The 56,626-nt window shown below is 72.2% G+C and carries 50 protein-coding genes, 1 pseudogene and 1 riboswitch (1 of these 52 running past the window's edge); of the genes and pseudogenes, 25 read left to right on the top strand and 26 right to left on the bottom strand.

Annotated features, from left to right (window positions below; all coding sequences use genetic code 11):
* Positions 1 to 201 precede the first annotated feature (201 nt).
* From H305_RS0105640 to H305_RS0105625, 4 genes are all read right to left on the bottom strand, one after another.
* On the bottom strand, positions 202 to 606 hold the full coding sequence (locus H305_RS0105640) for a nuclear transport factor 2 family protein (protein ID WP_028799559.1): 405 nt from the start codon (positions 604 to 606) through the stop codon (positions 202 to 204).
* 8 nt (positions 607 to 614) lie between these two features.
* Complete coding sequence (locus tag H305_RS0105635; RefSeq protein WP_028799558.1) at positions 615 to 1,580, bottom strand: acetylxylan esterase; 966 nt, start codon at positions 1,578 to 1,580, stop codon at positions 615 to 617.
* A gap of 174 nt (positions 1,581 to 1,754) precedes the next feature.
* Positions 1,755 to 2,522, bottom strand: a complete 768-nt coding sequence (locus H305_RS0105630) for a ferredoxin reductase (protein ID WP_028799557.1) — start codon at positions 2,520 to 2,522, stop codon at positions 1,755 to 1,757.
* Complete coding sequence (locus tag H305_RS0105625; RefSeq protein WP_028799556.1) at positions 2,515 to 3,120, bottom strand: sulfite oxidase-like oxidoreductase; 606 nt, start codon at positions 3,118 to 3,120, stop codon at positions 2,515 to 2,517. Before H305_RS0105625 ends, H305_RS0105630 begins: the two co-directional genes overlap by 8 nt.
* A gap of 292 nt (positions 3,121 to 3,412) precedes the next feature.
* Here H305_RS0105625 and H305_RS0105620 point away from each other — a divergent pair, with 292 nt between their 5' ends.
* Positions 3,413 to 4,333, top strand: a complete 921-nt coding sequence (locus H305_RS0105620; RefSeq protein WP_028799555.1) for an NADP-dependent oxidoreductase — start codon at positions 3,413 to 3,415, stop codon at positions 4,331 to 4,333.
* Positions 4,330 to 5,133: a GNAT family N-acetyltransferase gene (locus H305_RS44555; RefSeq protein ID WP_051370379.1), complete on the top strand. Its 804-nt coding sequence runs from the start codon at positions 4,330 to 4,332 to the stop codon at positions 5,131 to 5,133. The genes H305_RS0105620 and H305_RS44555 overlap by 4 nt, the downstream gene beginning before the upstream one ends.
* 55 nt (positions 5,134 to 5,188) lie before the next feature.
* Here H305_RS44555 and H305_RS0105610 read toward each other — a convergent pair whose 3' ends face one another.
* On the bottom strand, positions 5,189 to 5,608 hold the full coding sequence (locus H305_RS0105610; protein ID WP_078628901.1) for a MarR family winged helix-turn-helix transcriptional regulator: 420 nt from the start codon (positions 5,606 to 5,608) through the stop codon (positions 5,189 to 5,191).
* A gap of 125 nt (positions 5,609 to 5,733) precedes the next feature.
* On the opposite strand from H305_RS0105610, the gene H305_RS0105605 reads away from it, so the two are divergent.
* The 4 genes from H305_RS0105605 (at position 5,734) to H305_RS44550 (ending at position 10,381) form a co-directional block, all read left to right on the top strand.
* Entirely contained in the window at positions 5,734 to 6,141 is a 408-nt protein-coding gene (locus H305_RS0105605) for a hypothetical protein (protein WP_028799553.1), read from the top strand.
* A 352-nt stretch (positions 6,142 to 6,493) separates the two neighbouring features.
* Entirely contained in the window at positions 6,494 to 7,279 is a 786-nt protein-coding gene (locus H305_RS0105600; protein ID WP_028799552.1) for a putative protein N(5)-glutamine methyltransferase, read from the top strand.
* Between the two features lie 374 nt (positions 7,280 to 7,653).
* Complete coding sequence (locus H305_RS0105595; protein ID WP_028799551.1) at positions 7,654 to 9,669, top strand: NADPH-dependent 2,4-dienoyl-CoA reductase; 2,016 nt, start codon at positions 7,654 to 7,656, stop codon at positions 9,667 to 9,669.
* A gap of 64 nt (positions 9,670 to 9,733) precedes the next feature.
* Complete coding sequence (locus tag H305_RS44550) at positions 9,734 to 10,381, top strand: PadR family transcriptional regulator (RefSeq protein ID WP_420708023.1); 648 nt, start codon at positions 9,734 to 9,736, stop codon at positions 10,379 to 10,381.
* A 171-nt stretch (positions 10,382 to 10,552) separates the two neighbouring features.
* On the opposite strand, the gene H305_RS44545 is transcribed toward H305_RS44550, so the two are convergent.
* The 11 genes from H305_RS44545 to H305_RS0105525 form a co-directional block, all read right to left on the bottom strand.
* Complete coding sequence (locus H305_RS44545; protein WP_037762514.1) at positions 10,553 to 11,092, bottom strand: hypothetical protein; 540 nt, start codon at positions 11,090 to 11,092, stop codon at positions 10,553 to 10,555.
* 280 nt (positions 11,093 to 11,372) lie between these two features.
* Entirely contained in the window at positions 11,373 to 12,302 is a 930-nt protein-coding gene (locus H305_RS0105570) for a LysR family transcriptional regulator (protein ID WP_028799549.1), read from the bottom strand.
* Between the two features lie 80 nt (positions 12,303 to 12,382).
* On the bottom strand, positions 12,383 to 13,384 hold the full coding sequence (locus tag H305_RS0105565) for a fibronectin type III domain-containing protein (protein WP_028799548.1): 1,002 nt from the start codon (positions 13,382 to 13,384) through the stop codon (positions 12,383 to 12,385).
* Between the two features lie 545 nt (positions 13,385 to 13,929).
* Positions 13,930 to 14,346 carry a PTS-dependent dihydroxyacetone kinase phosphotransferase subunit DhaM gene (locus H305_RS0105560; protein WP_028799547.1) on the bottom strand — a complete coding sequence of 139 codons (417 nt, stop codon included), beginning with the start codon at positions 14,344 to 14,346 and terminating at the stop codon, positions 13,930 to 13,932.
* Positions 14,339 to 14,938 (bottom strand): dihydroxyacetone kinase subunit DhaL, encoded by a 600-nt coding sequence (gene dhaL / locus H305_RS0105555; RefSeq protein WP_028799546.1) that lies wholly within the window; start codon positions 14,936 to 14,938, stop codon positions 14,339 to 14,341. Before dhaL ends, H305_RS0105560 begins: the two co-directional genes overlap by 8 nt.
* A gap of 322 nt (positions 14,939 to 15,260) precedes the next feature.
* Positions 15,261 to 16,253, bottom strand: coding sequence for a dihydroxyacetone kinase subunit DhaK (gene dhaK / locus H305_RS0105550; protein WP_028799545.1), 993 nt, complete (start codon positions 16,251 to 16,253; stop codon positions 15,261 to 15,263).
* Positions 16,254 to 16,746: 493 nt separating this feature from the next.
* Positions 16,747 to 17,766, bottom strand: a complete 1,020-nt coding sequence (locus H305_RS0105545) for a Gfo/Idh/MocA family protein (RefSeq protein ID WP_028799544.1) — start codon at positions 17,764 to 17,766, stop codon at positions 16,747 to 16,749.
* A 25-nt stretch (positions 17,767 to 17,791) separates the two neighbouring features.
* Positions 17,792 to 18,694, bottom strand: a complete 903-nt coding sequence (locus H305_RS0105540; RefSeq protein WP_028799543.1) for a sugar phosphate isomerase/epimerase family protein — start codon at positions 18,692 to 18,694, stop codon at positions 17,792 to 17,794.
* Between the two features lies 1 nt (position 18,695).
* The gene (locus tag H305_RS0105535) at positions 18,696 to 19,616 is read right to left on the bottom strand and encodes an ATP-binding cassette domain-containing protein (RefSeq protein ID WP_028799542.1); all 921 of its coding nucleotides are present in this window, start codon (positions 19,614 to 19,616) and stop codon (positions 18,696 to 18,698) included.
* A gap of 8 nt (positions 19,617 to 19,624) precedes the next feature.
* Positions 19,625 to 20,701 carry an ABC transporter permease gene (locus tag H305_RS0105530; RefSeq protein WP_028799541.1) on the bottom strand — a complete coding sequence of 359 codons (1,077 nt, stop codon included), beginning with the start codon at positions 20,699 to 20,701 and terminating at the stop codon, positions 19,625 to 19,627.
* Entirely contained in the window at positions 20,701 to 21,720 is a 1,020-nt protein-coding gene (locus tag H305_RS0105525) for a sugar ABC transporter substrate-binding protein (protein WP_028799540.1), read from the bottom strand. Before H305_RS0105525 ends, H305_RS0105530 begins: the two co-directional genes overlap by 1 nt.
* A 293-nt stretch (positions 21,721 to 22,013) precedes the next feature.
* Between H305_RS0105525 and iolC the strand changes: the two genes are divergently transcribed.
* From iolC to H305_RS44540, 5 genes are all read left to right on the top strand, one after another.
* Positions 22,014 to 22,970, top strand: coding sequence for a 5-dehydro-2-deoxygluconokinase (iolC, locus tag H305_RS0105520; RefSeq protein WP_028799539.1), 957 nt, complete (start codon positions 22,014 to 22,016; stop codon positions 22,968 to 22,970).
* A 28-nt stretch (positions 22,971 to 22,998) separates the two neighbouring features.
* Positions 22,999 to 23,877 carry a Cgl0159 family (beta/alpha)8-fold protein gene (locus H305_RS0105515; RefSeq protein WP_028799538.1) on the top strand — a complete coding sequence of 293 codons (879 nt, stop codon included), beginning with the start codon at positions 22,999 to 23,001 and terminating at the stop codon, positions 23,875 to 23,877.
* 302 nt (positions 23,878 to 24,179) lie between these two features.
* Positions 24,180 to 25,091, top strand: a complete 912-nt coding sequence (gene iolB / locus H305_RS0105510; protein ID WP_028799537.1) for a 5-deoxy-glucuronate isomerase — start codon at positions 24,180 to 24,182, stop codon at positions 25,089 to 25,091.
* Positions 25,088 to 26,962 carry a 3D-(3,5/4)-trihydroxycyclohexane-1,2-dione acylhydrolase (decyclizing) gene (gene iolD / locus H305_RS0105505; RefSeq protein ID WP_028799536.1) on the top strand — a complete coding sequence of 625 codons (1,875 nt, stop codon included), beginning with the start codon at positions 25,088 to 25,090 and terminating at the stop codon, positions 26,960 to 26,962. Before iolB ends, iolD begins: the two co-directional genes overlap by 4 nt.
* Before the next feature lie 59 nt (positions 26,963 to 27,021).
* The gene (locus tag H305_RS44540) at positions 27,022 to 27,822 is read left to right on the top strand and encodes a GntR family transcriptional regulator (RefSeq protein WP_051370378.1); all 801 of its coding nucleotides are present in this window, start codon (positions 27,022 to 27,024) and stop codon (positions 27,820 to 27,822) included.
* 152 nt (positions 27,823 to 27,974) lie between these two features.
* Here the strand turns inward: H305_RS44540 and H305_RS0105495 are convergent, their stop codons facing one another.
* Together H305_RS0105495 and H305_RS0105490 are read right to left on the bottom strand one after the other, a co-directional pair.
* Positions 27,975 to 28,334, bottom strand: a complete 360-nt coding sequence (locus H305_RS0105495) for a DUF6204 family protein (protein ID WP_028799535.1) — start codon at positions 28,332 to 28,334, stop codon at positions 27,975 to 27,977.
* 177 nt (positions 28,335 to 28,511) lie between these two features.
* A complete protein-coding gene (locus tag H305_RS0105490) occupies positions 28,512 to 29,666 on the bottom strand; it encodes a Gfo/Idh/MocA family protein (RefSeq protein WP_028799534.1) in 1,155 nt (384 codons plus the stop codon).
* A gap of 122 nt (positions 29,667 to 29,788) precedes the next feature.
* Here H305_RS0105490 and H305_RS0105485 point away from each other — a divergent pair, with 122 nt between their 5' ends.
* From H305_RS0105485 to H305_RS0105475, 3 genes are all read left to right on the top strand, one after another.
* A complete protein-coding gene (locus H305_RS0105485) occupies positions 29,789 to 30,793 on the top strand; it encodes a LacI family DNA-binding transcriptional regulator (protein ID WP_028799533.1) in 1,005 nt (334 codons plus the stop codon).
* Positions 30,794 to 31,255: 462 nt separating this feature from the next.
* Positions 31,256 to 31,648 carry a nuclear transport factor 2 family protein gene (locus tag H305_RS0105480; protein ID WP_028799532.1) on the top strand — a complete coding sequence of 131 codons (393 nt, stop codon included), beginning with the start codon at positions 31,256 to 31,258 and terminating at the stop codon, positions 31,646 to 31,648.
* A gap of 102 nt (positions 31,649 to 31,750) precedes the next feature.
* Positions 31,751 to 32,125, top strand: coding sequence for a ferredoxin (locus H305_RS0105475; protein ID WP_028799531.1), 375 nt, complete (start codon positions 31,751 to 31,753; stop codon positions 32,123 to 32,125).
* A 215-nt stretch (positions 32,126 to 32,340) separates the two neighbouring features.
* On the opposite strand, the gene H305_RS0105470 is transcribed toward H305_RS0105475, so the two are convergent.
* Complete coding sequence (locus tag H305_RS0105470; RefSeq protein ID WP_028799530.1) at positions 32,341 to 32,916, bottom strand: histidine phosphatase family protein; 576 nt, start codon at positions 32,914 to 32,916, stop codon at positions 32,341 to 32,343.
* Positions 32,917 to 33,085: 169 nt separating this feature from the next.
* Positions 33,086 to 33,177, top strand: a riboswitch (cobalamin riboswitch).
* A gap of 62 nt (positions 33,178 to 33,239) precedes the next feature.
* Between H305_RS0105470 and H305_RS0105465 the strand changes: the two genes are divergently transcribed.
* The 6 genes from H305_RS0105465 (at position 33,240) to H305_RS0105435 (ending at position 41,297) form a co-directional block, all read left to right on the top strand.
* Positions 33,240 to 33,461, top strand: a complete 222-nt coding sequence (locus H305_RS0105465) for a CbtB domain-containing protein (protein WP_028799529.1) — start codon at positions 33,240 to 33,242, stop codon at positions 33,459 to 33,461.
* 22 nt (positions 33,462 to 33,483) lie between these two features.
* Complete coding sequence (locus tag H305_RS0105460) at positions 33,484 to 34,254, top strand: CbtA family protein (protein WP_037762507.1); 771 nt, start codon at positions 33,484 to 33,486, stop codon at positions 34,252 to 34,254.
* 777 nt (positions 34,255 to 35,031) lie between these two features.
* Complete coding sequence (locus tag H305_RS0105450) at positions 35,032 to 36,213, top strand: acyl-CoA dehydrogenase family protein (RefSeq protein WP_028799527.1); 1,182 nt, start codon at positions 35,032 to 35,034, stop codon at positions 36,211 to 36,213.
* A gap of 69 nt (positions 36,214 to 36,282) precedes the next feature.
* Positions 36,283 to 37,119 (top strand): oxygenase MpaB family protein, encoded by an 837-nt coding sequence (locus H305_RS0105445; protein ID WP_078628900.1) that lies wholly within the window; start codon positions 36,283 to 36,285, stop codon positions 37,117 to 37,119.
* A gap of 25 nt (positions 37,120 to 37,144) precedes the next feature.
* Positions 37,145 to 39,412 carry a serine/threonine-protein kinase gene (locus H305_RS0105440; RefSeq protein ID WP_028799525.1) on the top strand — a complete coding sequence of 756 codons (2,268 nt, stop codon included), beginning with the start codon at positions 37,145 to 37,147 and terminating at the stop codon, positions 39,410 to 39,412.
* Positions 39,413 to 39,731: 319 nt separating this feature from the next.
* Complete coding sequence (locus H305_RS0105435) at positions 39,732 to 41,297, top strand: phytoene desaturase family protein (RefSeq protein WP_037762503.1); 1,566 nt, start codon at positions 39,732 to 39,734, stop codon at positions 41,295 to 41,297.
* A gap of 366 nt (positions 41,298 to 41,663) precedes the next feature.
* Here H305_RS0105435 and H305_RS0105430 read toward each other — a convergent pair whose 3' ends face one another.
* On the bottom strand, positions 41,664 to 43,451 hold the full coding sequence (locus tag H305_RS0105430; protein ID WP_028799523.1) for a serine hydrolase domain-containing protein: 1,788 nt from the start codon (positions 43,449 to 43,451) through the stop codon (positions 41,664 to 41,666).
* 168 nt (positions 43,452 to 43,619) lie between these two features.
* On the opposite strand from H305_RS0105430, the gene H305_RS0105425 reads away from it, so the two are divergent.
* From H305_RS0105425 to H305_RS0105410, 4 genes are all read left to right on the top strand, one after another.
* Positions 43,620 to 44,732 (top strand): nitronate monooxygenase, encoded by a 1,113-nt coding sequence (locus H305_RS0105425; protein WP_028799522.1) that lies wholly within the window; start codon positions 43,620 to 43,622, stop codon positions 44,730 to 44,732.
* Positions 44,729 to 46,279 carry an acyl-CoA synthetase gene (locus H305_RS0105420; protein ID WP_028799521.1) on the top strand — a complete coding sequence of 517 codons (1,551 nt, stop codon included), beginning with the start codon at positions 44,729 to 44,731 and terminating at the stop codon, positions 46,277 to 46,279. The genes H305_RS0105425 and H305_RS0105420 overlap by 4 nt, the downstream gene beginning before the upstream one ends.
* A 116-nt stretch (positions 46,280 to 46,395) precedes the next feature.
* The gene (locus tag H305_RS0105415; RefSeq protein ID WP_028799520.1) at positions 46,396 to 47,316 is read left to right on the top strand and encodes an NAD-dependent epimerase/dehydratase family protein; all 921 of its coding nucleotides are present in this window, start codon (positions 46,396 to 46,398) and stop codon (positions 47,314 to 47,316) included.
* A gap of 48 nt (positions 47,317 to 47,364) precedes the next feature.
* Positions 47,365 to 48,231, top strand: coding sequence for an RNA polymerase sigma-70 factor (locus tag H305_RS0105410; RefSeq protein ID WP_028799519.1), 867 nt, complete (start codon positions 47,365 to 47,367; stop codon positions 48,229 to 48,231).
* A 61-nt stretch (positions 48,232 to 48,292) separates the two neighbouring features.
* Here H305_RS0105410 and H305_RS0105405 read toward each other — a convergent pair whose 3' ends face one another.
* Positions 48,293 to 50,731, bottom strand: a complete 2,439-nt coding sequence (locus tag H305_RS0105405) for a penicillin acylase family protein (RefSeq protein ID WP_028799518.1) — start codon at positions 50,729 to 50,731, stop codon at positions 48,293 to 48,295.
* 175 nt (positions 50,732 to 50,906) lie between these two features.
* Here H305_RS0105405 and H305_RS0105400 point away from each other — a divergent pair, with 175 nt between their 5' ends.
* Entirely contained in the window at positions 50,907 to 52,406 is a 1,500-nt protein-coding gene (locus H305_RS0105400) for an acyl-CoA synthetase (protein ID WP_028799517.1), read from the top strand.
* A gap of 69 nt (positions 52,407 to 52,475) precedes the next feature.
* Here the strand turns inward: H305_RS0105400 and paaK are convergent, their stop codons facing one another.
* The 5 genes and pseudogenes from paaK to H305_RS0105380 form a co-directional block, all read right to left on the bottom strand.
* Positions 52,476 to 53,789, bottom strand: a complete 1,314-nt coding sequence (paaK, locus tag H305_RS0105395) for a phenylacetate--CoA ligase PaaK (protein ID WP_028799516.1) — start codon at positions 53,787 to 53,789, stop codon at positions 52,476 to 52,478.
* A gap of 316 nt (positions 53,790 to 54,105) precedes the next feature.
* On the bottom strand, positions 54,106 to 55,443 hold the full coding sequence (locus H305_RS0105390; protein WP_028799515.1) for an enolase C-terminal domain-like protein: 1,338 nt from the start codon (positions 55,441 to 55,443) through the stop codon (positions 54,106 to 54,108).
* Positions 55,444 to 55,495: 52 nt separating this feature from the next.
* A pseudogene (locus H305_RS44535) lies at positions 55,496 to 56,005 on the bottom strand (gluconate permease); the annotation flags it as partial.
* The gene (locus H305_RS54445; RefSeq protein ID WP_420708021.1) at positions 55,963 to 56,190 is read right to left on the bottom strand and encodes a hypothetical protein; all 228 of its coding nucleotides are present in this window, start codon (positions 56,188 to 56,190) and stop codon (positions 55,963 to 55,965) included. The pseudogene H305_RS44535 and the gene H305_RS54445, both read right to left, overlap by 43 nt.
* 97 nt (positions 56,191 to 56,287) lie before the next feature.
* Positions 56,288 to 56,626, bottom strand: partial view of a 5-dehydro-4-deoxyglucarate dehydratase gene (locus H305_RS0105380; RefSeq protein ID WP_028799514.1) — the 3' end only. 624 nt of this gene lie beyond the right edge of the window; the window shows 339 of its 963 coding nt (coding positions 625–963); the start codon falls outside the window, past its right edge — the gene reads right to left on this strand; it ends in the stop codon at positions 56,288 to 56,290.

Raw genomic sequence — 56,626 nt, 5'->3', positions numbered from 1 at the left:
ACCTCCGTCGTGCGAGCGCGGGCGTCCCCGGACGAACCCCGGGTCCACCGAACGTACCGACTGGTCGGACTGGACGGAAGTGGGGTGGCCGGATCCATCCCGGAGGGCGGGCGCCCGGGCCGACGGGCGCCAGGGGCCCCCGGCCGGGTCGGCCCCCGTACCGCGAGTTCCCGGGCCGGGTTCCGCACGCCCTGGTGCCCGCTAGGTCAGGAAGAGGGAACCGGCCGGTTCCTGATGGCCCTCCAGCGTGTGCCAGTAGTCACGTGTCTCCACGGCCAGTCCGTCCGCGTCGAAGCGCGCGAAGACGCAGCCCGCCAGCGTCGTCGGCTGCCCGTCCTCCTCGGCGAGGACGCGGAACTCGGCCACCGCGAGACCGGCCTGCCCGACGATCGGTTCGGAGAACCGAACATCGATCGTGCGCTCGGCCGCGAAGGACCACCGCACATACGTGGCGAGTTCGTCCCGCCCCCGGTGCGGTTCGCGGAAGGGCATCGACCGGTGGACGCAGTCCGCAGCGTACAACTCCAGGATCGCTTCGACGTCGTGGTCCGCCCAGGCCCGCTCCCACACCCGGACGAAGTGCCGCGCCGCCCGCGCCGTGTCCATCACGGCCCTCAGACGCGCGCGGGCAGCCAGTGCAACTGGGCCGCCTGCTGGTAGGGGCCGCCGCCCTCGTGGTCGTTGAAGTCGTACACCTCGATCTTCTTCTCCTCGTGCGCCCAGGCGTTGTACGCCGCGAACACCGTCGACGGCGGGCAGGTCTGGTCCTCCAGCGCCGCCGAGAACAGGGCCGGCGCCCGTCCGCGCGCGGCGAAGTGCACCCCGTCGAAGTACGAGAGCGTGCGCAGCACCTGATCGGTGCGGCCACGGTGCGTCTTGAGATAGTTGCCGATCTCGCGGTAGGGGGCGCGGTCGGTGAGCACGGTGGCGCGCGGGAAGTCGCACAGGAACGGCACGTCGGGCGCGATCGCGGCCAGATCCGGCACCAGGCCGCCCACCGCGATGGTGATGCCGCCGCCTTGGCTGCCGCCGAGGGCCGCGGTGCGGGCCGCGTCGACCAGCGGGTGGGTGCGCGCCGCCTCCACGGCGCGCACCGCGTCCGTGAACAGCCGCCGGTAGTAGTAGGTCTCGGGGTCCTCGACCCCGCGCGTCATGAAGCCCGGGAACGAGGGGGCGCTGCCCACCGGGTCCGGGGTCTCGCCGCCGCCCCACGCACTGGCCTGGCCGCGCGTGTCCATCACGAAGTGCGCGAAGCCCGCCGAGGCCCACAGCAGATGGGTGTGCGCGAGTCCGCGTCCGCCGCCGTACCCGATGTACTCGACGACCGTGGGCAACGGCGCGTCCGCTCCGGCCGGCACCGTCAGCCAGCCCTTCACCGGGTGCCCGCCGAACCCGGCGAACGTGACGTCGTAGGTGTCGACGGTCTTCAGGGGCGTCGGGAACGGTTCGAACCGGGCCGCGAGATCGTGCCGGCGGGTCTCCTGCAGCGTCTTGGCCCAGAAGGCGTCGAAGTCCTCTGGCTCGGTGGATGCGCTGTGATAGTCGCGGAGTTCGTCGAGAGGGAGGTCGAACAGGGCCATGAAGGACCGCCTTTGGCATCGAAGGTGCGGATGATCACACCGTACGTGTGCCGTCAGGGGGTCGCCAGGGCCTGCCGCGCGCCGCCCGGCGGCGCGCGGACGGGCTCGGCCGAACGGCTCGATCCGGACACGGCGGCCCTTGCCGGACCACCCGTCATGGACCGGCGCCCGGCCTCAGCCGAACCGCTCGATGCGGATGCGGTCCACCGGCTGGCCCGCCTCCACCAGCAACCGCGAGGCGTGCTCCGCGAAGGCGTTGGAGCCGCACACGTAGGCCTCCCAGCCGCCGGGCGGCCGTTCGCCCAGGAGCGGGGCCACATGCGCGGCCGTCATCCGGCCCACCGGTGCGCCCCGCGGCGCGCGGCGCGTGAAGACGGGCGTGGTCTCGGCGCCGAACTCGTCTGCGTAGATGAGCTCTTCGGGACCGCGCGCGGAGACGAGCAGCCGCAGCGGTACGTCGAGCCCGCGCGCACGGTGGTGCCGCAGCATCGACATCAGGGGGACGACGCCCGAACCGGCGCCGATCAGCAGCGCGGGCCGGTCGCCGGGCCAGGCGAAGAATCCGCTCAGCGGGCCTCGCAACTCCACCCGGTCACCGGGTGCGGCGACGGTGTGGAACCAGCCGGAGACCTCGCCGCCGTCGACGTGATCGAGGGTCAGCTCGATGTGGCCGTCGTCGTCGGGCGGTGACGCGAGGGAGTAGTGGCGCTGTGCCACGTACCCGTCCCCGGCCGTCAGACGCAGCAGCAGATGCTGTCCGGGCAGGTGCCCCGCCCAGCGCGGCACGGCGAACCGGAACGTGGAGACGCGCGCCGTCTCCCGGCGGATCTCGGTCAGCGTGGCCGTCTGCCACGCCGCCGCGGCGCTCTCGCTCACGGCGATGCGGCCGGGCACGGCGAAGCGCGTCGGAGGCACGAAGGGCACGGTCGTCGTCTCAGTCACCGGAGTAGCGCTGCTCTTCCCAGGGGTTGCCGCGTGCGTGATAGCCGTTCTGCTCCCAGAAGCCCGGCTCGTCGTGGTCGAGGATCCGCAGCCCCGCGATCCACTTGGCGCTCTTCCAGAAGTACAGGTGCGGCACGATCAGCCGCGCCGGGCCGCCGTGCTCCGCCGGGAGCGGCTGCCCCTCGTACTCCCAGACGACCCAGGCGCGGCCGCCGGTGAGGTCGGCCAGCGGAAGGTTCGCGGTGTACCCGGTGTGCGCGTACGCGACCGCGTGCGTCGCGGCCGGGTCCGGGCGCACGGCCGTCAGGAACGCGTCCAGGGACACACCGCCGAAGCGCACCCCGAACTTGGACCAGTTCGTCACGCAGTGGATGTCGCCCTCGTACGCCGAGGGCGGCAGCGCGTGCGCCTCGTCCCAGCTCCACGAGCGCGGCTCGGCCACCAGGCCGTCGATCCGGAAGCTCCAGTCGGCGGGGGCCAGGTCCGGGGTGACCTCGGCGGAGAGTACGGGCCAGTCGTCGCCCGCGTCGTACTGGCCGGGCGGCAGCCCGGCGTTGTGGACGCGCGGACGTCCGGTGAAGCCTCGGGTGACATTCATGCGGCTGGTGCCTCCAGGCCGTCCGGGACGGCCCGCGGGTCGAGCGTGATCGGTACGCACGTGTGCGCGATGCGGACACGTGCTGAATGGTTACGCATTCAACCGTACGCGGCCGTGGGCGGTGCCGAGTGCCACGGCCGCCGTTCATTGTGGGTGCATGAACGCTCGGCGGGCCCGGGAATAGCCGCGCCGGGATCTTCCTTGCTGCTGGAACCGTGTCCGGTGGCTTGTACAAGTACACCCGGTGTCCGGCCGCCACGACCGGTGACAGCGAGGGAGAGTGAGGGAGCAGATGCCCAAGGCGTACGTCTTCACGCGATACGGCGGCCCGGAGACGGAGGCGCTGGTGGAGCGGGACCGTCCGAGTCCCGGGCCCGGCCAGGTCCTCGTCGCGGTGCGCGCGGCGGGGGTGAACCCCGTCGACTGGAAGCAGCGCTCGGGGTACCGGCGCCCGGGCGAGGCCGACCGCGAACTGCCCGTGGTCTTCGGCAACGAGGTCGCCGGGGTCGTCCTGGAGGTCGGCGCGGACGTGACCGGTTTCGCCGTCGGGGACGAGGTCTTCGGCAGCCCGGTGGCGGGCGGATACGCCGAGTACACCCTGCTTCCCGTCGCCGTCACGGCGCACAAGCCGGCCGGGGTGCCGTTCCCGGACGCCGCGACGCTGCCCGTCGCGGCCGCGACCGCCTACGACGGCCTCCGCCAGCTCGACCTGCCCGCGGGCGCGACCGTACTGGTCACCGGCGCGGGCGGCGGGGTCGGCGTGGCGGCCCTGCAGATCGCGCGCGCCTTCGGGCTGCACGCGGTCGGTGTGGCCGCCGAGGGCAAGAAGGACCTGATCGAGTCGCTCGGGGCCGCGCACGTGGCGTCGGGGCCAGACCTCGCGGCACGGGTGCGCGCGGCGGCGCCGGACGGCGTGGACGCCGTCTTCGACCTGGTGGGGGGAGAGGTCCTGGAGGCCGCGGCGACGCTGCTGACGGACCGCACGAAGCTGATCACGGGTGCCGACCGGGCGACGGTCGCCCGGCTCGGCGGGGCACCCGTCGAGCGGGCCCGTACCGCCGCCGTGCTCGACGAGGTGGCGCGGCTCGTCGTCGAGGGACGGCTGCGCCCCTTCGTCACGCTCACAGTGCCGCTCGACCGGGCCGGGGAGGCCCTGCGCACCATCGAGGAAGGCCACACCCGCGGCAAGATCGTGATCGAGGTGTCGGCATGAGCGCGCGCCCCCCGAAGGACCGCGAGCCCGTGCTGTGCACGGCCGGCGACCACGACGGGTTCCCGCACCCGGCCGGCGCCGCGGCACCCGCACCGCATCCCCTCGACAACCCCGCCCTCGGCTCGCTGGCCGGCCCGCACGCGCACTTCGCGGAGCGCCGCGGTCGCGTCCTGCGCTATCCCGTGGACGTGGCGCCGTGGCTGGCGCTGCCCGACGAGCCGGCCGCCGACGACTGGGCGGACCTGGCGGCACTGGCGGGCCCTGGAGCCGCGGCCCCGCTGGCGGGCTTCACGGGGCGGATCCCGGACGACTGGGAGGTGACGTACGACATCCACGGCGTCCAGCTCGTGGACGACGGGATCGCGGCGGCACCGGACGCGGCGGCCGTACGGCTCGGTCATGCCGACGTGCCCGAGATGCTCGACCTGGTCGCACGCACCCGGCCGGGCCCCTTCCTGCCGCGCACCGTGGAACTGGGCGCCTATCTGGGGATCCGCCGCGACGGGGCGCTGATCGCGATGGCGGGGGAGCGGCTCCATCCGCCGGGCTGGACCGAGATCAGCGCGGTGTGCACCGACCCCGCCTTCCGGGGCAAGGGCCTCGCCACGCGGCTGATCCTGGCGGTCGCCCACGGTATCCGCGAGCGCGGCGAGACGCCGTTCCTGCACACCGCGGCGAGTAACGTCAACGCCATCCGGCTCTACGAGTCGCTCGGCTTCCGGTTGCGCCGCTCCACGCATTTCCTGGCGGCCCGCGCGCCCGAACACCTGGGGGACGGGCGGCCGGTGGGGGCCGGCTGACCTGCCCACGTGGTGGTGCGACGTACGTGCGTGAGGCGCCCGGCCCGTCGGGAGGTCAGTCCCCGGCGGGCCGGCCGGGCCGGGGTGCCTGCTCGACGGCCGCCGCGTTGTAGCGCAGCAGGTAGGACGCGAAGCGCGCGAGGTCGTCCTGGGACCAGCCGGCGAGCCGCTCGCGGAACGCGACGCGCCGGCTGCGGGTGACCTGGGCGAGGAGGTCGCGGCCCGCGTCCGTGAGGTGCAGGACATGGACGCGGTGGTCCTCGGGGTCGACCCGTCGCTCGATGAGTCCGTCACGCTCCAGGGCGGCCACCTGACGGCTCACGGTGGACTTGTCCAGCACGTGGTGCGAGGCCAGGTCCGTGGCGCGGCAGCCCCCGCTCTCCTCCAGATGACCGAGCAGGGTGTAGGAGACGAGGGACAGCTCGGGGTGCATCCGCCCCGCCGAGGCCCGCGCCCGCCGTGCGAAGGCGGTCATCTCGCGCTGGATGGTCTCGACGGCCGCGTCGACCGCGGGCGTGCCGGGGGTGGCAACGGTCTCGTCGGACCTCTCGGATGCCTTCACGGCACCTCCCTCCTCTTCTAGTTGTATAGTACAACTTGATGCTGGGTGCGTTCGTGACGCCGGAACCGCACCACCTGCCCGTCGCCGCCGTCGGCAGCGGCCCCGAGGCGAAGGTCTTCTCCCGGACGGTCAAGGACACGGCGGGGGGCGCGCTCGACGTCCGGACCGTCGCGAGCCGAGCCGAGCCGAGCCGATCCGATGCGGTGGACCTCCTCAAGTCCCGCGACATCACCGGCGCCTGCGTGCCGAGCGCCAAGTCCCCGAGGCGGTCGTCGCCACCGCCGCGTCCGAACTTCACCGGTTCCCGCGGCCTGTTCAGGACCGAGCTCCACAACGGCTTCTTCGGCACCCCGCACGCCTTCTGGAACGGAGCCGGATTCGTCGAGGGCGTCCGCCGTCTCCTCCGCTTCGACCGCGACGGCTGTCCGGCGGCGTGGGCGCGCTGATCGCCTGGCCGGTGGTCGGACTGGTGACCACGATTGCCGCCGGCGCCGTCGAGCGTGCCCGCGGCCGTATCGCAGACGCCGGCCGCCCGGCCCGCGCCCGAGCGCGCCCGGGAGAAGGCGGACACGGCCGACGGGCAAGCGGTGGAGGAGGAGCTGAGGAGTCGGTCGCCGTGTGACCGGTCCTGTAGGGTGGCGGTCCCGGCTGCGGACCGCCACAGCCGATGAGTTGCCGAGGAGGTGGGACCCATCACCGCAGTGACAGGTCGGGTGCTCTCACCTCGAGGCAGCGCGGCTCACCGTCCATAGGTGAGCGCGAGAGCGCCCTTCGGCTCATCGGAAGGCTCTCGGCTTCATGCCCCCTCTCTCCCCTGATTCCGTCGACTCCGTCGTGTCCGCGCTCCGCTCCGCCGGCTGCGTGTTCGCCGAGGACGAGGCGGAGTTGATCCTCTCCACGGCGCGCACCCCCGACGAGGTCGCCGTGATGGTGGACCGCCGCGTCGCGGGACTGCCCCTCGAACACGTCGTCGGCTGGGCCCGGTTCCACGGACTGCGCGTCCATGTGGAACCCGGCGTCTTCGTACCGCGCCGACGCACGGAGTTCCTCGTCGACCAGGCCGTCGCCCTCGCGCCCGGCGCACGGGTCGTGGTCGACCTGTGCTGCGGTTCGGGCGCGGTGGGCGCCGCCCTGGCCGCCGCACTCGGCGCACCGGAGCTGCACTCCGCCGACATCGACCCGGCCGCGGTGCGCTGTGCCCGCCGCAACGTGGCCCCGTACTCCGGCCGGGTCCACGAGGGCGATCTGTTCGCGGCCCTGCCCGAGGCGCTGCGCGGCCGCGTGGACGTCCTGGCCGCGAACGTGCCCTACGTCCCCTCCGAGGAGGTCGGCCTGCTGCCCTCGGAGGCCCGCGACCACGAACCCCTGGTCGCGCTCGACGGGGGAGCGGACGGGCTGGACCTCGTGCGCCGGGTCGCCGGCGACGCCTCCTCCTGGCTGGCCCCCGGCGGCTGCCTGCTGGTCGAGACGAGCGAACGCCAGGCGCGGCCCGCCGTCGAGGTCTTCACGCGCGCCGGACTCGAAGCCCGGCTCGCCGTCTGTGAGGAGATGTACGCCCACGTCGTGACCGGAGTCCGGCGCTGAGGACCGGGCGGTGCCGTATCCCGGCGGACGGCTGTCGGCGCCGACAGCCGTGTCCGGGTGACCGGTTTCCGGTCTGACGGCAGGTGGTGCTTCCGGGCTGACGGCGGTTGGTGCCGTTCCGGGCTGACGGCAGGTGGTGCCGTTTCCGGGCCGACGGAGGGGGTGCCGTATCCGGACGGTCGTGTCCGGTGCCGACCGTGAGGCGGTGCCGTGTCCGGCCGACCCGTTTTTGTGTCGGCCGGAGCGGCAAGGCCGAGGATCCGTGTCGGCCTGAGCGGCCCGGCCGAGTGACCCTCCTCATTGTGCAACTAGTTGCATAAGGCGTGGTGCGTCCTCTACAACAGACTCACCACACCGTTTCCGGAGGACCGCCGATGAGCCGTTACCCGCACCTGCTGAACCCGCTCGACCTGGGCTTCACCACCCTGCCCAACCGTGTGCTCATGGGCTCCATGCACGTGGGCCTGGAGGAGGCCGAGCGCGGCTTCGAGCGGATGGCGGAGTTCTACGCCGAGCGGGCCCGCGGCGGGGTCGGGCTGATCGTGACCGGCGGCATCGCGCCGAACGACGCAGGTCGGCCGTACGAGGGCGGCGCCAAGCTGACCACCGAGGCGGAGGCCGACCAGCACGCCGGGATCACCGCGGCGGTGCATCGCGAGGGCGGCAGGATCGCGATGCAGATCCTGCACTTCGGCCGGTACGCCTACCACCAGGACCTCGTCGCGCCGAGCGCCCTCCAGGCGCCGATCAGCCCCTTCCCGCCGCACGCGCTCACCGACGCCGAGGTCGAGCAGACCATCGACGACTACGCGCGCGCCGCCCGGCTCGCCCGACGCGCCGGGTACGACGGTGTCGAGATCATGGGCTCCGAGGGCTACCTCATCAACGAGTTCATCGCCGCCGGCACCAACAGGCGCGAGGACCGCTGGGGCGGTTCGTACGAGAACCGGATGCGGTTCCCCGTCGAGATCGTCCGCCGCGTGCGGGAGGCCGTCGGCGAGGACTTCATCATCATCTACCGGCTGTCGATGCTCGACCTGGTACCGGGCGGCTCCTCCCTCGGCGAGGTCATCACGCTCGCCAAGGCGGTCGAGGCGGCCGGAGCGACGATCATCAACACCGGCATCGGCTGGCACGAGGCCCGGATCCCCACCATCGCGACATCGGTGCCGCGTGGCGCGTACGCCTGGGTGACCAAGAAGGTCATGGGAGCCGTGTCGGTCCCGCTGGTCACCACCAACCGCATCAACACCCCCGAGCTGGCCGAGCGGTTGCTCGCCGAGGGGCACGCCGACATGGTGTCCCTCGCCCGCCCGATGCTCGCCGACCCGGACTTCGTCGCCAAGGCCCGGGCCGGGCGGCCGGAGGCCATCAACACCTGCATCGGCTGCAATCAGGCCTGCCTCGACCACACCTTCAGCGGCAAGATCACGTCCTGCCTGGTCAACCCGCGTGCCTGCCACGAGTCGGAGCTCGTCCTCGCACCCACCCGGCTGCGCAAGCGCGTCGCCGTGGTCGGTGCCGGGCCCGCCGGACTCGCCTGCGCGGTCAACGCGGCCGAGCGCGGCCACGAGGTCACCCTCTTCGACGCCGCCCACGAGATCGGCGGCCAGCTCAACGTGGCCCGCAAGGTCCCCGGCAAGCAGGAGTTCGACGAGACGATCCGCTACTTCCGTCACCAGCTCGAACTGCACGGTGTGGACGTCCGGTTGAACACCCCTGTCACCGCCGACGGGCTGGACGCATACGACGAGGTCGTCGTCGCCACGGGCGTCAGCCCCCGCGTCCCGGAGATCCCCGGCGTCGACCACCCCAGTGTCGTCGGCTACCTCGACGTCCTGCGCGACGGGGCCGCCGTCGGCGAGCGCGTCGCCGTCCTCGGCGCCGGCGGCATCGGGTTCGACGTCGCGGAGTACCTCACCGACAGCGGAGACAAGGCGAGCGAGGACCCCGAGACGTACTTCCGCCACTGGGGCGTCGACATGTCCTACGGAACACCTGGCGGCCTCGCCGCGCCGGACCGCCCCGCCCCGCCCCGCACCGTGCACCTCCTCCAGCGCAAGACCACCAAGGTCGGCGCCGGCCTCGGCAAGACCACCGGCTGGATCCACCGCGCCGAACTCAAGCACCGCGGCGTCACGATGGTTCCGGGCGTCCAGTACGACCGCATCGACGACGCCGGGCTGCACGTCACCGTCGACGGCGACAGCCAGGTCCTGGAGGTCGACACCATCGTGCTGTGCACCGGTCAGGAACCGCGCCGCGACCTCTACGACGAGCTGCTCGCCGCGGGTCGCAGCGTGCACCTCATCGGCGGCGCCGATGTGGCCGCCGAGCTGGACGCCAAGCGTGCGATCAAGCAGGGAACCGAGCTGGCGGCGGTCCTGTAGGCACCGAAGGCACGAGGGCCGTCCCGGGACCGACGAGGCGGCGGCCCTCCCTAGGATGAGGTCCATGTCACTGCCGCACGCGATCCTCACCGCCCTGCTGGAGAAGCCGTCGTCGGGCCTCGAGCTGACCCGGCGGTTCGACAGGTCGATCGGCTACTTCTGGTCGGCGACGCATCAGCAGATCTATCGCGAGCTGGGCAAGCTGGAGGCGGAGGGCTACATCCGCGCGCTGCCCTCCGAACAGCCCGCCCGAGGGCAGAAGAAGAGCTACGAAGTGCTCCCGGCGGGCCGCGCCGAACTCGCTCGCTGGACCGCCGCCGCCCAGGACCCGAAACCGCTGCGCGACACGCTGCTGCTGCGGCTGCGCGCCTCGGCCGTCGTCGGCACCGAAGGCGTCGAGGCAGACCTGCGCCGCCATCTCGTCCTGCACCGCAAGCAGTTGGCCGAGTACGAGGAGATCCAGCTGCGGGACTTCCCGCCGGGCAAGGACGCCACGCAGGACCGGCTGCGCCACCTCGTGCTGCGCGCCGGGATCGACCTGGAGACGTTCTGGACGCAGTGGCTCGCCCACGCCCTCGAGGAGTTCGAGCGGTTCGGCGACCGGCCGGCCGGGGCCGGGTCGCAGGCACTCGAAGACGCCGCACGCGAGGGTGCGGCCGGGGCGGACGCGGTACGCGGGGACACCGCGCGCGACGAGGCACCGGGGGAGTAGCCGCCGCGTGGGCGGGAGACGGGAGCGGGCGCCCGGAGGGGACGGCCGGCGGCCGTCCGTGGCGCCGGCCCGGTCGGGCGGACGGCCGTCCGTGGCGCCGGCCCGGTCGGGCGGACGGCCGCAGGTGAGCCGGGGCCCGGCATCGGAGTCCGGGGGTTCCGGGGCCCGGGATCAGAGCCGGTGGGGCTTGGACCGGCGGCGCAGGAACCAGGCCGCCGCCACACCGCCGGTGGCGACCAGTGCGGCGCCGCCCACGACGGTGATCGTCCCGTAGTCCTGGACGGCTCCGCCGAAACCGCCCATGACGCCGCGCGACGGTGAGGACGTCGCCGAGATCGTGGGCGTGGAGGGGGCCGAGACGATGATGGACTGGGTGCCGGCGGTCGACCCGTTCTGGCACACCACGATGACCGTGTAGGTACCAGGGCTCACCCCGGTCCAGGACGCCGACTGGCTGGTGCTGGTCCCGGTCAGCGGCATCTGGCGCCCCTGGGCGAAGTTCGCCTGCCCGCTGGCGAGCAACGAGGAGATGCCGAAGCTGCTGCCGTTGCTGGGGCAGGCACTCGTGGTGACCGTGACGGAGCTGCCGCTGGTACTCACGGAGATCCCGGACGCCCGCGCGACAGCCGGCGGGGCGGCGAGCGTGAGCGGAAGCGCAGCGGCGGCGGCCACGGTCAGGCCGGAACGGAGAAATATCTGAGTCGTACGCATAGGAACTGCCCTCCAGCGGCACGGTTGGCGGTACATCCCATGCGCCGCCGAGGATTGGAAAGGCCCGTGCTGCCTCAGGGCGAGCCAACGTGTACCCGGCCCGACCCGCATGCGGACGGGGACCGGGCAGGTGAACAATTCCTTCGTCCGGCGGACGCCAGGTGGCTCGTCACGCGCGTCCGGTGGACGGCCGGCGGCTCGTCACACGTGCCCCGCGGACGGCCGGCGGCTCCTCACGGGTGGGCGGAGCGTCCGTACCGCGGTCCGGGCCGGCCGGTCGTCACCAGGTGCGGCCGGCCTGAAGCAGCCGCTCGCGGACGACGGCCACGTGCGGATTGTCCGAGGCGCCGGGACGCTGGGTGAGATACCCGGTGTTGATCGGCGGGTCCTCGGGGATCAGCAGCGGGACCAGGGCGCCGGTGGCCAGCTCGTCGAGGCACAGATAACGGGGGAGCACGGAGATCCCCGCGCCGGCGACGACCGCGGCGAGCACGCCACGCAGATCGGGCACGGTGATCGCGGCCTGCCCGGTCAGGCGCGTCCCGAAGACGTGCCGCCAGTAGCGGCGGGCGATGGGCAGGTCCTCCGCGTACGTCACCAGGGGCACGCCGTGGAGCGCGGCGGGTCCCTCCGTCGCGACCCGTTCCGGGCCGATCCGCTCGGCCCAGGCGGGGGCGGCGACGAGCACGAACTCCTCATCCATGAGGGGAACGGACGTCAGGGTCCGCCCGCGCGGCCGGATCGTGGCGATCACCAGGTCGAAGCGGCCGCCGCGCAGGCCTTCCAGGAGTTCGTCGGTGAGGCCGGTGCTGATCCGCAGCCGTACGCCCTGCCGGGTGAGCGGTGCCAGCGCCGGCAGCGCCCTCGCGCACAGCAGTTCGGCGGGGCCCGCCACATGGACGGGGTCCGGCGGCTGGTCCGCATCGAGGCCGCCGCGGTCCGCGACCGCCGCCAGCGCGTCCAGCGGGGCCGCCACCTGGGCGGCCAGTTCGTCCGCCACCGACGTGGGCACCACGCCTCGCGGCCGTCGCTCGAAAAGCTCCCTGCCGAGCTGCTCCTCCAGGGACCGCATCTGTGTCGTCACGGTCGGCTGGGACAGTCCGAGCAGCCTCCCGGCCGCGGTGAAGGATCCGCTCCGGTGCACCGCGAGGAAGGTGCGCAGCAGGGAGAGATCGAGCTGCGCCGCGACATTGGGTTCCCTATGGGCCACGCGTGCAAGCCTATGTCGTACCTATCGTGCACCCCTCTCGGGGGCCGGTTCCGGTTCCGGTCGACTCCCGGCCCCGTCGATCAGTTCGTCTCCCGGCCCGTGGAGCCGGTCGTCACCGAGCGTTCCGCCGACAGGCCGCCCCAGGTCCCGTCCGGCAGCTTCGCCCGGATCCGCACCCGGTGCGCGGCCCCGGCCTCCCGGCCCACGTAGAAGCTGTACGTCGACCTCCCGCTGGGCGGGGTGCCGCCCCACACCAGCGAGGTCACCGGGGCGCCGTCGAGGTGGATCTGATACTCCGTGATCACGCCGTCCACCTCGGGCGCGACCCACGACAGGTCGATGTAGTAGGCGCCGTCCGCGCGGTGTGTCGCCGCCCGGAAGTCCGTCGGCGCTGTGCCCCGGCCGTCGGCGGCACCCCGCGCGGTGGTGACCGGGACCGTCGCGCCGGCGGCGGAGAGGTTGTCCGCCGCGTCGCGCGCCCGCACCGTGAAGCGGTAGCGCGTGCCCGGCCTCAGCCCGGTGACCACGGCCGCCGTCTGCCCGCCACCGACGCTGTGGATCTTCGAGGTGCCCTGGTAGACGTCGTACGAGGTCACGCCCCGGTCATCCGTCGAGGGCTCCCAGGACAGTTGCACCGCCCGGCTCCCGATCGCCTTGCCGTGCGGCGCCCCGGGGCGTGTGGGGGGCGTGTCGTCGGCCGCTGCCTGGGCCGGCGTGGTGGCGTGGACCGGCTTGCTGGGCGGTCCCGCGTCCCCGGCGGCGTTGCGCGCCCGGACCGTGAAGACGTACGTGGTGGCAGGTTCGAGTCTGGTGACGTCCACCATGTGCTCGGCGCCGGCGACCTCCCCGACCTTCGTGGTGCCGCGATAGATCTCGTAGCGGGTGATCTTCGGGTCGGCGGAGGCCATGTTCCACATGACGTGCACGCTGGTGGCGCTGCCCGCCGCGGCGGTGACCCCCAGGGGCGCCGAGGGCAGCCGTTCGCTCGGGTTCTGATCGCCCCCGCCCCAGCCGCAGGACGTCAGGACGAGCAGCGAACCGCACAGCGGTCCGCACATCAACGCAAGGGGAACGCGTCGCACGGCTCTGCCCTCCCTCGACGGGATTGGTCTGTACCTATAAGACACCGGGTGGCGTGCTCGCATCAAGAGGGGGCTGTCGTTGGTCGGGCGGTCGCACGGTACGTATGCTGATCCCTGACGCGGCGTGAACTCACGCTTGTCCCAACGGAGTTCATGTCCACGGCGCGGACCGCTGTCGTCGCTGATCCCGCGCCGGCGAGAGCGGCCGGGCGGCCGGAGCCGACTGCGGCTCGGGCCCTCGGTCGCACGGCGCCCGAGCACGTCTCCCCTGCCCCGCCCGGCCGTGCCCGAGTGGACGCACCGTCAGATGCCCACCAGATCGAGGGGGCGAATCCTCGGTCGCCGTCGCCGTCGTCGCCGGCCCGTGGGTCGCCGTGCCCGTGTCGACGGATCCGCACGGATGGACCCGCATGGGCGAGCCCGCACCGGCGCGCCCCGGGCACCGGTCATCCCCGTCCATCGGCGTGGTCGTCGCGGCCACGCCGTCCCTGACGGGCCGGGGGAGCGCCGGGCGGCCGGGTCCGAGCGTGCGACGGCCCCGCCGGTCAGGTCTTCCGGTAGCTGTACGCCTCCGCGGCCGCCGCCTCGACCGCGTCCAGATCCGCACCCGCCGACGCCGTGACCACCGCGGCGACCGCGCCCTCGACGAAGGGGGCATCGACGAGACGCGCTCCGTCGGGGAGCTCGTCGCCCTCGGCGAGCAGGGCCTTGACGGTGAGGACCGCACTGCCCAGGTCGGTGAGGACGGCGATCCCCGCACCCCGGTCCACGGCGGCGGCAGCGGCGGCAATCAGTTCCGCGCTCGTGCCGAGACCCCCGTCGGGGGTGCCGCCGGCGGGGGCGACGGGAGCGGTCGTGCCGCCGCCCGCGAGCCCCTTCGCCAGTTCGGCGACGGACGCGGCGACGGCCGCGCTGTGGGAGACCAGCACGATCCCTACGAGCTTCTCCGCCATGTCACTCACCGGCCGCCTCCAAGAGTGCCCCGATCAGCAGTGCCGAGGACGTGGCGCCCGGGTCCTGGTGCCCGATGCTGCGCGGGCCCAGATAGCTCGCCCGGCCCTTGCGTGCCTGCAACGGCGTCGTCGCGACCGCGCCCTCGTCGGCGGCCGCCTTCGCCGCGGCGAACGACTCGGAGAGCGCGTCGACCGCCGGCACCAGCGCGTCGATCATGGTCTTGTCGCCGGGCGAGGCTCCGCCCAGCGCCATGACCGCGTCGACGCCGGCCCGCAGCGCCTGGGCGAGCTGCTCCTCGGTGACCTCGGCGGCGTCCCCCAGCTCCTTGCCGGTCTTGCGGAGGAGGCTGCCGTACAGCGGCCCGCTGGCTCCGCCGACCGTCGAGATGAGCTGCCGTCCGGCGAGTACGAGGACGGCGCCGGGCGTGGCCGGCGCCTCCTTCTCCAGTGCGGCTCTCACCGAGTTGAACCCGCGCTGGAGATTGCTGCCGTGGTCGGCGTCACCGATCGGGGAGTCCAGGTCGGTGAGCCACTGCGCCTCGCGGTCCACCGACGCGGCGGTCGCCGTCATCCAGCGGCGGAAGAAATCGACGTCGAGCACAGAGTCTCCTTGCCTGGTACGAACATTGACTGCGCCGATGCAAGCGGGTGCGGGTGCGGCCGCCTGGGCGGAGCGGAGCGGGGCGCGGCGGAGACCTGGCCCGGCGTCGACAGCGTGATGAGGCGGCCCGTAGGTGGACGGACCTCGACGGCGCTTCGGGCTTCGGCTGTGAAACGAGCTCACAACGTCCCGCCGTCTCCGCCCGGCTCATTGTGGACCGGGTTCACAAGGCCTCGGCGGCCGCCTCCGGCCGGCTGCTGACCGCCGCTGACGGGGTTCTCACAGATCACCCCACCTCCCCCCGACTGCCTGTTGACCGGGTTCACACGCCCCAGCGCAGTCCTGGCGTATTCACCGGCGCGTCCCACAGCCGCAGCAGCTCCTCGTCGACCTGGCACAGCGTCACCGAGGCACCGGCCATGTCCAGCGAGGTGACGTAGTTGCCGACCAGTGTGCGCGCGACGGGCACGCCCCGCTCGCTCAGCACCCGCTGCACCTCCGCGTTGAAGCCGTACAGCTCGATCAGCGGGGTCGCGCCCATGCCGTTCACCAGGACCAGGACGGGATTGCGCGGTTCGAGGTCCTCCAGGATCGCGTGCACCGAGAAGTCGGCGATCTCCCGCGAGGTCATCATCGCCCGCCGTTCCCGGCCCGGCTCGCCGTGGATGCCCACGCCCAGCTCCAGCTCCCCGGGCGGCAGGTCGAAGGTGGGACTGCCCTTGGCCGGGGTGGTGCAGGCACTGAGGGCCACCCCGAAGCTGCGGGAGTTCTCGTTGACCTGCCGGGCGATCGACTGGACGCGCTCCAGCGGCGCGCCCTCGTCGGCCGCGGCGCCCGCGATCTTCTCCACGAACAGGGTCGCCCCGGTACCGCGTCGTCCGGCGGTGTAGAGGCTGTCGGTGACCGCGACGTCGTCGTTGACGAGGACCTTGGCGACCTGGATGCCCTCGTCCTCGGCGAGTTCCGCCGCCATGTCGAAGTTGAGGACGTCGCCCGTGTAGTTCTTGACGATGAACAGCACGCCGGCGCCGCTGTCCACGGCCGCCGCGGCACGCACCATCTGGTCCGGCACCGGAGAGGTGAAGACCTCGCCCGGACAGGCCGCCGAGAGCATCCCGGGACCCACGAAACCACCGTGGAGCGGCTCGTGCCCCGAGCCGCCGCCGGAGACGAGGCCCACCTTGCCGGCCGCGGGGGCGTCCCGCCGTACGATCACCCGGTTCTCGACGTCCACCGTCAGCTCCGGGTGCGCTGCCGCCATGCCCCGCAGCGCGTCCGCGACCACCGTCTCCGCCACGTTGATGAGCATCTTCATGGAAACCTCCTGGTGGGCCTGGCAGCTGTGTCTCCGGCGGGCGTCTGCCCAGATCGGAGTAGCTGGAGGTGGTGTGTGGTCTGGGCGCTCGGGGGCGTCCGGAAGCGGACCGCGGCGGGGCTGACGCCGATCCGTCGCGGGCGGCGGTGCACGGCCGTCGGACGGGGGAGCGCTGAGGACGGGCTGAATCGACAGTCCATGGTCAATCGGCAGTCCATAGTCAGAAGTATCGGCGCTCGCCAGGTGATGGTCACGTGGGCGGACGCTTCCGGTGCCGACGAGTCGTGTTCGCCTCGCGCCGGACGCGCGCGAGGCGGGGACGGAGCGCCGGTGTCCCCGGGGCCGCCCGCGGGCCGGACAACGGCCGGGGCACCGCGCCGCGCACGCCCGACCGGCCAGTGCCCGAGCGGCGCCCCAGCGCCGCGGCCGGTCGTCCCGAAGAGGGAAGGCCGCGGGAACCGTCGGGGCGGCCGTCGGGTGGAGGGCCACCGGTTCAGCGGTACAGCGCGGGCCGGTCGATCAGCTCGACCTCCGTCCGGCGGCCCTCCGCCTGGGCACGCACCCCCGCCTCGCAGACGGCTGCCGCCGCGTAGCCGTCCCAGCTGCTGGGGCCGATGACCTCGCCGCGCACAGTGGCGTCGACCCAGGCCTGTACCTCACGGTCGTAGGCGTCCACGAAGCGCTCCACGAAGTCGGGGGCGATGGAACCGCCCCACCGTCCGGCCGTGTTGACGAGCATCCCGTGGGCCTCGCCGATGCGTGCCGTGCCGTTCTCGCAGACCGCCTCGGCCTGCACCTGGTAGCCGAGCCGGCAGTTCGCGTAGATCTCCACGTCGACCAGGACACCCCCGTCCGTCTCGAACACGACGAACTGCGGGTCTGACAGACCCTCGGGTGCGTTGCCCGAAGGCCTCGGTTTCATCACCGTGATCGCGGTGATCTCCTGGTCCAGCAGCCAGCGGGCGACGTCCATCTCGTGCACGACGGAGTCGTTGATGAGCATCTGCTCGGTGAAGTACGGCAGGACGTCGGCGTTGCGGTGCCGGTTGTGCAGCATCAGCGGCCTGCCCAGGTCACCGCTGTCCAGCAGGGCCTTGAGCCGCAGATACTCGGCGTCGTATCGCCGCATGAACCCGACCTGGACCCGCCGGTGACCCAGCCGCTGTTCGGCCTCCATGACCCGCAGCGCCGACGCCGCGTCCGGGGTGAGCGGCTTCTCGCACAGCACCGGCAGGTCGTGTTCGAAGGCGGTGAGGAGCGCCGCCTCGTGCGCGGGTCCGGGAGAGGCGACGATCACGGCGTCGACGTCGGCCGCGGCCAGCGCGGCGGCCGGGTCCGTGTACGCGGTGCAGCCGGCGATGCCGTCGGCGAGCTGCTTGGCCCGCTCGGCGTCGATGTCCACGACGGCGCTCACCCGCGCCCCGCTGGTCACCTCGGAGATGCGACGCACGTGGTCGGCGCCCATCCGGCCGGTGCCGATGACGGCGACCCCGAGGGTTGCGTGCTGGGTCATGGTGGTCGGTGGTCCCTTCGGGTGGTCAGGCGCCGCAGGAGCGGAGGAACGCGCGGGTGCGGACGGCGATGGGCAGCGGCCTGTCCGGTTCGCAGGGGTACATGTCCTGCTCGACGATGGCGAACAGGTCGACGCCCAGTCGCTGGGCGGCGGCCAGCACCGGCTCCAGATCCGGTACGCCCGTGGGGGGTTCGCACATCACGCCGCGCTGCACGGCGGGACCGAACGGCACCTCGTTCTCGACGACGTCGGCGAGGACGGCGGGGTCGACCTGCTTGAGGTGGAGGTAGCCGATGCGTTCGCCGTAGGTCTCGATGAGCTTGACGCTGTCGCCGCCGCAGTAGGCGTAGTGCCCGGTGTCCAGGCACAGGTTGACGAGATCGGAGTCGGTGGAGTCGAGGAAGCGTTCGACGTGGTCCTCGGTGTCGATGTGGGTGTCCGCGTGCGGGTGGACGACGATGTCGAGACCGTACGTCTCCCTGACCTCGTGACCGAGCCGTTCCATGCCCTTGGTCAGATGGGCCCACTGCTCGGCGGTCAGCTCTCTCGGTTCGAGGAGCTCGGCGGTCTTGTCGTCGCGCCAGAAGGAGGGGATGACCACCAGGTGCCGGGCGCCCATGGCGCGGGTGAGCGCGGCGACCTGGCCGACGTGCTCCCAGGTGGAGTCCCACACAGCCGGCCCGTGGTGCAGGGAGGTGAAGACCGTCCCGGCCGACACCCGCAGGTCGCGCGCGGCCACCTCGTCGGCGAGCCGGGCCGGGTCGGTCGGCAGATAGCCGTACGGGCCGAGCTCGATCCAGGAGTAGCCCGCCTCGGCGACCTCGTCCAGGAAGCGTTCCCAGGGCACCTGGTGCGGGTCGTCGGGGAACCAGACGCCCCAGGAGTCCGGGGCCGAGCCGACCCGGATGCGGTCCAGGGCTTGGGTCATGTCAGGGGGTCCCTTCCGGAGTGGCCGGTACGGAGGCGGTGGCCTGGAGGTCCTCGGCTTCCGGGAGCCCCTCGACGTCTACGCCCCGTACCTGGGCCAGTTCGTGCTTGAGCGCGGCGAGTTCGGCGCCGCCTGCCATGTGGTTGGTGAGCTCCTCCAGGCCCACCTCGGCGCGGTCCGCGCTGAGCTCCATGGTGCCGAGCCGAAGGACGCTGAAGTGGTCACCGACCATGTAGGCGTGGTGCGGGTTGTGGGTGATGAAGATGACGCCGAGTCCGCGGTCGCGGGCGGCGGCGATGTACTTGAGGACGACGCCGGACTGCTTGACGCCGAGCGCCGCGGTCGGCTCGTCGAGGATGAGCACACGGGCACCGAAGTAGACGGCGCGTGCGATGGCCACGGACTGGCGCTGGCCGCCGGACAGGGTGCCGATGGGCTGGTCCAGGTCGTCCAGGACGATGCCCATGTTGCGCAGTTCCTGGTCGGCGGTCCGCTTCATCCGCGCGATGTCGAGGCGCCGTACCGGCCAGGGGCCGCGGGTCATCTCGGAGCCCAGGAAGAAGTTCCTCCAGACCGGCATGAGCGGGACGGTTGCGAGGTCCTGGTAGACGGTGGCGATGCCGGCGTCGAGGGCCTCGCGCGGGCTGGCGAAGCGGACCGGCCGCCCGTCGACGAGGAACTCGCCCTCGGTGTGCTGGTGCAGCCCGGAGATGATCTTGATAAGCGTGGACTTGCCGGCGCCGTTGTCGCCGAGGACGCAGGTGACCTGGCCGGGGCGGACGGTGAGGGAGACACCGTGCAGGGCGCGGATGTTGCCGTACGACTTGCCGGCGGCGCGGAGTTCGACGATCGGGGCGGTGCCGTCGTCGGCCGGGGTGTCCTGGAGTATGGCGCCGGAGGGGCCGGAACCTTCGGTGGTCATGAGTCGGTTCACCTCCGGGTCGCCGTGCGGCGGACCCACAGATTGATGAGCGTGGCGCCGAGCAGCATCACGCCGAGGAAGGCCTTGAACCAGTCGGGGTTCCAACCGGCGTAGACGATGCCCTGGTTCACCATGCCGAACATGAAGGCGCCGAAGACCGGGCCGATCGCGGAGCCGTAGCCGCCGGTGAGCAGGCAGCCGCCGATCACCGCGGCGGCGATGTAGATCAGCTCCTGGCCGACGCCCTCGCCCGACTGCACGGTGTTGAAGGAGAACAGCTGATGCATGCCGACGAACCAGGCGCCGAAGCCCACGGTCATGAACAGCGTGATCTTGGTGAAGGTCACCGGTACGCCGACCGCGCGGGCGCTCTCCTGGTTGCCGCCGACCGCGAAGATCCAGTTGCCGTACTTGGTGCGGAGCAGCACCCAGGTGGCGAGCACGGCGAAGACCAGCCACCACACGATGGTGATCTTCACCTGGACGCCGCCGACGTCGAAGGACGAGGCGAAGATCTTCCGCGCCTGGCCGAAGCCGTCCATGTTGCTGATGTCGTCGGTGGCCACGTTGCCGGTCACCAGCTTGGTGATCGCGAGGTTCACGCCCTGCAGGATCAGGAAGGTGCCGAGGGTGACGAGGAAGCTCGGCAGCCCGGTGCGGACCATCATCCAGCCGTTGAACGCGCCGACCGCCAGTGACACCACGAGGGCGGTGATCACGCCGGCCCAGACGTTCATGGTCAGCTGGTAGCTGAGCATGCTCGCGGTGAGCGCCGAGGTGATCACGGCGACGCCGGACGACAGGTCGAACTCGCCGCCGATCATCAGCAGGGCCACCGGCAGGGCCATGATGCCGATCGTCGACGACTGGTAGAGCACGGTCGCCATCGAGCTGCCGGAGCGGACCGACGGCGCCGCCGCGAGGAAGAAGACGAACACGGCGACCGCACCGAGGAAGACACCGACCTCGGGGCGGGCGAGCAGTCTGAGCGCCAGGGGGCGTTGCGCCGTCCGCCCGTCGGTCTCCCTGGGGCCGGGGGCCGGCGGTGTGGTCACCGCCGGCTCAGCCTGTCGGGCCATGCTCATCACCGGGTGCCCTTCGAGGCGAACTTGGCGACGGCGTCGACGTTGCTCTTGTCGACGAAGGCCGGGCCGGTCAGGGTCGGCTGCTCGCCGCCGCCGCTGTAGTTGCCGTTGTTCTTGTAGAGCCAGAGGGAGTCGACCGCCAGATAGCCCTGGAGGTAGGGCTGCTGGTCGACGGCGAACTGAATGGTGCCCTTGCCGATCGCCGTGGTCAGGTCCTTGTTGAGGTCGAAGGTGGCGATCTTCGCCTTGCTGCCGGCGTCGCCCACCGACTGCACGGCGGTCAGCGCGAAGGGCGCGCCGAGGGCGACGACGTAGTCGATGGCCTTGTCCTGCTTGAGCTTCGCGGTGATCGTCGACTTCACGGACGGCATGTCGGTGCCGTTGACGTAGAGCGTCTCCGTCGTGCCGCTGAACGTCTTCTTCACGCCGTCGCAGCGCTGGGTCAGACCGATGTTGCCCTGCTCCTGGATCACGCAGACGGCCCGCTTGGCGCCTTCCGCGTTCAGCTTGTTGCCGAGCGCCTCGCCCGCCACCGTCTCGTCCTGGCCGAAGAACGACATCAGGCCCAGCTTCTTCCAGTCGCTGACACCGGAGTTGAGCCCGACCACGGGTATCCCCGCCGACTTCGCCTTGCCCACGACGTCCTTCATGGCGTCCGGCTTGGCTAGGGTGATGGCGATGCCGTCGACCTTCTGGTCGATCGCGTTCTGGACGAAGTTGGCCTGGGCGCCCGCGTTCGGGTCCGCGGAGTAGACGAGCTTGATGTTGTCCTTGGCGGCCGCGGCCTCCGCACCCTTGCGGACGATGTCCCAGAACGTGTCGCCCGGGGCCTGGTGCGTGACCAGCGCGACCGTCATCCGGGGCGTGTCGGCCTTGCCGGCCGACCCGTTGGCGCTGCTCTCCTCCGCCTTCTTGCCGCCCGAGCTGCTGGAGCAGCCGGCGACCAGGAGGGCGGATGCCGCCGCCACCGCTACGAGCGGGGCGATTCTGCGTGAACGGGCGTGAAACGTGCGGTCCATCTTTCCAGCACCTCACTGTGCGACGGGGGAAAGGCAAGGGGACGGCGCGGGGCGCTAGACCCAGCGGGGCCCGGACCGGGAGGTCCGGGTCGTGTGGTGGTGCCGCGGCTGCTTCGTTGGGACGGGATACAAGTCCCTGTTGCACCCGCCTGTCAATACTTTGTTAAGACATCATTTCAGGAGCAGGTCCGAATGTCCGTACATACCCTTGACAGGGGAGAACGGAGAGTCCTACACCTAAGAGGCATCGGGCGCCCCATCGGCCCGCATCCCACGCATCAGGAGCGTCACGCATGCCTGAGTCCGCTGATTCCTTCGACCTCATCACCATGGGACGCATAGGCGTTGATCTCTACCCCCTGCAGACGGGTGTTCCACTCGCACAGGTCGAGTCCTTCGGAAAGTTCCTCGGCGGCTCCGCGTCCAACGTCGCGGTCGCCGCCGCACGGCTCGGCCGGAGCACCGCGGTGATCACCCGTACCGGTCGGGACCCCTTCGGCGGCTACCTCCACCAGGCGCTCAAGGAGTTCGGCGTCGACGACCGCTGGGTCACACCGGTGGATGCGTACCCCACACCGGTCACGTTCTGTGAGCTCTTCCCGCCCGACGACTTCCCGCTGTACTTCTACCGGCAGCCCAAGGCGCCGGACCTGGAGATCCGCACCGACGAACTGGACTTCTTCGCCATCCGCGCGGCACGCGTCTTCTGGATCACCGGCACCGGCCTCAGCGAGGAGCCCAGCCGCTCGGCCACGCTCGCCGCGCTCAAGGCGCGCGGCAGGTCGGGCACCACGGTCTTCGACCTCGACTGGCGCCCCATGTTCTGGAAGGATCCCGACTCCGCGCGCCCGTACTACGCCGAGGCCCTGCGCCACGCCACCGTGGCCGTCGGCAATCTCGACGAGTGCGAGATCGCCACCGGCGTCCGTGAACCCCGCGCCTGCGCACAGGCGTTGCTCGACGCGGGCGTCGAACTCGCCGTCGTCAAACAGGGCCCGGACGGAGTCCTCGCCGTTCACCGGGACGGCACCGTCGCCGAGGTCCCGCCCGTCCCCGTCGAGGTCGTCAACGGCCTCGGCGCGGGAGACGCGTTCGGCGGCTCGCTCTGCCACGGCCTGCTGGCCGGCCTGCCGTTGGAGAAGACCATCCGGTACGCCAACGCGGCCGGCGCGATCGTCGCGTCCCGGCTCGCCTGCTCCTCCGCCATGCCCACCGAGTCCGAGGTCGAGGACCTTCTCGCGCGCGGCTGACCGAGGCCACCCCCGAACGGAGCCCGACTTGAGTATCAGCATCCCCGACCTCGTCACGGTGCGTGCCCGGCACCCGGAGGCCATCGCCGAGGCGGCCGCCCGCCGCGTCCGCCGCCCGCTCATCGGCGACAGCGGCCGGCTGATGATCGTCGCCGCCGACCACCCCGCCCGCGGCGCGCTCGGCGTCGGCGGACACCGGCTCGCCATGGCGAACCGCGCGGACCTCCTCGAACGCCTCTGCGTCGCGCTGTCACGGCCCGGCGTGGACGGCGTGCTCGGCACCGCCGACATCCTCGAGGACCTGCTGCTCCTGGGCGTCCTGGACGGAAAGGTCGTGATGGGCTCCATGAACCGCGGCGGACTCGCCGGGGCGTCCTTCGAGATGGACGACCGCTTCACCGGCCATCGCGCCGAGGACATCGAACGGCTGCGCTTCGACGCCGGCAAGCTCCTGCTGCGCATCGACCACGACGACCCCGGATCACTGGAGACCCTGGAGAGCACCGCCCGCGCCGTGGACGACATGGCGGTCCGCCGACTCCCGCTGTTCGTCGAGCCGTTCGTCTCGCGCCGGGTGGACGGCACGGTCCGCAACGACCTCGGCGCCGAGGCGGTCACCCGTTCCATCGCCATCGCCTCGGGGCTCGGCGGCACCTCCGCCTACACCTGGCTGAAACTCCCCGTCACCGCCGACCCCGACGAGATGGCCCAGGTGCTGGAGACGTCCACCCTGCCCGCGGTGCTGCTCGGCGGAGACGTGGCCGGGGACCAGGAGGGCGCCTACGAGAGATGGCGCAAGGCTCTGCGGCTGCCCACCGTCCAGGGCATGGTCGTCGGCCGGTCCCTGCTGTATCCCGCCGAAGGCAGCGTGGAGACCGCGGTGGACACCGCGGTCGGGCTGCTCTGAACCTCCTTGCGGGAGACCCCGTCGGCCCTGCGCGGCAGCCGCGCGCCTGAACTCCGTGCAGGAGCAACCCGTTTGATGCCCTGCGTACAAGCCGTCCGTCCGAATCCGTGGACGAGCCACCCGTCCGGTCCCGGAGGCGAGTCACCCGCCCGGTCCCGTGCAGGAGCCACTCGTCCGACCGCCAGGACGAGCCACCCGCCCGATCCGCCAGCACGAGCCACCCGCCCGATCCGGCGCACGAGTCACCCGTCCGAACGTCCTTGCCCGAGCCACCCGCCCGATCCCCCTGCAGGAGCCGCCCGATGACCACCGCGCACCACCTCCCCGCGGGCAAGGCCGTGACCGGCGCCTACGCCGTGGACGTGAACCCCGAGTCGGCGGGCTGGGGCCACTCCAGTCTGCGTGTGCTGGAACTGCCGCCCGGCGGCACGCACGTCCTCGACACCGGCGACAGCGAGTGGATCGTGCTTCCGCTGTCCGGCGGGTGCACCGTCTCCGTCGACGGCGAAACGTTCCCCTTGACCGGCCGGGCCGATGTCTTCAGCGGCGTCAGCGACTTCGCGTACGTGCCTCGCGACGCCGGCGTCTCGATCGTCTCCGAGGGCGGCGGACGGTTCGCGCTCACCGGAGCCCGCTGCACCCGTCGGCTGTCCGCGCGCTACGGCCCCGCCTCGAACGTGCCGGTCGAACTGCGCGGCAGCGGAACCTGCTCCCGGCAGGTCAACAACTTCGCCGCCGCGTCCCCCGCCGGAGCCGGCCCGGAGTACGGGTTCGAGTGCGACAGCCTCATCGCCGTCGAGGTGATCACCCCCGGCGGCAACTGGTCCTCCTTCCCTCCGCACAAGCACGACGAGCACCGGCCGGGCACCGAGTCCGAACTGGAGGAGATCTACTACTTCGAGTTCGCCGGCCATCAGGGCACGCCGGGCCTCGGCTACCACCGCGTCTCGCCCTCGGGACCCGGACGCGGCACGGACGTGCTCGCCGAGGTCCGCCACGGGGACGTCGTTCTCGTCCCGTCCGGCTGGCACGGACCGACCATGGCCGTGCCGGGACACCACATGTACTACCTGAACGTCATGGCGGGACCCGGCACCGAGCGCGCCTGGCGTATCTGCGACCACCCCGACCACGCCTGGATCCGCGACACCTGGCCCGGGCAGCCCGTAGACCCCCGACTTCCCCTCTACACCGCCCCCGAGAGGTCCCGATGAGCCCCACCACGCGCCGCCTGACGACCGCCCAGGCCCTGGTGCGCTTCCTGTCCGTCCAGTACAGCGAGCGCGACGGCGTACGCCACCGGCTGATCGCCGGCACCTGGGGCATCTTCGGACACGGCAACGTGGCCGGCGTCGGGCAGGCGCTCCTGGAGGCCGGCGAGGACGCCATGCCCTTCCACCAGGGGCGCAACGAACAGGCCATGGTGCATGCGGCCGTCGCCCACGCCCGCCAGCTCAACCGCCTCTCCGCGCAGGCCGTCACCACCTCGATCGGCCCCGGCGCCACCAACCTCGTCACCGGCGCGGCCCTCGCGACGATCAACCGGCTGCCCGTACTGCTCCTGCCGGGCGACTACTTCGCAGCCCGCTCCGCCGATCCACTGCTCCAGCAACTGGAGCACCCCGTCGAGGCCGACGTCTCCGTCAACGACACACTGCGCCCCGTCTCCCGCTACTTCGACCGGATCACACGCCCGGAGGCACTGATCCCGTCCGCGCTGAGCGCCATGCGGGTCCTGACCGACCCGGCCGAGACCGGCGCCGTCACGCTCGCGCTGCCCCAGGACGTACAAGCGGAGGCGTACGACTGGCCCGAGGCGTTCTTCGCGGAACGCGTGTGGCCGGTACGCCGTCCCGCGCCCGACCCGGTCGAACTCGCCGAGGCCGTACGGGCGATCCGCGCCGCCCGGCGCCCCCTCCTCGTCGCGGGCGGGGGAGTGCACCACAGCGAGGCCGAGGCGGCCCTCCTGGCGTTCGCCGACGCCACCGGCGTCCCGGTCGCCTCCACCCAGGCAGGCAAGGGATCACTGCGCCACGACCATCCCGCCGACCTCGGCGGGATCGGCCACACCGGCACCGCCGTCTGCGACGCCGTCGCGCGCACCGCGGACCTGGTCATCGGCGTCGGCACTCGTTACAGCGACTTCACCACCGCGTCCCGGACGCTGTTCCAGGATCCCGCCGTCCGCTTCGTCAACCTCAACATCACCGGCCTCGACGCCCACAAGCTCGCCGCCCGGCCCCTGGTGGCCGACGCGCGCACCGGCCTGGAGGCGCTGTCCGCGGCCCTCGCCGGTCACCGCGTCGACTCCGCCTACGAGGCCGAGTACCGCGAAGGCAAACGCCGTTGGGAGGAGATCGTCGAGGCCGCCTTCCGCGCGCCGGACGAGCACGCGGTCCCGACCCAGACGCAGGTACTCGGCGTCCTGGACTCCGTCGTCGGCGACGACGACGTGATCGTCAACGCGGCCGGATCACTGCCCGGCGACCTCCACAAACTGTGGCGGGCCCGCGGCCCGCGCCAGTACCACCTGGAGTACGGCTACTCCTGCATGGGTTACGAGATCCCGGCCGCCGTCGGGGTCCAGCAGGCCGCGCCGGACACCCCGGTCTGGGCACTGGTCGGAGACGGCACGTACCTGATGATGCCCACCGAGATCGTCACCGCCGTCCAGGAGCACCTGCCCGTCAACATGGTGCTGATCCAGAACCACGGATACGCCTCCATCGGAGGCCTGTCCGAGGAGACCGGCGGCGAGCGCTTCGGAACCGCCTACCGCTACCGCGCCCCCGACGGCACCTTCTCCGGCGACCCGCTCCCGGTGGACCTCGCCGCCAACGCCGCCAGCCTCGGCATGGACGTCCTCCGCGCCAAGACCGTGGGCGAACTCCGCCACGCCCTCGCCGAAGCGCGCGGCTCGCAGCGGCCGACCTGCGTGTTCGTCGAGACCGACCCGACGCCCACCGCCCCGGCGGCCGAAGCCTGGTGGGACGTGCCCGTCGCGGAGGTCGCCTCCCGCGAACCCGCCGTGCGCGCCCGTGAACGCTACGACCGTCGCGCCGCCGACCGCCGGCACCACCTCTGAACTCCCCGCCGTCCAAGGGCCCACCGGGGGCCCGGTGGACCGACCGTCAGGAGGACATGATGCCAAGGGGGCGCGCCCGGCAGGCCGCCGGATCCCCGCGGGCGACGACCGCCGTCCCGCCCGCGGACCTCGACTTCACGCTCGACCGGAACAGTCCCGTTCCGCTCTACTACCAGCTCGCACGGCAGTTGGAGGCAGCGATCCAGCGGGGCACGCCCGCCGCCGGAAGCCTGCTCGGGAACGAGGTCGAACTCGCGGGACGCCTCGGCCTGTCCCGCCCCACCGTCCGCCAGGCCATCCAGACCCTGGTCGACAAGGGGCTTCTGGTCCGCCGGCGCGGCGTGGGGACGCAGGTCGTGCACAGCCAGGTGAAGCGCCCGCTGGAACTCACCAGCCTCTACGACGACCTGGAGAGCGCGGGCCAGCGCCCCACGACCCTCGTCCTGCACAACGCGGTCGAGCCGGCGGACGCCGAGGTCGCCGCCGCCCTCGGCATCGCGGAGGGGCACGGAGTCCACCGCCTGGAACGACTGCGCCTCACCCACGGCCGGCCTGTGGCGGTCCTGTGCAACCACATCCCCGAGGGACTCATGGACCTCGACACCGCCCGACTGCAGTCGACCGGGCTGTACCGCATGATGCGTGCCGCCGGCATCACCCTGCACAGCGCCCGCCAGTCGGTCGGCGCCCGCTCGGCCGGCGCCGGCGAAGCGGAACGCCTGGACGAGCCTGCCGGCGCGGCCCTGCTCACCATGCGGCGCACCGCGTACGACGACACCGGCCGCGCTGTCGAGTACGGCACCCACATCTACCGCGCCTCGGGGTACGCCTTCGAGTTCCAGCTGCTCATCCGGCCCTGAGCGCGAAACGCGGGGCCGCAGTGGAACGCGGAGAGGGTGACGGGCGGCCGGGAGGCCGGAGCGCGCGGTGCGCGGCCATCGTTCCGGCGCCGGACCCAGAGGAGCGGGAGGGGCGGTGCGACGCCGTACGCCCGGGGGCCGCGGACCCGGGCTCAGACGCCCTCGCGGGCGGCCTCGCGGCGCTGCCGCTTGCCCAGCGGCGCCTGGGACAGGTCCTCGGCCTGCGACCTCAGGTTCTTGTAGCCGTACCCGCGTTCGCCGAGCCGGGCCCTCGCGGCTTGCTCGGCGCGTTCGGTCGCCCCCAGGATGTCCTCCTCGGCGTCCCCCGAGTCGAGGAAGCGGAAGGTGAAGGCGGGGCGTGCGGCGATGTCATAGCTGAGGTGACCCTCGGGGGTGAACGCCGCGCGCAGGACGTCGTGCTCGGCCGCCCGTGCCAGGAGTTCGGCCCGCTGGTCGGTGCCGAGCCCGTCGAAGACACCGCGAACGGTGATGCGGAAGGTGCGCGTACTCATGACGCGACCCTAATCACCGCCGCCGTCGTGGCTCCAGCGGGTTTTCGCGGACGCGAGGTGCCCGCACCTCTTCGGGCCCTCTTCGGGAGGCACAGCCACCCCCGCGCCGTCTGCCCACTCGTCCTCAGTCCTGCCGTCCCCCGGCGAAGCCCCGCCCCGCGCCCCGCGGGGATCCGGTCATGCGAGGCTCACCCAGGCACCCCGATCGGCGGAGCGTGCCATCGCGTCGAGCGTCCTTGCGCTGTGCACCGCGTCGTCGAGCGTCGCTCCGTACGGAGTGCCGTCCTCGATGGACCGCAGGAAGTGGTGCGCCTCGATGACCTTGAGGTCGTCGTAGCCCATGCTGTTGGCCGCGCCGGGCTGGAAGGCGGCGTACTCGCCGTGTCCGGGACCGACGTACACCGTGCTGACCGGCTGGTCCTGGTAGGCCGTGCCCCGGCTGACCGCGAGCTCGCCCATGCGGCGGAAGTCCCAGAACACCGCGCCCCGGGTGCCGTGCACCTCGAAGCCGTAGTTGTTCTGCTCGCCCACCGAGACCCGGCACGCCTCCAGCACGCCCCGGGCGCCGGAGACGAAGCGCAGCAGACAGCTGACGTAGTCCTCGTTCTCCACGGCGCCGAGCTCGCCGCCCGCCGCGCGTGCGTGGCCGGCCGTCGCACCCGCCGGACGTGCCCGTCGCGGCAGGAAGACCGCGGTGTCCGCGGTGAGCGCCTCGATCTCGCCGAGCAGGTGCCGGGCCAGGTCCACGCCGTGCGAGGCCAGGTCGCCCAGGACGCCGCTGCCGCCGCGCTCCCTCTCGTAGCGCCAGGTCAGTGCCCCCTCAGGGTGTGCGGCGTAGTCGCTGAGGAGCCGGATGCGGACATGGGTGACGGTGCCGATCCCGCCGGAGGAGATCAGTTCGCGGGCGGCGACGACGGCGGGCGCGTTGCGGTAGTTGAAGCCGACGGTGCCCTGTACCCCGGCCTCGGCCGCCGCCTGCGACACCGCGCGGGCGTCCGCGGCGGTGAGCCCCACCGGCTTCTCGATCCAGAGGTGCTTGCCGGCCTCGGCCATGGCCACGCCGATCTCGCGGTGCAGGAAGTTCGGTGCGGCGATGCTCACCGCCTCGACGCGCGGGTCGGCGGCGACGGTACGCCAGTCGCGGGTGCCCGTGGCGAAGCCGTACCGTGCGGCCGCCTCCTCGGCGCGGCCCGGCACCTCGTCCGCCACGGCGACCAGCTCGGGCCGCAGCGTGAGCCCGGGGAAATGGTGCGGCACGCGTGCGTAGGCCTGGGTGTGCACCCGTCCCATCCAGCCGAACCCCACGACCGCAACGCCGAGCGTACGCATCATGACTGCCCCTCTTTGGACCGGTCCAAAACACTTTTGGGCCCACACTGGGCTCCATCAGCGCACGTGTCAACCCTCCAATCACCCTTTGACAAGCCTGCCACCGTTGTGGAACGGTCCAGACCATGAGAGCGCCGACGATCCGTGACGTCGCCGAGCGGGCCGGGGTGTCGAAGTCGCTGGTCTCCCTCGTGCTGCGCGGCTCCGACCAGGTCCGCGAGGAGAAGCGGCAGGCCGTGCTGGCCGCCGTCGAGGAACTCGGCTACCGCACCAACGCCGCGGCCCGCAGCCTCAGCGAGCGCCGCACCCGCACTGTCGGCGTGCTGCTCAACGACATGCGCAACCCCTGGTTCGTCGAACTGCTCGACGGCCTGAACTCCCGGCTGCACGACTCCGGTCTGCACACGCTGCTCGCCGACGGCCATCTCGGCCGGCGCCTCGGCGAGGACCTCACCCGCACGTTCATGGACCTGCGCGTCGACGGTCTGATCGCCGTCGGCACCCTCCCGCCCTCCGAGGCGCTGCGGGCCGCGGCGGCACGGGTCCCCACGGTGGTGGCCGGTGCACGGGAACCCGAACTGCCCGGCGTGGACATCGTCGCCAACGACGACGAGCGCGGCGCCCGGCTCGCCACCGAGCACCTCCTCGGCCTCGGACACCGCCGCGTCGCCCACATCGCGGGGGAGGGGACGGTCGGTGAACTGCGCCGCCGCAGCTTCGAGACGGTCATGCGCGAGCACGGGCTCGACCGGGAGGCGGTCGTGGAGCGGGGCGACCTGACGGAGGAGGGCGGGTACCGGGCCATGGTCCGGCTGCTCGCGGCCCGCGAACGGCCCACCGCCGTCTTCGCGTTCAACGACATGGCCTGCGTCGGCGCACTCTCGGCCGCCGAGGAGCTGGGCCTCCAGGTGCCCCGCGACCTCTCCCTCGTCGGCTACGACAACACCTACCTCGCGCGCCTGCGCCACCTGTGGCTCACCACCGTGGACAGCGCGGGCCACGACGTCGGCCGCCGCGCCGCGCAGCGTCTGCTCGACCGGATCGCCGAGCCCGCCCGCCCCGCGTCGCTCGTCCTCGCCGACCCCGTTCTCGAAGTCCGGGGCACGACCGCGCGGGTCAGTCGCTCTTGAGCTCGTCGAGCCGGACGCTTGAGCTCGTCGAGCCGGACGCGTCCGGGTTGAGGCGGACTCCGGGCCGCCGGTGGGCGAGGGTCTCCGCGTGGAACGCGTCCGTGCGACCGGCGTTGACGAGGCCGACGGCGAGGGGCTGTTGCGTGGTCGTGCGGCGTCTCCGAACATCACTCGGCGATACAGCGATACAGCAAAACGGCGATTCAGCGATTCGACGATTCGGCGATCTGGGCCCGCGGGCGTCTGGAAGGCGGCAGGGACCCCCTCCGGCGGCGGGCCGTCGGAGGGGGCGGCCCGGGGGAGGAGACCGTCATCGCCCCGTACCTGGTGGTGCGCGGCACCGCGGTCGCTCCGGCGGGTGGCTGGACCGCCGCCGAGGCTGGACGGCGCCCCGTCGCATGGCTAGTGTGATCAGCGAATAGTCAATTTGTTGAGTATGCGTATGAGGATGAGGTGGGCGTGATGGATTCCTTCCGCAAGGCCGTGGAGGCCGGTGACCTCGCCGCGGTCGAGGACATGCTGGCCGACGACGTCGTCTTCCACAGCCCCGTCGCCTTCAAGCCCTACCCCGGGAAGGCGATCACCGCGGCCATCCTCCGCGGCGTCACGCGCGTCTTCACCGACTTTCGCTACGTCCGCGAGATCGGCGGCGCGGACGGCCGCGACCACGCGCTCGTCTTCGAGGCGAAGGTCGGCGACAAGAAGATCACCGGCTGTGACTTCCTCCACTTCGACGAGGACGGGAAGATCGACGACTTCATGGTCATGGTCCGCCCGCTGTCCGCCGCCCAGGCGCTCTCCGAGGCGATGGGAGCCCAGTTCGACCGGATCGCCCGGGAGGCGGCCGGCGCGTGACGTCGGGCGGCCCCGGCCCCCGGCCCGCCCCGTGCGCACGCGGGCCGCGTTCCGGTGTCGGCGGACGGGTTTGACGCGAAGGCGCGCGGCTACCCGCGCGTTGTGACATCGACGACTTCCCGGCAGGAGCTCATCCGGTTCCTGGAGGACCGCTTCGCCTGCGCCCAGGCGTGCACCGAGTGCGCCAGGGTCTGCGCGCTGCGCGCGAGCCTCATGGATCCGGACGGGCCCAAGGAACAGGATCTCGTACGCCGCAAGGGCATCCGGTGCACGGAAGTGTGCGACGCGACCTGTCTGGTGCTGTCCGAGGGGATGCACCGGGACGAGGCCGTCGTCCGCTCCCAGGTGGAATGGTGCCGTGACGTCTGTCTGGAGGGCGCCCGGGTCTTCGACGAGTACGACGGTGCGCAGGACGCGGCGAAGGAGTGCCGTGCGTGCGCGCAGGCGTGCGCGGACTTCTTGGCAGTCCTGGGCTGAGCGGGGCCCGGGCCGTCCTGCGCCGAGTGCTGTGCGGGCCGGTCCGGGCCGAGCGCCGTCCCGGCCGGTCCGGGCCGAGCCCCCCGAAGCCGCCCGCCTGCCCGCTCGGGCGCCCGTGGAGCGGCACGGCGGGACGGGACCGGAACTCTCGGGCCGGAACGGCACTCCGGACGACGACGGAACCCTGGCCGACGACCGGCGCCCCGGTTCGCAGATCAGCCCGGCTCCACCAGTGGCCGCCCCGCGCGGACGTTCCAGCGCCCCGATCGCCCGCTGAACTCCGTGGCGGTCAGGGGCGGTACGTCGACGCGCCAGAAGGCCGCGTCCGGCGCCCCCAGAACCCGCACCAGCGCGGCCCGTACGACCTCCGGTTCCACCACGGCCACCGTCCGGCCCGACGCCTGCGCGGTGCCGTCCAGCCAGCCGGCCACCCGGTCGCAGAACGCCCGTACCGACTCGCCGCCGTGCGGCGCGGCCCCGGGGTCCGCCAGCCACCCCGCCACCGCCTCGGGCTCCTCCGCGCTCACCTCTGCCAGCGTGGCACCGCGCCAGCGGCCCACGTCGAGGCCGGCCAACTCCGGTGCGTCCGGGGCGCCTTCGAGGCCGAGCGCGTCGGCGGTCTGGCGACAGCGCACGGCGGGGGAGACCCACAGCCGCTCCGCGGCCGGCAGCTGTCCCGCCGCCCGCGCGTGTCGCAGTCCCGACGCGTCGAGCGGACGTCCGTCGTCGAAGCGGGCCTCGCGCAGCGCGGCGCCGAGCGCGGCTGAGATCAAGATCACTCGGCTTGTCATGTCCTCACTCTCATGGATTCTCGTGGTGGCCACGGGCCCGAAAAGCCTTGTGGGGCAAGGGAATCCGCCGCACACCCGGTCCGTGGGGCGCGCCCCACGCTCCCCTGTGCGCCCTTGGCCGGAGCCCGCCGACGCGGTACCGTCGCGTCGAAATCGACGACGGCTCGGCGGAAGCCCGGTGGAAATCCGGCACGGTCGCGCCACTGTAAGCCCAGCACGAACCCCCCTCGCCAGGGGCGGTGAGGGCAGGGCAAGTCAGACCCGCGGCTGTCGTCCAGTGCACCACCGGAATGGGACGCGAGTTCCCCAGGAGGTTCTGCCCCATGGCGCAGTCCGTCGCTCAGCCGACCGCCACACCCACCGCGGTACCCGCCAAGCTGCCGATCGGTGCGATCGCCCCCTGGGCGGTCTTCTTCGGCATCCTGATGCTGGTCCTGCTCTACTTCGTCGGCGCCGAACAGGGCGCCACCGCAGTCGTGTCCGGCGAGAACGTCCACGAGTGGGTCCACGACGCCCGCCACCTGCTCGGCTTCCCGTGCCACTGACGGCCACGGGACGTACGAGCCGATGAATTCCGCAATCGTGAGAAACCTGTTGGTGCGTGGCATGCTCGCGGGACTCGCCGCGGGCCTGCTCGCCCTGGTCGTCGCCTACTTCCTGGGCGAGCCGCGCGTCGACTCGGCGATCGGCTACGAAGAGGCGCACTCCCACGCGCACGAGCACGGCGTGGAAGCGGTGTCCCGCACGATGCAGTCCACCGGCGGCCTGGCCACCGGCGTCCTCGTCTACGGGGTCGCGTTCGGCGGTATCGCCGCTCTCGCGTACTGCTTCGCGCTCGGCAGGATCGGCCGCTTCGGGCCACGGGCGAGCGCGCTGCTGCTGTCGGTGGCGGGCCTGCTCGCGGTCTACGTCGTGCCGTTTCTGAAGTACCCGGCCAACCCGCCGTCGGTCGGCGATCCCGACACCATCGGGAAGCGCACGACCCTGTACTTCCTGATGATGCTGCTCAGCGTGCTGCTGGCGGTCGCGACCGTGATCCTGGGCAAGCGCCTCGCGCCGCGCCTGGGCAACTGGAACGCGACGATCGCGGCGGGCGCGTTCTTCGTCCTCACGATCGGTCTCGCCTTCGCGTTCCTGCCGGCCGTGAACGAGGTTCCGAAGGACTTCTCGGGCACCCTGCTCTGGCAGTTCAGGCTCGCGGCCCTCGCCATCCAGCTGACCCTGTGGACCGCCTTCGGGCTCGTCTTCGGGTTCCTGGCGGAACGGGTGCTGGCGCCGAAGCCGGCCGCCGCAGGCAGTCAGGAGGTCACCGCGGGGGCGACTCCCGTGGCCCACTGAGCGGTGACGGAAGGGCGGTCCCGGTCCTCGACGGGGGTCGCCCTCCTTCGTGCACCGGACGTCAGGCCGGCCGGATCAGCGACTCGAAGCCGTCCGGCAGCGCCGTGAGGCCGACGTCGAAGTGCTCGTCGATCTCCGTGTCGTCGGCGGCGCGGGCCGGCATGTTGTGATCGGGCGATTCGGGCGCCGGTCCGCGGCTGCGGCTCTGCGAGCCCGGCCGCACCACCGCCGGGCTCAGCGCATGCCCGATGGTGAACGCGACGCTCGGCCGGGGCGAGGAACTGCACGCCGTCAATGTCCGGCCGGTGGAGCGGCTGGTGGACGGGCAGAACAAGACGCTCGAGCCACCGCGCCTGGTCCAGCTCGGCACCATCCACGGGGACGGGCCCGTCCCCCCGGGGCACCTTCATCGACGAGCGGTCCGGCCGATCCGCGACAGCCCCGTCCCCGGTCCAAGTCGGTGGCGGCCGGTTGGTGCTCGACGCCGCGCGCGCCGGTGAACTCGACGGTGTGGTGCTGCGCCTCACCGACACCATCGGGCCGCACCCCCGCCGAGAGCTTCTTCGATGCCCTGGCCGCGCGACTGCGCGACGAGCCGGCTCCCGCGGACCTGACGCCGGTGACTGGGGCGGGGGGAGGAGTGGCCGTGGTCGCCGAAGGGGGCCCCGGGAAATCCCCCTGACGCGTCATCAGCATTCCCAAGTTCTGCAACACGTTCTACTCTGTGCGCCGACCAGCCGGGAGAACCAGCTCGGGCACCGGGCAACAGGAGGCGCCGTGCATCTCGAATACACGCTGGAGCAGCAGCGTCTGCGCACCGAACTGCGCGACTACTTCGTCCAGTTGGTGCCCGACAACGCCTACGCCCGGTACGCCGACCCCGCCTCGCAGAAGCGCTTCTACCGCGAGACCGTCCGACGTCTGGGCGCGGACGGCTGGCTCGGCGTCGGATGGCCGAAGGAGTACGGCGGGCGCGGGCTGACCCCCATGGAACAGTTCATCTTCTTCGACGAGGCGGCCCAGGCGGGCGTGCCCCTGCCCCTGATGGCCCTCAACACCGTCGGCCCGACGATCATGCAGTTCGGGACGGAGGAGCAGAAGTCCCACTTCCTGCCCAGGATCCTCTCCGGCGAGATCGACTTCGCGATCGGCTACAGCGAGCCCGACGCCGGCACCGACCTCGCCGCGCTGAAGACCAAGGCGGTCCGCGACGGCGACGGCGACTACGTCGTGAACGGGCAGAAGATCTGGACGACGAACGGCGACACCGCCGACTGGGTCTGGCTCGCCGTCCGCACCGATCCCGACGCCCCGCCCCACAAGGGCATCACCATGCTCCTGGTGCCGACCTCCGACCCCGGCTACTCGTGCACGCTGATCAACACACTCGCCTCGCACGACACCACCGCCAGCTACTACGAGAACATCCGGGTCCCCGTCACCCGCCGGGTCGGCGAGGAGAACAAGGGTTGGCGGCTGATCACCAACCAGCTCAACCACGAACGCGTGACGCTCGCCGCGCACGGCACCATGGCGATCCGGGCCCTGCACGACGTGCAGCGCTGGGCGATGGAGACCAAGCTCACCGACGGCCGCCGCGTGGCCGACCTCCCGTGGGTGCGCCGTCGGCTCGCGCAGACCCACACCCGGCTCGACGCCATGAAACTGCTCAACTGGAGGATGGTGAACGCCGTCCAGGAGGGCACCCTCACCCCGCAGGACGCCTCCGCGGTCAAGGTGTACGGCTCCGAGTCGCGCCGCGACGCGTACGCCTGGCTGATGGAGATCGTCGCCGCGCCCGGGGTGCTCAAGGAGGGTTCCGCGGGAGCCGTCCTGCACGGCGAGCTCGAACGTGGCTACCGCTCCGCGGTGATCTTCACCTTCGGTGGCGGCAACAACGAGATCCAGCGCGAGATCATCTCGTGGATCGGACTGGGGATGCCCCGGGTCCGGCGTTAGCCTGACACGGTGGAGAGCACGTTCCCGGGCGACCCGGGACTCTTCGGTCCCCGCTCCGTGACCTGGCAGATGCACGGCGACCCGATGATGTGGGTCGCCGGCATCCGCGCGCTGTACCTCCAGGCCCTGCACCCGCGCGTCGTGCGCGGGGTGACGCAGAACTCCGACTTCCGGCGCGACGCCTGGGGCCGGCTGATGCGCACCGCGAGCTTCGTCGGCACGACGACGTACGGCACCGGTGAGGCTGCCGAGAAGGCAGGGGCGAGGGTACGAAAGATTCACAGCATGCTCACGACCACCGATCCCGACACGGGGGCGCGCCACCCGGTCGACGACCCCGGGCTGCTGCTGTGGGTGCACTGCGCCGAGATCGACTCCTACCTCCACGTGCTGCGACGCTCCGGCTTCCGGCTGACGGACGAGCAGGCCGACCGGTACGTCGCCGAACACCTGGTAAGCGCGCGACTGGTCGGGCTCGACCCCGCGGACGTACCCGCGAGCCGGGTCGAGCTGGCCGCCTACTTCGACACGATGCTTCCGGAGCTCGCGGCGGGTCCCGAGGCCCGGGAGGTGGACGCCTTCCTGCGGCGTCCGCCCGTCCACCCGCTGCTGCTCCCGGCGCGCGCCGTGCTCTGGCGGCGCGTGGCACAGCTGGCGTACGCCTCTCTGCCGCCGTACGCCCACGAGTTGTACGGCAGGCCCGCACCGCCGCCCGCCTCGGTGACCCGGCACCTGCGCGTCACGGGCACCGCCCTGCGCTGCGTTCCCGCACGTCTGCGCTGGCAACTCCCGCCCAAACACATTCTGCGCGCCATGTCACGGCTCGGCCCCGGCTCGCGCCCCGCACCATACAAAGTCGGCAGACGGCTCGCCATACTGGACGGGCCGGGGGAGGGCGCGGGCTGAGCAGTGACGGGGGCGATCACACGAGATGGCGGACTCCAGGCTGATCCAGGGCCGGTACCGGCTGCTCGATCTGATCGGGCGCGGCGGCATGGGCGAGGTGTGGCGTGCGCGCGACGAGTCACTGGGCCGGCAGGTCGCCGTCAAGTGCCTCAAGCCGCTGGGACCGCACCACGACCCTTCCTTCACGCGTGTCCTGCGCGAGAGGTTCCGCCGCGAGGCCCGCGTCGCCGCCGCCCTCCAGCACCGTGGTGTGACCGTGGTCCACGACTTCGGCGAGTCCGACGGAGTGCTGTACCTGGTGATGGAGCTGCTGGACGGGCGCAACCTCAGCCAGCTCCTGGATGACAACAAACACCATCCACTGCCGGTCGCCGACGTGGTGGACGTCGCCGACCAGGTGGCCGCGGCGCTGGCCTACACCCACCAGCAGGGCATCGTGCACCGCGACCTGAAGCCCGCGAACATCATGCGGCTGGCCGACGGTACCGTGAAGATCTGCGACTTCGGCATAGCCCGCCTCGGCCACGACATCGGCTTCACCTCCCGGCTGACCGGCACCGGCATCGCGATGGGCACGCCGCACTACATGTCGCCGGAGCAGATCAGCGGCTCCCATGTCGACCAGCGCAGCGACCTGTACTCGTTCGGGTGCGTGCTCTACGAGATCGCCACCGGGGCACCGCCGTTCGACCTCGACGACGCGTGGGCGGTCCTCGTCGGCCACCGCGACACACCCCCCGAGGCGCCGCGCAGCCACCGCGCCGAACTGCCCGAGTACGTCGAGCGGATCATCCTGGACCTGCTCGCCAAGCAGCCCGAGGAGCGCCCCCAGGACGCCCGCGAGCTGGCCCGCCGCATCGGCGCGGGCCGCGCCACCCCGATGTACGTGCCGACGGTGGTCAGCCCGGCGGTCACAGGCCGCCGTGCCGTGGCGCCCTCGACACAGACGCGCCCCGAGCAGCCGCCGTCCCGCGAACCCCGGCTCCCGTCCTGGACCCGTGGCATGACCACCGGCCACAAGGCCGCCGGAGCCGGACTGCGCAGCACCCCGCCGGACGCGTCGGCGGGCCTCACCGGAGACTGGATCGCCCGGCCCTCGACGGCCGTGACGACACGGCCCGCGGCCCGCGAACGCCCCGCCCCGTCACCGGAGTTGATCACCACACTGGCGGGGCGGCACAACGCCGGGCTGAGCCTCGGGCGGCTCGGCCGGTGGACCGAGGCGGGCGAAGTGCACCGCGCCGTCGCCGCCGAACGCGAGCACGCCCTCGGCCCCGACCACCCCGACACGCTCGCCAGCCGCTACGAGGTCGGCTTCACGCTCAGCCGCACCGGGCGCCCCGCCGACGCGCTGAGCGAGTACGCGCACGTCGCGGAGGCCAGAGAGCGCGTGCTCGGTGCCGACCACCCCGACACCCTCGCCGCGCGTCAGGAAATGGCCTACGTGCTCGGCCAGTTGGGCCGCCACTTCGAGGCACACCAGACCTATACGTCGGTGCTCGCCGCCCGTGAGCGGGCCATGGGCGCAGACCACCCCGACACGCTGCGCTGCCGCCACAACCTCGCCTTCAACCTGAGCAGGCTCGGACGGCTGGAGGACTCGTACCGCATGGCGAACGAGGTCGCCGCCGCCCGGGCCCGCGTCCTCGGCCCCACCCACCCCGACACCCTCGTCACCCGGTACGAGGTCGCCTACGCCCTCGGGCAGCTGGGCCACTGGCCCGAAGCGCTCCACGCCTACGAGGAAGTGGCCGACGCGCGCGCCCAGGCGCTGGGGCCCGACCACCCCGACACCCTCGCCGCCCGCTACGAGGTGGGCATCAGCCTCGGCAGGCTCGGGCGCAGCGCACAGGCCCTGACGCTCTACCGCGACCTGATCGACGACCGCGTCCGCGTGCAGGGCCCGACCCACCCCGAGACCCTGCGCGCCCGGCACGGCCTGGGGGTGAACCTGGGCCGCTTGGGCCGCTGGGAGGAGGCGCTCGCGGAGTCCCGTGACGTGTGCGCGATCCGCGAACGCGTCCTCGGCCCCGACCACCCGGACACCCTCGTCAGCCGCAGGGAGGTCGCCGTCGGCCTGGGCTGGCTCGGCCGCTGGGCCGACGCCCTCACCGAGTACCGCGCCGTCGCCGCCGCCCGCGAACGTGTCCTCGGCCCCGACCACCCCGACACCCTCGGCAGCCGCAACGACGAGGCACACTGCCTGGAGCAGCTGGGACGCGGCCAGGAGGCCGTCGAGCTGTACCGCAGGGTGGCGGCGTTACGCCAGCAGCGGGCGTCCGGCGGCCACTGACCGGGGAGTCGCGGCCTCACCGGTCACCGCACCCCCGTGGTGACGGGGCAGCGTGTCGGGAGCGCCGGTCACCGTGCCCCGGTGGCGGCCGGGCGGCGTGTCGGGGGCGTCCGGCCCCGTGCTCCGGTGGCGCCGGACGGCGTGTCGGGAGCGCCGGTCAGCGTACCTCGGTGGCGGCCGGGCGGCGAGTCGGCGCCGCCGAGCACCGGACGCTCGCCCTCCGCTGAACGGCGAGTCAGCACCGCCCCCGCCCGCTCGGGCGCCCGCCGCTTGCCGCGCACCCCTGGCCGACGTAGATCATCACGTGCTACGAAGAACCATGCCTGCACACGAGGGATACGACGCCGTGATCGTCGGCGGTGGCCACAACGGACTGGTCGCCGCCGCCTACCTGGCCCGGGCCGGACGGTCCGTGCTGGTTCTGGAACGTCTGGGGAACACCGGCGGCGCGGCCGTCTCGACCCGTCCGTTCGCCGGAGTCGACGCGCGCCTCTCGCGCTATTCGTACCTGGTCAGCCTGCTGCCCCGGAAGATCGTCCGGGACCTCGGCCTCGACTTCCGGGTCCGCGGGCGCACCATTTCCTCCTACACCCCCGTCGAGCGCGACGGCCGGCCCACCGGGCTGCTCGTCGGCGGCGGCGAGCGGCGCACCCGCGAGGCGTTCGCGCGGCTGACCGGCTCCGACCGCGAGTACGAGGCCTGGCAGCGCTTCTACGGCATGACCGGCCGCGTCGCCGAGCGGGTGTTCCCGACGCTCACCGAACCCCTGCCCACGCGCGAGGAGCTGCGCGCCCGCGTCGACGACGAGGACGCCTGGCGGATGCTCTTCGAGGAGCCGGTCGGCGCCGCGGTGGAGGAGTACTTCGCCGACGACCTGGTCCGCGGTGTCGTCCTCACCGACGCCCTGATCGGGACCTTCGCGGACGCCCACGACTCCTCGCTGCGGCAGAACCGCTGTTTCCTCTACCACGTGATCGGCGGCGGCACCGGGGCCTGGGACGTGCCGGTCGGCGGCATGGGGGCGCTCACCGACGCGATCGTCGGCGCTGCCCGCAACGCCGGTGTCACGATCGCCACCGGCCACGAGGCGATCCGCGTCGAGACGGACGGCACGTCCGCGGAGGTCACCTACCGGACCGCCGACGGCGAGGGCGTCGTCGCGGCCCGGCACGTCCTCGTCAACGCGTCGCCCCAGGAGCTCGCCCACCTCACCGGCGACGAGTCGCCCACCCCGGCCGAGGGCGCCCAGCTCAAGGTGAACATGCTGCTCAAACGGCTGCCCCGGCTGCGTGACAGCGCCGTCGACCCGCGCGAGGCGTTCTCCGGGACCTTCCACATCGCCGAGGGGTACCAGCAGCTGGCGACCGCCCACGCGCAGGCCGCGTCCGGAGAGCTGCCCGCCGCGCCGCCCTCCGAGATCTACTGCCACTCGCTCACCGACCCGAGCATCCTCGGCCAGGACCTCGTCGACCAGGGCTACCAGACCCTCACCCTGTTCGGCCTGCACACTCCGGCCCGGCTCTTCGAACGGGACAACGACGCGGTGCGGGACGAGCTGCTGAAGTCGACGCTGGCGCAGCTGGACGCCCATCTCGCGGAGCCGCTGGCCGACTGCCTGGCCACCGACGCCGACGGCCGCCCGTGCATCGAGGCGAAGACCCCGCTCGACCTGGAGCGCGACCTGCGGCTGCCGGGCGGCAACATCTTCCACCGCGACCTCGCCTTCCCGTACACGCAGGAGGGCACGGGCCGCTGGGGCGTCGAGACCCGGCACGCCAACGTGCTGCTGTGCGGAGCGGGGGCGGTGCGCGGCGGCGGAGTGAGCGGAGTTCCCGGACACAACGCTGCGATGGCCGTGCTGGAGGAGGCCGGCCGGCAGAGCTGACGGGCGGGGGCGGTGCCGCCCGGGCGCTCTCGCATGCGTGTCGTCCGCGCCGCTCTCGCGAGCGTGCCGGCCGGGCGCTCCGACGGGCGTGCCGGCCCGGCACTTCCACGAACGTGCCGACCGGAACGCTTCTAGGACCTTCTGGCCGGGTACGGCGACGACCCTGCCGGCCGGAACGGAGACGGCTGCTCGGGCCGGGTACGGCGACGGCTGTCCGGGCCGGGCGCGGTGACGTCCGTGCGGGCCAGGACCGGGTGCCCGCTACGGGCGCGTCCCGCCCGGGCGGTCCACGAGCGTGCCGCCCGCACTGCGGCCGGCGCCCCGCGTCCCGCCCGGGCGGTCGGCACACCCGTCACCTGCGAGCCGTCAGTCCCGGGACGCCACCCACCCGACCGCCTCGATCCGTGCGGCGTCCGCCGGGCGTGCCTCGTCGAAGAAGACACGGTCGCCGCTCTCGACCCGCTGGCCGTCGACGTAGGCGCCCCGTCCGACGTACAGGCGGTCGGTCGTGTACCGCCAGCGCAGCGTGAGCCGTGGCGCCTGCGGCACCTGGGCGACGAGCCGGTGCCACACGCGTCCGGACCAGCCGGTGGCCGTACCGGCCGGATGCTCCTGAGACTCCTCCCCGGGCGCCACCGTGGTGAACGGCACCGGTTGCCAGGTGGCTCCGTCGTCGGTCGAGGACTCCAGGAAGAGGAGGTCCGACTGTGGTTCGGTGTCCCACCACAGGGCGCAGCGCAGACGGGCGGGGTTTGCGCCGGTGTCGAGCGGGGGCAGGGTCAGGGTGGCCGTCGTGGCGTTCGCCGTACCGGAGAACCAGGACGTACGTCCGCGGGCGGGGCGGACCGGCACGGCCCGTGCCAGGTTGGTCGCGGCGGCGACCCGGGGAGCGGAACCGGATCGCCAGGTGCGCACCGGGTGCACGGAGTTGCCGAGGACGACGAGGAAGGAGTCGGTCGTCGGGTCGAGGACGATCGAGGTGCCGGTGAAGCCGGTGTGGCCCGCCGTGCGCGGGGTTGCCATCGCGCCCATGTACCAGTGCTGGTAGAGCTCGAAGCCGAGGCCGTGCTCGTCGCCGGGGAAGGCCGTGTTGAAGTCCGTGAACATCAGGTCGACGGTCTCCCGCCGCAGGATGCGGGCCTTGCCGTACGTGCCGCCGTTCAGCAGTGTGCGGCCGAGGACCGCGAGGTCCCAGGCGCAGGAGAAGACACCCGCGTGCCCCGCCACTCCGCCGAGGGAGTAGGCGTTCTCGTCGTGCACCTCGCCCCACACGAGGCCGCGGTTCAGCCCCGACCAGGGAAGCCGTGCGTCCTCGGTGGCGGCGATCCGCGGCTTCCAGGAGGCGGGCGGGTTGTAGCGGGTGCGGCTCATGCCCAGCGGCGCGGTTATCTCGTCGTGCAGGAGCACGTCGAGGGTGCGGCCGGTGACCTTCTCCAGGACCAGCTGCAGTGAGATCAGGTTCAGGTCGGAGTAGAGGTAGACGGTGCCGGGCGGGTTGAGGGGCTTCTCGTCCCAGATGAGCTTGAGTTTTCCCTCGTGCGTCGGCGCGTTGTACAGGGGGATCCAGGCGCGGAACCCGGAGGTGTGCGTGAGGAGCTGACGGATGGTGACGTCCTGTTTGCCGCCGCCCGCGAACTCGGGGAGGTAGGAGGCGACGGTCGCCTCCAGCTCCAGCGCGCCGCGCTCCATCTGCTGCACCGCGAGGATGGAGGTGAACAGCTTCGACACGGAGGCGAGGTCGTAGACGGTGTCCTCGGTCGCCGGGATCTGCTGGTCCGCCGGGAACTCCACGCCGGTGTCCGTCTTGTCGTCGTACGCCGAGTAGCGCACGGCCATGCCGATCGGCCGGTGCAGGGCCACCGTCGAGCCGCGTCCGGCGAGGAGCACCGCTCCCGCGTACCAGGGGTGCCGGGGCGAGGGCGCGAGGAACGCCTCGGCGTCCGTGACCAGTTGATCCAGATGACCGCCGAGCAGGCCCGCCTCCCGGGCGGTGCCGTGGTGCAGTGTCGCGCGGTGTCCCTTCTCCTGCGCGGCCATCGCCGGGCCTGCGGGGAAGGGGGCGAGGGCCAGCGCCCCGCCCACGGCCATTACGGCGCGGCCCCATTGACGGCGGGTCAGCCCGCCGTCCGCTCTTTCCTCAGCGCCTTCGGTCATCGAGCTGCCTCCCGCGTCGCCTGAAAGTATCTTTCCGGACCCAGTGTGCGGAGTGAAACTTTCCTGTCAGACGTGCTCGTGTCAACCCTCCCGGGTGCGCGTGACGAAATCTGACGGAGCATCAGTAAAGGCCTTCCCTCGTCCGGAGGACTGCGGCATCCTGCGCCCATGCAGACGGAGCTGAGCAAGAGACTGGGAGTCGAGCACGCCATCTTCGGCTTCACGCCGTTTCCCGCCGTCGCCGCGGCCATCAGCCGCGCGGGCGGATTCGGGGTGCTCGGCGCGGTCCGCTACACCGCACCGGACGAACTGGCCCGCGACCTCGACTGGATCGAGGCGCACGTCGGCGGCAGGCCCTACGGCCTCGACGTGGTCATGCCCGCGAAGAAGGTGGAAGGCGTCACCGAGGCCGAGGTCGAGGCGATGATCCCCGAAAGCCATCGCCAGTACGTCGAGGACACCCTCGCCAAATACGGCGTGCCCGAGCTCGCGAAGGGCGAGGCGTCCGGGTGGCGCATCACCGGCTGGATGGAACAGGTCGCCCGCGGCCAGCTCGACGTCGCCTTCGACTATCCGATCAGACTCCTCGCCAACGCGCTGGGTTCACCGCCCGCCGACGTCGTCGAGCGCGCCCATGACCGCTCGGTCCTCGTCGCGGCCCTGGCGGGCAGCGCCCGCCACGCCCGCAAGCACGCCGACGCGGGCATCGACATCGTCGTGGCCCAGGGCTACGAGGCCGGCGGGCACACCGGTGAGATCGCCTCGATGGTACTGACGCCCGAAGTCGTCGACGCCGTCGCTCCGTTGCCGGTCCTGGCCGCGGGCGGGATAGGCAGCGGACAACAGGTCGCCGCGGCGCTCAGTCTGGGGGCCCAGGGCGTGTGGCTCGGTTCGCTGTGGCTGACCGTCACCGAGGCCGAGATGCACTCGCGTGCCGTCACCCGCAAACTGCTGGCGGCGGGGTCCGGCGACACCGTCCGCTCCCGCGCGCTGACCGGCAAACCGGCCCGTCAGCTGCGCACCGAGTGGACCGATGCCTGGGACTCCCCGGAGGGGCCCGGGACGCTGCCCATGCCGCTCCAGGGGCTGCTGGTGGCCGAGGCGCTCTCGCGCATCCAGAAGTACGAGGTGGAGCCGCTGCTCGGCACACCGGTCGGACAGATCGTCGGCCGGATGAACAGCGAACGCAGTGTCCAGGCCGTGTTCGACGACCTGACGCGGGGTTTCGAGACGACCGTCGACCGCATCAACCGCATCGCGGGCAGGGAGGAGCGCTCGTGAACACACCGCCGAACGGGTTCTGGGCCCAGGCCGCCGCCGACCCCGAGCGCACGGCGCTCGTCGCACCGGACGGAGAGGAGTGGACGGCGGGGCGGCTGCACGACGCGGCCAACCGGCTCGTCCACGGACTGCGCGCCGCGGGCCTCGAACGCGGCGACGCCTTCGCGGTCGTCCTGCCCAACTGCGCCGAGTTCTTCGTCGCCTACCTCGCCGCGTCCCAGGCGGGCCTCTACCTCGTCCCCGTCAACCACCATCTCGTCGGCCCGGAGATCGCCTGGATCGTCTCCGACTCCGGTGCCAAGGTCCTCATCACGCACGAACGGTTCGCGGACGCCGCCCGGAAGGCCGCCGACGAGGCCGGGCTCCCGGCCTCGCACCGCTACGCCGTGGGCGCGGTCGAGGGCTTCCGGCCCTACGCCGAACTCCTCGACGGGCAGCCCGTGTCACCGCCCGCCGACCGCACCCTCGGCTGGGTCATGAACTACACCTCGGGCACCACGGGCCGCCCCCGCGGCATCCGGCGCCCGTTGCCCGGCAAACTCCCCGAGGAGTCGTATCTCGGTGGCTTCCTCGCCATCTTCGGCATCAAGCCGTTCGACGGCAACGTGCACCTGGTGTGCTCGCCGCTCTACCACACCGCGGTGCTCCAGTTCGCCGGCGCGTCCCTGCACATCGGGCACCGGCTGGCGCTCATGGACAAATGGACGCCCGAGGAGATGCTGCGCGTCATCGACCTGCACCGGTGCACCCACACCCACATGGTCCCCACCCAGTTCCACCGGCTGCTGGCGCTGCCGGAGGAGGTGCGGGCGCGCTACGACGTGTCGTCGATGCGGCACGCGATCCACGGCGCCGCCCCGTGCCCCGACCATGTGAAACGGGCCATGATCGAGTGGTGGGGCCACAGTGTCGAGGAGTACTACGCGGCGAGCGAGGGAGGAGGTGCGTTCGCGACCGCCGAGGACTGGCTCAAGAAGCCCGGCACGGTCGGAAAGGCCTGGCCCATCAGCGAACTCGCCGTCTTCGACGACGACGGCAAGGAGCTGCCGCCGGGCGAGCTCGGCACCGTGTACATGAAGATGAGCACCGGCGGATTCTCGTACCACAAGGACGAGGCCAAGACGAACAAGAACCGCATCGGCGACTTCTTCACCGTCGGCGACCTCGGATATCTCGACGAGGACGGGTACCTCTTCCTCCGCGACCGCAAGATCGACATGATCATCTCGGGCGGGGTCAACATCTACCCGGCCGAGATCGAGGCCGCGCTGCTCATCCACCCCGCCGTCGCCGACGCGGCCGCCTTCGGCATCCCGCACGACGACTGGGGCGAGGAGGTGAAGGCCGTGGTGGAGCCCGCCCCGGGACATGAACCAGGCCCGGCGCTCGCCGCGGAGATCCTCGCCCACTGCGAGCAGCGGCTCGCCGGGTACAAGCGCCCCAAGAGCGTGGACTTCATCGAGGTCATGCCGCGTGATCCCAACGGAAAGCTGTACAAGCGGCGCCTGCGGGACCCCTACTGGGAGGGCCGCACCCGAGCGATGTGACGCAGGTCACATTTGTGACCTGTCACGTGGAGGCGCACTCGCCCGTCCTGATGCCGAAACGCCCCCGGGGGCTCGCCGTACCGCCCGGGGGCCCGACATTCAGGAGATGAATTCCCATGCGCGTACTCGTCGCCGGAGCCACCGGAGTCATCGGACGGGCACTCGTCCCGCTGCTCACCTCGGTCGGACACGACGTGGTGGCCCTCTCCCGCACCCCTGGCAAAGGCGCCGTCGCCGCCGACGCCCTCGACCGCTCGTCGCTGCACAAGGCGGTGCGAGAGGCGGCCCCCGACGCGGTCGTGAACATGCTCACCGCCATCCCGGCCGCCATCGACCCGCGCCACCTCGCCCGCGACTTCGCCCTGACCAACCGGCTGCGCACCGAGGGCACCCGCAACCTGTACGAGGCCGCCCACGACGCGGGCGTCAAGAAGATCGTCGCCCAGGGCCTGGCCTACGCCTACGACCCGGCCGGACAGGGCGCCGCCGACGAGGACGCCCCGCTGTGGCAGCGCCCGCCCAAGCAGTTCGTCCCGGTCCTGGAGGCGCTCAAGGAGCTGGAGCTGCGCACCGCCGACGCGGGCGGCACCGTCCTGCGCTTCGGACACCTCTACGGGCCCGGCACCATCTACGCCTCCGACGGCTCCTTCGTGCAGCAGGTCTCGGCCGGGAAGGTGCCGCTGGTCGGCGGCGGGAACTCGGTGTTCTCCTTCACCCACACCCACGACGCCGCCACCGCGGTGATCGCCGCGCTCGACAAGCCCGCGAGCGGCCCGCTGAACATCGTCGACGACACCCCGGTGGCGCTGCACGAGTGGCTGCCCGAGCTGGCCCGGATGCTCGGCGCCAAGGAACCCAAGAAGGCACCCGCGGCACTCGCCCGGCTCGCCGTCGGCAGCTGGGGAGTGGCCTTCATGAACGGGCTGCGCGGCGCCGACAACGCGCGCGCCGTGCTCACCCTCGACTGGCGGCCGAGGTACGCCTCCTGGCGCGCCGGGTTCGCCGCCGAGTTGAATGGTGTGACGGCCGGGCGCTGATCGGCAGGGAGCCGGCCGTACGCCGAACCGCAGGAAAGGAATGAGGAGTTGGAGACTCCGGAGCAGGCGACCGAGCAGTTCGAGGCGTACCGCCCGCTGCTGCTCGGCCTCGCCTACCGGCTGCTCGGCAGCATGTGGGACGCCGAGGACGTCGTCCAGGACGCCTACCTCCGCTGGACCTGCACCGACCGGGCGGACGTCCGCGAACCACGGGCCTTCCTCATCACGGTCGTCACCCGCCTCGCCCTGGACCAACTGCGCTCGGCCCGCGTCACCCGCGAGGCGTACACCGGACCGTGGCTCCCCGAGCCCGTCGCGACGGGAGCGCTCGGCCCGCTCGACACCGCCGAGCTGCGCGACACGGTGGCCTACGCGACCGTGCATCTGATGGAACGTCTGTCGCCCCCGGAGCGCGCGGTGTTCGTCCTGCGGGAGGCCTTCGACCTGCCCTACGACGAGATCGCGCGCATCCTGGACACGACCGCGTCGAACTGCCGTCAGATGCACCACCGCGCGAGCCGCCGGGTCACCTCGGGACGGGACAAGTTCGCCCTCGCCGAGGACGACCACGCCAAACTGCTGGCGAGCTTCCTGGAGGCCGCGCAGAGCGGCGACCTCACCGGTCTGACCGACCTGCTGGCCGAGGACGTGATCGCCTGGAACGACGGCGGCGGCAAGGTCAGGGCGGCGCTGCGCCCGGTAGTGGGCCGCGACCACGTGGTCGCCTTCATCGCGGGACTGGTCGCCCGCTATCCGTTCGGCGAGGCACGTGTCGTCGAGGCCAACGGCGCTCCCGCCCTCGCGCTCGCGGTCGACGGCATCGAACAGGTCGTCACCATCTCCGTGCAGGAGGGACGTATCGACGGCGTCTACGCCGTCCTCAACCCCGAGAAGCTGGGCCACGTGGGCCGGTGAACCGGCGGTCCTGACGCACGTGGGCCCCACCCTTTGCGGGGCGGGGCCCACGTGCGCGGCGTCAGCGGTACTCGCCGACCCGGACCACCCTGAGGCCCGGCGAGGACAGGATGTCCTTCTCGCAGAACCGCGACGTGACCCAGCGCTCACCCGAGAACAACCGCGTCTGATCGCTGTGGTGCGGCGAGTTCGGGTTCGACGACTGGGAGTACGTCAGCAGCGTGCGCGCGACGGGGCAGCGGCTGCCGTCCCAGCCGACGGCCTGGATGTACGACGACCCGGTGGTCACCTCGGTGTAACCGCCGGCCGCCGGGTTCCACACCGGCTCGACCTTGTTCCACACCCCGAGCGACTCCGTGCCGCCCGGCACCGGGATGCGCTCGCCGCCGCGCACGACGAACTGGTGCGCGCCGAGCTTCTCGTCCGGCGAGATGCCCGCCGCGCCCAACTCCGTCACGGTGTCCGCGAGGGCCGTGGCGAAGCCCGCCGCGCCGGTGTTCAGCGTGTTCGGGGTACGGACCGGATCCGCCGCCGAGAACGGCACCTTCCACAGCTGCGCGGCCGGTACCGCGGCCGTCAGCTTCCGCCAGAACCGGTCGAAGAACAGCGCGCCCCGGCTGCCGGTGTCCATGGAGTGGTCCCATGCCTCGAGTACACCGCACGCCTCGGTCACGTCGACGGCCTTGCCCTCGCTGCCGGTCGCCGTGCCGCCCGGCAGCGCGGCACACGCGCGCGCCACGTCGTCCGCGGCCAGATCACCCGCGGGCACCCGGTTCGCGAACTGCTGCGCCTGGAGATCCCGTACGGTCAGCCGGCCGCGGCCCGCCATCGCCGCCACGTCCTCGACGGCGCCGCGCGTGCGCATCGACCGTTGCGTACCGATCGTGCCGAAGACACGCTCGTACCCGGTGACCGGCCGGTCCGCGTTGGCCAGCCAGGCGCTGTCGTTGGAGTTCTCCGCGTACGGCGCGTCCCGCAGCACCGGCATCTTCGCCGGTCCGAAGATCCCGGGCTGCACGGCGTCCGGGTCGCTGCCCAGCGCGCATTCACCGCGCGAGCCGTCGAGGACGGCGACACCGGACGACGGATAGGTGACCTTGCCGAGCGGTGTCGAGCAGCGCTGTGCCAGGTCGTCGGTGATGCGGGGGATCACCTGGGACTGGGTGAACAGCGAGTGGCCGCCCGAGTCGGCGGCGATCGTGTTCACCCAGGGCAGCCCCTGGGTGCGCCGCAGAGCGGTGAGCACGCCGGCCGTGTCGCGTGCCTTGGCGAAGCCGAGCGCGGTGTCCGAGGCCCGCAGGTTGGCCGCGTTCGGGTCGCCCAGCGCGTACGCCGTGGTGGACGTCCAGGGCAGCGGCAGCTGGGCACCGAGCGAGGTGACGACCGGGCCGTAGCGCGTCCACCACTGGGTACGCGTCACGGGCGTGCCGTCCTTCACGGCGACGGTGACGGTCCGCCGTGTCATCCGCACCGACTTGCCGTCCACCAGGTACGACGTCGGATCGGCCGGATCCAGCGTGAGCTGGTGGAGGTTGAGGGTGACGCCCGTCGCGACGGTGTGGCTCCACGCGACGCGGGCGGTGTGCCCGATGGATATCGTCGCCGAACCGAGCAGGGCCCCGCCCTGGACGTCCAGCCGCCCGGGGATGGTCTGCTGCATCTGCCAGAAGCGACGGCCGTCCTGCCAGGGGTAGTGCGGGTTGCCCAGCAGCAGGCCCCGGCCGTTGGCCGTCGTGGCACCGCTGAAGGCGACCGCGTTGGACCCCATGTCGGCGTTGTCGAAGAGCTCCCGGGCGGCCCGGGCGGTGGCCTGGGCGTTGGGGGTCCCGGCGTTCCCGGACGCACTGCCCTTCTCCTGCGGGGCGGCGGGTGCCGTCGCGGGCGGCTGCGCGGCGGTGATGCCGTCGATGCCCCTGCCCTGGCCGCCCAGCACGGCCAGGGCGAAGCCCCGTGCGGCCACGTCCAGTTGTGTCACCGGGCGGACCCAGTCGGCGCCCCGGCACGCGGGATCGGTGACGCGGTTCTGAGCGAGCCAGGCGTTGTAACCGGCCGCCCAGCCGCGCATCAGATCCTCGGCGTCGCGCCCGGGCCCCCGCGGTGCGGGTTCCGCGAGCAGCTTCTCCACCGTGCCCGCCTCCCGGACACCACGGAAGTACAGGTCGCTGGAGAGGTTCCTGGCCGCCGAGGACAGCGAACCGTCCGGCGCCGCGTCGGGACCGAAGTAGCGGGAGCGCTCCCCGCGCAGCGTCACGAAACCGTCGGCGAGGGTGCACACCTGGTCGGCGGCCTGCGCCCAGCCGGTGCCGAAGCCGAGGTTCGCGTAGTCCTTCGCGACGATGTGCGGGATGCCGTACTCGGTGTAACGGATCACGGCCGACAGGCCGCCGTGCGAGGGATGTTCCTGACGGTCCTGCCGCTCGGCCGCGGCCGCGGGCAGCGTGGCCGTGGCGGTGAGCAGGGCGACGGCCGTGACCACGAACCGTCTCAGGCGGGTGCGCATCGTGCCTCCCAACATCATTGGAGGAAAGGGCGGTTGAGCGTACCAATGGGTATGTCGTCCGGAGAGGGGTCCGTCGCGATCCCGCTGCGCGGGCCGCGCGCCGCCGGGCATCCGGACGAGACCCCGGTGCCTTCGTCTTGACCTCCCTCGTGCCGCGGACCGAGGATCATGTGTCATGACGCCAGGACAGGGCAGCACGGTTGACGGGGTGCTGCGCCGCAGCGCCCGGCGCACCCCGGCACGCACAGCGGTCGACTACCGCGAGCGCTCGTGGACGTACGCGGAACTCGACGACGCGGTCTCCCGTGCGGCGAGCGTGCTCCTTGGACAGGGGCTCACCCCCGGCGACCGGGTCGGCGCCTACGGACACAACTCCGATGCGTACCTGATCGGCTTCCTCGCCTGCGCCCGCGCCGGACTCGTGCACGTCCCGGTCAACCAGAACCTGACCGGCGACGACCTCGCCTACATCGTCGGGCAGTCCGGCAGCACCCTGGTCCTGGCCGACCCGGACCTCGCGGCCGGGCTCCCCGACGGCGTGCGCACCCTGGCGCTGCGGGACACCGACGACTCACTGCTCGCCCGGCTGGAATCGGCCGTCCCGTACGACGGCGACGAGCCGCGCGGCGACACGCTGGTGCAGCTGCTCTACACCTCAGGCACCACCGCCCTGCCCAAGGGCGCGATGATGACGCACCGCGCCCTGGTGCACGAGTACCTGAGCGCGATCACGGCCCTCGATCTGAGCGCGGGGGACCGGCCCGTGCACTCGCTGCCGCTCTACCACTCGGCGCAGATGCACGTCTTCCTGCTTCCGTACCTCGCGGTCGGCGCGTCGAACATCATCCTCGACGCGCCCGACGGGGACCGTCTCTTCGACCTGATCGAGGCGGGCCGCGCGGACAGCCTGTTCGCACCGCCCACCGTGTGGATCGGTCTGGCGAACCGGCACGACTTCGCGACCCGCGACCTCGCAGGGCTGCGCAAGGCGTACTACGGAGCGTCGATCATGCCGGTACCCGTCCTGGAGAGGCTGCGCGAACGACTGCCGAAGCTGGCCTTCTACAACTGCTTCGGCCAGAGCGAGATCGGACCGCTGGCCACCGTCCTCGGGCCCGACGAGCACAAGGGGCGGATGGACTCCTGCGGACGCACCGTGCTGTTCGTGGATGCGAGGGTGGTCGATGAGGACGGCAAGGACGTGCCCGACGGGACGCCGGGCGAAGTCGTCTACCGATCACCGCAGTTGTGCGAAGGCTACTGGGCCAAGCCGGAGGAGACCGCCGAGGCCTTCCGTGACGGCTGGTTCCACTCGGGGGACCTCGCCGTGCGCGACGCCGACGGCTACTTCACCGTCGTCGACCGGGTGAAGGACGTCATCAACTCCGGTGGCGTACTGGTGGCCTCGCGGCAGGTCGAGGACGCGCTGTACACGCACGAGAAGGTCGCCGAGGTCGCCGTGATCGGGCTGCCCGACGAGCGCTGGATCGAGGCCGTCACCGCCGTGGTCGTCGCCCGCGGCGAGGTGACCGAGGCCGAACTCGTCGCCCACGCACGCGAGAAGCTCGCCCACTTCAAGGCACCCAAGAGGGTCCTGTTCGTGGACGAGCTGCCGCGCAACGCCAGCGGGAAGATCCTCAAACGGGAGCTGCGGGACCGCTTCGGCGAGGACTAGCCCTGTCCGACGGCTCCCGCCCGCCCGGCGACGCCGGGAACTGCCGGACGGGCCTCAGGAGCCCGTGGCTCACGACGTCCGTCGTTCCCGCAGGTCCATGATCCGCTTGATCTTGCCCACCGACCGCTCCAGCGACTCCGGTTCGACGATCTCGACCGAGACCGACACACCGACCCCGTCCTTCACCGCCGCCTTGATCGCCCGCGCCGCGGCGTCGCGGATCTCGGGCGTGGCGCCGGAGCGCGCCTCGGCCCGCACGGTCAGCGCGTCGAGGCGGCCCTCCCGGGTCAGCCTCAGCTGGAAGTGCGGGGCCACCCCCGGCGTGCGCAGCACGATCTCCTCGATCTGCGTGGGGAAGAGGTTGACCCCGCGGAGGATCACCATGTCGTCGCTGCGGCCGGTGATCTTCTCCATGCGCCGGAAGACCCGTGCCGTGCCGGGCAGCAGCCGCGTCAAGTCCCTTGTCCGGTAACGGATGACGGGCATGGCCTCCTTGGTGAGCGAGGTGAAGACCAGCTCGCCCTCCGCGCCGTCCGGGAGCACCTCACCGGTGATCGGGTCGACGACCTCCGGATAGAAGTGGTCCTCCCAGATGTGCAGCCCGTCCTTGGTCTCCACACACTCCTGGGCGACTCCCGGGCCGATCACCTCCGACAGGCCGTAGATGTCGACCGCGTCGATGGCGAACCGCTCCTCGATCTCGCGCCGCATCTCCTGGGTCCAGGGCTCCGCGCCGAAGATGCCCACGCGCAGCGATGTGCCGCGCGGGTCGATGCCCTGCCGCTCGAACTCGTCGAGCAGGGTCAGCATGTAGGAGGGCGTCACCATGATGATCTCGGGCTTCAGGTCCTGGATCAGCTGGACCTGGCGGGCGGTCATGCCTCCGGAGGCGGGGATGACCGTGCAGCCGAGCCGTTCGGCGCCGTAGTGGGCACCGAGACCGCCGGTGAAGAGCCCGTAGCCGTAGGCGATGTGCGCCTTGTCGCCGGGCCGGCCGCCGGCCGCGCGGATGGAGCGGGCCACCATGTCGGCCCACATCGACAGGTCGTTCTCCGTGTAGCCGACCACCGTCGGCCGTCCGGTCGTGCCGCTCGACGCGTGCAGACGCCGGATCCGGTCCTGCGGGACGGCGAACATCCCGTACGGGTAGTTCTCGCGCAGGTCGGCCTTCGTGGTGAACGGGAAGCGCGCCAGATCGGCGAGCGAACGGCAGTCGTCCGGGCCGACTCCCGCCTTGTCGAAGGACTCCCGGTAGAACGGCACGTTCTCGTACGCGTGCCGCAGCGACGCCCGCATCCGCTCCAGCTGGAGCGCCCGCAGCCCGTCCGCGTCCAGCCGCTCGGCCGCGTCCAGCAGGTCCTTCGGTCCCGTGGAATCCGCCATGGGGAATCCTCCCTCACCAACCGCATCATTCCGGGCGACCGATCATTCGGTCGATCTGTTCGGGATCAGTAATTCAGGCTCACCGGTCCTCGTACAAGGGGGTGGCCGGGATTTTCTCGCGCCGGGCCCCTGCGCGGCGGCAGACCGGGACCGCGGCCGGGAGCCTCTGCCCCGGCCCCACACCCTCGCGTACCCCGGCCCTACGGCCTCGCGTACCCCCGGCCCCGTCGGCTCACGGCCCGGTCTGCCGGCCGGTCGCCCCGGGGATGCGGCGGGGCCCGGCCACCGAGGTCCCGCGATGGCCGGGGCGTGCCCCCTAGCGCACCAGGCAGGGACGCTTCGGGTCGAATCGCCAGTCCGGGACGAGGTAGCGCATGCCGACGGCGTCGTCGCGGGCGCCCAGGGCCTTCTCCCGGTAGAGCTCGTGGGCCGCGAGCAGGCGGTCCATGTCGAGGCGGACGCCCAGGCCGGGGGCGTCGGAGACGGCGATCTCGCCGCCGACGATGCGCGGCGGCTCGACGGTGAGCCGTTCCAGGCCCTCCTGCCAGATCCAGTGCGTGTCGAGCGCGTTGTACTCGCCCGGCGCCGCCGCCCCGCAGTGCGTGACCATGGCGAGCGAGATGTCGAAGTGGTTGTTCGAGTGGCAGCCCCAGGTCAGGCCCATGGCATTGCACAGCTGGGCCACCCGGACCGAGCCCTGCATGGTCCAGAAGTGCGGGTCGGCCAACGGAATGGAGACGGACTGGAGGGCCAGGGCGTGCGTCAGCTGCCGCCAGTCGGTGGCGATCATGTTGGTCGCGGTCGGCAACCCGGTGGCCCGGCGGAACTCGGCGAGGATCTCGCGCCCGGAGTAGCCGCCCTCGGCCCCGCAGGGGTCCTCCGCGTAGGCGAGCGTGCCGACCAGGGGCGCGCACAGCTCGACGGCCTCGCGCAGCGACCACGCGCCGTTGGGGTCCAGCGTGATCCGGGCCTCGGGGAAGCGGGCCTTGAGGGCCCGCACGGCCTTGACCTCCTCGGCGCCCTCCAGGACGCCGCCCTTGAGCTTGAAGTCCCGGAAGCCGTACAGGTCGTACGCCGTCTCGGCCTGCCGGACGATCGCCTCGGGGGTGAGGGCCTCCTCGTGCCGGACGCGGTACCACTCCACGTCGGAAGAGGGCTCGCGGACGTAGTCCAGATCGGTGCGGCCCGGGTCGCCGACGTAGAAGAGGTAGCCCAGAACCCGTACGGAGTCGCGCTGCTGCCCGTCGCCGAGCAGTGCCGCGACCGGCACGTCCAGGTGCTGGCCCAGCAGGTCGAGCAGCGCCGACTCGACGGCGGTGACCGCGTGCACGGTGGTGCGCAGATCGAAGGTCTGGGCGCCGCGCCCGCCGGCGTCGCGGTCCGCGAAGCGGTTCCCGATCTCCCGCAGGACGCGCTTGTAGTCGCCCACCCCGGCACCGACGACGAGCGGTGCGGCATCGCGCAGCGTCTGTGTGATCTTCTCGCCGCCGGGCACCTCGCCGAGGCCCGTACGGCCCTCGGAGTCCTTGAGGACGATCACGTTTCGGGTGAAGTAGGGGCCGTGGGCGCCCGACAGGTTCAGCTCCATGCAGTCCCGTCCGGCGACGGGGTAGACGGAGAACTCGGTGACGGTCGGCTGCTGGCTCGTTCTCATGGAAATCCTTGCATACAGGGCGATACGGGCTGGGGGGGCAAGAACGGAGAGGTCAGAGGCTGAGCACGTCCAGCGCCCACTCGACGGCCGGGACACCGCCGAGGCCGAGCGCCGCGAGCACCGTCGTGTAGCTGGTCCGGACCTTGATCGCGTTGATGGCGGACAGGTTGAAGTACTCCTTGAACGGCCAGAAGCCGGGATCGTTGACGTGGGAGAAGGCGATCGAGCCGCAGGAGACGGCGAGCACCATCATCTCCGGGTGCGTCCCGCTTCCGGCCGGCAGCGGCAGCACCACGCCGGAGGCCGTGACCACGGCGACCGTGGCCGAGCCGAGAGCGATGCACAGGATGACCGCGATCAGCCAGGCGAGGACGATCAGCGAGATCGACAGGTGCGCGGTGGCGTCCTTGATGTAGTCGGATATCCCGCCTTCGACGAGCACGTTCTTGAAGGCGCCGCCCGCGCCGATGGCCAGGCGGATCATCGCCATGGTCTTCGCGGCGGAGGTGCAGGAGGCGCTCACCTCGTCGAGGCTGCGGCCGATCCGCGGTCCGAACGCCCACTTCCTGTCGGAGGGCATCGGGGGCCAGATCGGCGACACACGTCCGGGATCCTCTCCAGCGGGATGCCGCGGACGACACCGACGCCTACGGCCACGAGGAGGAGGGCGGCGAAGCCGTTCGGTCGCAGCTTCGTCATCAGGAGCAGCAGAATCAGCACGCTGATTCCGACTACGCGCAGAGGCATGAAGTCAGTTCCCCTTTGAACCGCGGGTCTCGTGAACTGTGGGTCGGGCTGCCGGGCGATCTGGGGGCGGCCCGGGTTCCGTCCGGGCCCGTCGCGGTCACCGGACCGGTCGGCGCATCGCTCCGACGAGGTGGAGGCCGGCGTCGAGGATCCGCTCCAGCTCGGCGAGGTCGGCCGGGCCGGGGTCGGTGAGCGGCGCGCGCACGGCGCCGACCCGGAGGCCGCGCAGCCGGGCGGCGGCCTTGACGAGTGACACGGCGTACCCGGGCACGCGGTCGCGCAGTTCGACGAGCGGAATGTAGAAGTCGCGCAGCAGCTTGCTGAGGGTCGTCTCGTCGCCGTCCCGCAGGGCGGAGAAGAAGGCACCCGCGATCTCCGGCGCGAAGGCGTGCACCGCGGACGAGTAGGCGGGGACGCCGACGGTGGCGTACGCCCG

The organism is Streptomyces sp. 142MFCol3.1 (assembly GCF_000424945.1).
Classification (GTDB): domain Bacteria; phylum Actinomycetota; class Actinomycetes; order Streptomycetales; family Streptomycetaceae; genus Streptomyces; species Streptomyces siamensis.
The sequence above is the reverse complement of the archived record's forward strand: the minus strand, read 5'-3'. Positions and strand labels throughout refer to the sequence as shown.

Excerpts from the sequence above, each read along its gene's own strand:
- H305_RS0105635 (WP_028799558.1), bottom strand. The coding sequence starts at position 1,580 with ATGGCCCTGTTCGACCTCCCTCTCGACGAACTCCGCGACTATCACAGC.
- H305_RS0105425 (WP_028799522.1), top strand. The coding sequence starts at position 43,620 with ATGCAGACGGAGCTGAGCAAGAGACTGGGAGTCGAGCACGCCATCTTC.
- H305_RS0105530 (WP_028799541.1), bottom strand. The coding sequence starts at position 20,701 with ATGAGCATGGCCCGACAGGCTGAGCCGGCGGTGACCACACCGCCGGCC.
- H305_RS0105640 (WP_028799559.1), bottom strand. The coding sequence starts at position 606 with ATGGACACGGCGCGGGCGGCGCGGCACTTCGTCCGGGTGTGGGAGCGG.
- H305_RS0105445 (WP_078628900.1), top strand. The coding sequence starts at position 36,283 with ATGCACGGCGACCCGATGATGTGGGTCGCCGGCATCCGCGCGCTGTAC.
- H305_RS44550 (WP_420708023.1), top strand. The coding sequence starts at position 9,734 with ATGTCACTGCCGCACGCGATCCTCACCGCCCTGCTGGAGAAGCCGTCG.
- H305_RS0105460 (WP_037762507.1), top strand. The coding sequence starts at position 33,484 with ATGAATTCCGCAATCGTGAGAAACCTGTTGGTGCGTGGCATGCTCGCG.
- H305_RS0105390 (WP_028799515.1), bottom strand. The coding sequence starts at position 55,443 with ATGAGAACGAGCCAGCAGCCGACCGTCACCGAGTTCTCCGTCTACCCC.
- H305_RS0105485 (WP_028799533.1), top strand. The coding sequence starts at position 29,789 with ATGAGAGCGCCGACGATCCGTGACGTCGCCGAGCGGGCCGGGGTGTCG.
- H305_RS0105595 (WP_028799551.1), top strand. The coding sequence starts at position 7,654 with ATGAGCCGTTACCCGCACCTGCTGAACCCGCTCGACCTGGGCTTCACC.
- H305_RS0105470 (WP_028799530.1), bottom strand. The coding sequence starts at position 32,916 with ATGACAAGCCGAGTGATCTTGATCTCAGCCGCGCTCGGCGCCGCGCTG.
- H305_RS0105495 (WP_028799535.1), bottom strand. The coding sequence starts at position 28,334 with ATGAGTACGCGCACCTTCCGCATCACCGTTCGCGGTGTCTTCGACGGG.
- iolC (WP_028799539.1), top strand. The coding sequence starts at position 22,014 with ATGCCTGAGTCCGCTGATTCCTTCGACCTCATCACCATGGGACGCATA.
- H305_RS0105465 (WP_028799529.1), top strand. The coding sequence starts at position 33,240 with ATGGCGCAGTCCGTCGCTCAGCCGACCGCCACACCCACCGCGGTACCC.
- iolD (WP_028799536.1), top strand. The coding sequence starts at position 25,088 with ATGAGCCCCACCACGCGCCGCCTGACGACCGCCCAGGCCCTGGTGCGC.
- H305_RS0105405 (WP_028799518.1), bottom strand. The coding sequence starts at position 50,731 with ATGCGCACCCGCCTGAGACGGTTCGTGGTCACGGCCGTCGCCCTGCTC.
- H305_RS0105605 (WP_028799553.1), top strand. The coding sequence starts at position 5,734 with ATGCTGGGTGCGTTCGTGACGCCGGAACCGCACCACCTGCCCGTCGCC.
- H305_RS0105540 (WP_028799543.1), bottom strand. The coding sequence starts at position 18,694 with ATGACCCAAGCCCTGGACCGCATCCGGGTCGGCTCGGCCCCGGACTCC.
- H305_RS0105525 (WP_028799540.1), bottom strand. The coding sequence starts at position 21,720 with ATGGACCGCACGTTTCACGCCCGTTCACGCAGAATCGCCCCGCTCGTA.
- paaK (WP_028799516.1), bottom strand. The coding sequence starts at position 53,789 with ATGGCGGATTCCACGGGACCGAAGGACCTGCTGGACGCGGCCGAGCGG.
- dhaK (WP_028799545.1), bottom strand. The coding sequence starts at position 16,253 with ATGAAGATGCTCATCAACGTGGCGGAGACGGTGGTCGCGGACGCGCTG.
- H305_RS0105440 (WP_028799525.1), top strand. The coding sequence starts at position 37,145 with ATGGCGGACTCCAGGCTGATCCAGGGCCGGTACCGGCTGCTCGATCTG.
- H305_RS0105535 (WP_028799542.1), bottom strand. The coding sequence starts at position 19,616 with ATGACCACCGAAGGTTCCGGCCCCTCCGGCGCCATACTCCAGGACACC.
- H305_RS54445 (WP_420708021.1), bottom strand. The coding sequence starts at position 56,190 with ATGCCTCTGCGCGTAGTCGGAATCAGCGTGCTGATTCTGCTGCTCCTG.
- H305_RS44545 (WP_037762514.1), bottom strand. The coding sequence starts at position 11,092 with ATGCGTACGACTCAGATATTTCTCCGTTCCGGCCTGACCGTGGCCGCC.
- H305_RS0105620 (WP_028799555.1), top strand. The coding sequence starts at position 3,413 with ATGCCCAAGGCGTACGTCTTCACGCGATACGGCGGCCCGGAGACGGAG.
- H305_RS44540 (WP_051370378.1), top strand. The coding sequence starts at position 27,022 with ATGCCAAGGGGGCGCGCCCGGCAGGCCGCCGGATCCCCGCGGGCGACG.
- H305_RS0105435 (WP_037762503.1), top strand. The coding sequence starts at position 39,732 with ATGCCTGCACACGAGGGATACGACGCCGTGATCGTCGGCGGTGGCCAC.
- H305_RS0105545 (WP_028799544.1), bottom strand. The coding sequence starts at position 17,766 with ATGACCCAGCACGCAACCCTCGGGGTCGCCGTCATCGGCACCGGCCGG.
- H305_RS0105625 (WP_028799556.1), bottom strand. The coding sequence starts at position 3,120 with ATGAATGTCACCCGAGGCTTCACCGGACGTCCGCGCGTCCACAACGCC.
- H305_RS0105600 (WP_028799552.1), top strand. The coding sequence starts at position 6,494 with ATGCCCCCTCTCTCCCCTGATTCCGTCGACTCCGTCGTGTCCGCGCTC.
- H305_RS0105480 (WP_028799532.1), top strand. The coding sequence starts at position 31,256 with ATGGATTCCTTCCGCAAGGCCGTGGAGGCCGGTGACCTCGCCGCGGTC.
- H305_RS0105430 (WP_028799523.1), bottom strand. The coding sequence starts at position 43,451 with ATGACCGAAGGCGCTGAGGAAAGAGCGGACGGCGGGCTGACCCGCCGT.
- H305_RS0105490 (WP_028799534.1), bottom strand. The coding sequence starts at position 29,666 with ATGATGCGTACGCTCGGCGTTGCGGTCGTGGGGTTCGGCTGGATGGGA.
- H305_RS0105415 (WP_028799520.1), top strand. The coding sequence starts at position 46,396 with ATGCGCGTACTCGTCGCCGGAGCCACCGGAGTCATCGGACGGGCACTC.
- H305_RS0105400 (WP_028799517.1), top strand. The coding sequence starts at position 50,907 with ATGACGCCAGGACAGGGCAGCACGGTTGACGGGGTGCTGCGCCGCAGC.
- H305_RS44555 (WP_051370379.1), top strand. The coding sequence starts at position 4,330 with ATGAGCGCGCGCCCCCCGAAGGACCGCGAGCCCGTGCTGTGCACGGCC.
- iolB (WP_028799537.1), top strand. The coding sequence starts at position 24,180 with ATGACCACCGCGCACCACCTCCCCGCGGGCAAGGCCGTGACCGGCGCC.
- H305_RS0105610 (WP_078628901.1), bottom strand. The coding sequence starts at position 5,608 with ATGACCGCCTTCGCACGGCGGGCGCGGGCCTCGGCGGGGCGGATGCAC.